Source organism: Parashewanella hymeniacidonis, assembly GCF_016900895.1.
GTDB lineage: Bacteria > Pseudomonadota > Gammaproteobacteria > Enterobacterales > Shewanellaceae > Parashewanella > Parashewanella hymeniacidonis.
The window spans coordinates 57,672-115,342 of sequence record NZ_JAFEUN010000001.1 but is presented as its reverse complement, the minus strand read 5'-3'; the positions used below and the strand labels follow the sequence as shown (position 1 = coordinate 115,342).

The 57,671-nt window shown below is 40.2% G+C and carries 49 protein-coding genes and 8 tRNA genes (1 of these 57 only partly in view); 29 read left to right on the top strand and 28 right to left on the bottom strand.

The genetic code is table 11. The features are described from left to right. Together JQC92_RS00550 and JQC92_RS00545 are read right to left on the bottom strand one after the other, a co-directional pair. Positions 1 to 760: the 5' portion of a TonB-dependent receptor domain-containing protein gene (locus JQC92_RS00550; RefSeq protein WP_204997803.1), read on the bottom strand. It extends 1,910 nt beyond the left edge of the window; 760 of the gene's 2,670 nt are visible here — the first part of the coding sequence; it begins with the start codon at positions 758 to 760; its stop codon lies beyond the left edge, outside the window. A 90-nt stretch (positions 761 to 850) separates the two neighbouring features. Next, on the bottom strand, positions 851 to 3,679 hold the full coding sequence (locus tag JQC92_RS00545) for a hypothetical protein (RefSeq protein ID WP_204997802.1): 2,829 nt from the start codon (positions 3,677 to 3,679) through the stop codon (positions 851 to 853). A 213-nt stretch (positions 3,680 to 3,892) separates the two neighbouring features. On the opposite strand from JQC92_RS00545, the gene JQC92_RS00540 reads away from it, so the two are divergent. Then, on the top strand, positions 3,893 to 6,070 hold the full coding sequence (locus JQC92_RS00540) for a hypothetical protein (protein WP_204997801.1): 2,178 nt from the start codon (positions 3,893 to 3,895) through the stop codon (positions 6,068 to 6,070). 11 nt (positions 6,071 to 6,081) lie between these two features. On the opposite strand, the gene JQC92_RS00535 is transcribed toward JQC92_RS00540, so the two are convergent. After that, complete coding sequence (locus JQC92_RS00535; RefSeq protein WP_204997800.1) at positions 6,082 to 6,576, bottom strand: GNAT family N-acetyltransferase; 495 nt, start codon at positions 6,574 to 6,576, stop codon at positions 6,082 to 6,084. 275 nt (positions 6,577 to 6,851) lie between these two features. Continuing rightward, on the bottom strand, positions 6,852 to 9,425 hold the full coding sequence (gene clpB, locus JQC92_RS00530) for an ATP-dependent chaperone ClpB (RefSeq protein ID WP_204997799.1): 2,574 nt from the start codon (positions 9,423 to 9,425) through the stop codon (positions 6,852 to 6,854). A gap of 1,855 nt (positions 9,426 to 11,280) precedes the next feature. Between clpB and JQC92_RS00525 the strand changes: the two genes are divergently transcribed. The 5 genes from JQC92_RS00525 (at position 11,281) to JQC92_RS00505 (ending at position 18,082) form a co-directional block, all read left to right on the top strand. Then, positions 11,281 to 12,063: a S1/P1 nuclease gene (locus tag JQC92_RS00525; protein ID WP_204997798.1), complete on the top strand. Its 783-nt coding sequence runs from the start codon at positions 11,281 to 11,283 to the stop codon at positions 12,061 to 12,063. Between the two features lie 155 nt (positions 12,064 to 12,218). Continuing rightward, positions 12,219 to 14,516, top strand: coding sequence for a TonB-dependent receptor domain-containing protein (locus JQC92_RS00520; protein WP_204997797.1), 2,298 nt, complete (start codon positions 12,219 to 12,221; stop codon positions 14,514 to 14,516). A gap of 113 nt (positions 14,517 to 14,629) precedes the next feature. Next, positions 14,630 to 15,772 carry an alkaline phosphatase family protein gene (locus JQC92_RS00515; RefSeq protein WP_204997796.1) on the top strand — a complete coding sequence of 381 codons (1,143 nt, stop codon included), beginning with the start codon at positions 14,630 to 14,632 and terminating at the stop codon, positions 15,770 to 15,772. A 72-nt stretch (positions 15,773 to 15,844) separates the two neighbouring features. Then, positions 15,845 to 16,960, top strand: coding sequence for a hypothetical protein (locus tag JQC92_RS00510; protein ID WP_204997795.1), 1,116 nt, complete (start codon positions 15,845 to 15,847; stop codon positions 16,958 to 16,960). Between the two features lie 66 nt (positions 16,961 to 17,026). Continuing rightward, positions 17,027 to 18,082 carry an alkaline phosphatase D family protein gene (locus tag JQC92_RS00505; protein ID WP_204997794.1) on the top strand — a complete coding sequence of 352 codons (1,056 nt, stop codon included), beginning with the start codon at positions 17,027 to 17,029 and terminating at the stop codon, positions 18,080 to 18,082. A 73-nt stretch (positions 18,083 to 18,155) separates the two neighbouring features. Here the strand turns inward: JQC92_RS00505 and JQC92_RS00500 are convergent, their stop codons facing one another. From JQC92_RS00500 to JQC92_RS00490, 3 genes are all read right to left on the bottom strand, one after another. Next, on the bottom strand, positions 18,156 to 19,031 hold the full coding sequence (locus JQC92_RS00500) for a hypothetical protein (RefSeq protein ID WP_204997793.1): 876 nt from the start codon (positions 19,029 to 19,031) through the stop codon (positions 18,156 to 18,158). A gap of 178 nt (positions 19,032 to 19,209) precedes the next feature. Next, a complete protein-coding gene (locus JQC92_RS00495; RefSeq protein WP_204997792.1) occupies positions 19,210 to 20,055 on the bottom strand; it encodes a sterol desaturase family protein in 846 nt (281 codons plus the stop codon). 38 nt (positions 20,056 to 20,093) lie between these two features. Continuing rightward, positions 20,094 to 21,128: a DUF2804 domain-containing protein gene (locus JQC92_RS00490; protein ID WP_204997791.1), complete on the bottom strand. Its 1,035-nt coding sequence runs from the start codon at positions 21,126 to 21,128 to the stop codon at positions 20,094 to 20,096. Between the two features lie 131 nt (positions 21,129 to 21,259). Here JQC92_RS00490 and JQC92_RS00485 point away from each other — a divergent pair, with 131 nt between their 5' ends. After that, positions 21,260 to 21,616, top strand: a complete 357-nt coding sequence (locus JQC92_RS00485; protein WP_204997790.1) for a DNA polymerase III subunit psi — start codon at positions 21,260 to 21,262, stop codon at positions 21,614 to 21,616. Further along, positions 21,613 to 22,071, top strand: a complete 459-nt coding sequence (gene rimI / locus JQC92_RS00480; protein ID WP_204997789.1) for a ribosomal protein S18-alanine N-acetyltransferase — start codon at positions 21,613 to 21,615, stop codon at positions 22,069 to 22,071. Before JQC92_RS00485 ends, rimI begins: the two co-directional genes overlap by 4 nt. Before the next feature lie 78 nt (positions 22,072 to 22,149). On the opposite strand, the gene lipA is transcribed toward rimI, so the two are convergent. From lipA to ybeD, 3 genes are read right to left on the bottom strand one after another with little or no spacing between them, the layout of a single operon-like run. After that, on the bottom strand, positions 22,150 to 23,115 hold the full coding sequence (gene lipA, locus JQC92_RS00475; RefSeq protein WP_204997788.1) for a lipoyl synthase: 966 nt from the start codon (positions 23,113 to 23,115) through the stop codon (positions 22,150 to 22,152). Further along, the gene (lipB, locus tag JQC92_RS00470; RefSeq protein ID WP_204997787.1) at positions 23,108 to 23,767 is read right to left on the bottom strand and encodes a lipoyl(octanoyl) transferase LipB; all 660 of its coding nucleotides are present in this window, start codon (positions 23,765 to 23,767) and stop codon (positions 23,108 to 23,110) included. Before lipB ends, lipA begins: the two co-directional genes overlap by 8 nt. Positions 23,768 to 23,791: 24 nt before the next feature. Beyond that, positions 23,792 to 24,058: a DUF493 family protein YbeD gene (gene ybeD, locus JQC92_RS00465; protein WP_129948181.1), complete on the bottom strand. Its 267-nt coding sequence runs from the start codon at positions 24,056 to 24,058 to the stop codon at positions 23,792 to 23,794. Positions 24,059 to 24,216: 158 nt separating this feature from the next. Between ybeD and JQC92_RS00460 the strand changes: the two genes are divergently transcribed. From JQC92_RS00460 to JQC92_RS00450, 3 genes are read left to right on the top strand one after another with little or no spacing between them, the layout of a single operon-like run. Beyond that, the gene (locus tag JQC92_RS00460) at positions 24,217 to 25,371 is read left to right on the top strand and encodes a hypothetical protein (protein ID WP_204997786.1); all 1,155 of its coding nucleotides are present in this window, start codon (positions 24,217 to 24,219) and stop codon (positions 25,369 to 25,371) included. Between the two features lie 57 nt (positions 25,372 to 25,428). After that, positions 25,429 to 26,196, top strand: coding sequence for a class II aldolase/adducin family protein (locus tag JQC92_RS00455; protein WP_204997785.1), 768 nt, complete (start codon positions 25,429 to 25,431; stop codon positions 26,194 to 26,196). Positions 26,197 to 26,216: 20 nt separating this feature from the next. After that, complete coding sequence (locus JQC92_RS00450) at positions 26,217 to 27,392, top strand: mandelate racemase/muconate lactonizing enzyme family protein (RefSeq protein ID WP_204997784.1); 1,176 nt, start codon at positions 26,217 to 26,219, stop codon at positions 27,390 to 27,392. On the opposite strand, the gene JQC92_RS00445 is transcribed toward JQC92_RS00450, so the two are convergent. After that, a complete protein-coding gene (locus JQC92_RS00445) occupies positions 27,385 to 28,233 on the bottom strand; it encodes an amidohydrolase family protein (protein ID WP_204997783.1) in 849 nt (282 codons plus the stop codon). The two genes, JQC92_RS00450 and JQC92_RS00445, sit on opposite strands and share 8 nt — an antisense overlap. Before the next feature lie 88 nt (positions 28,234 to 28,321). Here JQC92_RS00445 and JQC92_RS00440 point away from each other — a divergent pair, with 88 nt between their 5' ends. After that, positions 28,322 to 28,921, top strand: a complete 600-nt coding sequence (locus JQC92_RS00440; protein ID WP_204997782.1) for a DUF924 family protein — start codon at positions 28,322 to 28,324, stop codon at positions 28,919 to 28,921. Positions 28,922 to 28,956: 35 nt separating this feature from the next. Here the strand turns inward: JQC92_RS00440 and JQC92_RS00435 are convergent, their stop codons facing one another. The 3 genes from JQC92_RS00435 to lpxL form a co-directional block, all read right to left on the bottom strand. Next, entirely contained in the window at positions 28,957 to 29,514 is a 558-nt protein-coding gene (locus JQC92_RS00435) for an Lpg1974 family pore-forming outer membrane protein (protein ID WP_476739464.1), read from the bottom strand. A gap of 418 nt (positions 29,515 to 29,932) precedes the next feature. Beyond that, on the bottom strand, positions 29,933 to 30,499 hold the full coding sequence (locus tag JQC92_RS00430; RefSeq protein ID WP_204997780.1) for an outer membrane beta-barrel protein: 567 nt from the start codon (positions 30,497 to 30,499) through the stop codon (positions 29,933 to 29,935). 56 nt (positions 30,500 to 30,555) lie between these two features. Then, the gene (gene lpxL, locus JQC92_RS00425) at positions 30,556 to 31,482 is read right to left on the bottom strand and encodes an LpxL/LpxP family Kdo(2)-lipid IV(A) lauroyl/palmitoleoyl acyltransferase (protein WP_204997779.1); all 927 of its coding nucleotides are present in this window, start codon (positions 31,480 to 31,482) and stop codon (positions 30,556 to 30,558) included. 102 nt (positions 31,483 to 31,584) lie between these two features. Here lpxL and hldE point away from each other — a divergent pair, with 102 nt between their 5' ends. From hldE to JQC92_RS00410, 3 genes are all read left to right on the top strand, one after another. Next, positions 31,585 to 33,015: a bifunctional D-glycero-beta-D-manno-heptose-7-phosphate kinase/D-glycero-beta-D-manno-heptose 1-phosphate adenylyltransferase HldE gene (hldE, locus tag JQC92_RS00420; RefSeq protein WP_204997778.1), complete on the top strand. Its 1,431-nt coding sequence runs from the start codon at positions 31,585 to 31,587 to the stop codon at positions 33,013 to 33,015. Beyond that, entirely contained in the window at positions 33,012 to 33,845 is an 834-nt protein-coding gene (locus tag JQC92_RS00415; protein WP_204997777.1) for a hypothetical protein, read from the top strand. Before hldE ends, JQC92_RS00415 begins: the two co-directional genes overlap by 4 nt. A 135-nt stretch (positions 33,846 to 33,980) precedes the next feature. Next, positions 33,981 to 34,448 (top strand): TetR family transcriptional regulator, encoded by a 468-nt coding sequence (locus JQC92_RS00410; protein WP_204997776.1) that lies wholly within the window; start codon positions 33,981 to 33,983, stop codon positions 34,446 to 34,448. A gap of 30 nt (positions 34,449 to 34,478) precedes the next feature. Here the strand turns inward: JQC92_RS00410 and JQC92_RS00405 are convergent, their stop codons facing one another. From JQC92_RS00405 to JQC92_RS00350, 12 genes are all read right to left on the bottom strand, one after another. Beyond that, entirely contained in the window at positions 34,479 to 35,147 is a 669-nt protein-coding gene (locus JQC92_RS00405; protein ID WP_204997775.1) for a class I SAM-dependent methyltransferase, read from the bottom strand. A gap of 217 nt (positions 35,148 to 35,364) precedes the next feature. Beyond that, positions 35,365 to 35,449 (bottom strand) — tRNA-Leu (locus JQC92_RS00400). Positions 35,450 to 35,523: 74 nt separating this feature from the next. Continuing rightward, a tRNA-Gln gene (locus tag JQC92_RS00395) sits at positions 35,524 to 35,598 on the bottom strand. A gap of 39 nt (positions 35,599 to 35,637) precedes the next feature. Beyond that, positions 35,638 to 35,722 (bottom strand) — tRNA-Leu (locus tag JQC92_RS00390). A 45-nt stretch (positions 35,723 to 35,767) separates the two neighbouring features. Further along, positions 35,768 to 35,844 (bottom strand) — tRNA-Met (locus JQC92_RS00385). 2 nt (positions 35,845 to 35,846) lie between these two features. Then, positions 35,847 to 35,921 (bottom strand) — tRNA-Gln (locus JQC92_RS00380). Between the two features lie 29 nt (positions 35,922 to 35,950). Further along, a tRNA-Gln gene (locus tag JQC92_RS00375) sits at positions 35,951 to 36,025 on the bottom strand. Positions 36,026 to 36,063: 38 nt separating this feature from the next. Beyond that, positions 36,064 to 36,148 (bottom strand) — tRNA-Leu (locus tag JQC92_RS00370). Between the two features lie 33 nt (positions 36,149 to 36,181). Next, positions 36,182 to 36,258: transfer RNA gene (locus JQC92_RS00365), tRNA-Met, on the bottom strand. Positions 36,259 to 36,418: 160 nt separating this feature from the next. Next, positions 36,419 to 37,510: a redox-regulated ATPase YchF gene (ychF, locus tag JQC92_RS00360; RefSeq protein WP_204997774.1), complete on the bottom strand. Its 1,092-nt coding sequence runs from the start codon at positions 37,508 to 37,510 to the stop codon at positions 36,419 to 36,421. Positions 37,511 to 37,594: 84 nt separating this feature from the next. Beyond that, entirely contained in the window at positions 37,595 to 38,182 is a 588-nt protein-coding gene (gene pth, locus JQC92_RS00355; RefSeq protein WP_204997773.1) for an aminoacyl-tRNA hydrolase, read from the bottom strand. A gap of 553 nt (positions 38,183 to 38,735) precedes the next feature. Next, on the bottom strand, positions 38,736 to 39,929 hold the full coding sequence (locus JQC92_RS00350) for an FAD-dependent oxidoreductase (RefSeq protein WP_338049473.1): 1,194 nt from the start codon (positions 39,927 to 39,929) through the stop codon (positions 38,736 to 38,738). Between the two features lie 114 nt (positions 39,930 to 40,043). Between JQC92_RS00350 and JQC92_RS00345 the strand changes: the two genes are divergently transcribed. Beyond that, on the top strand, positions 40,044 to 40,223 hold the full coding sequence (locus tag JQC92_RS00345) for a hypothetical protein (RefSeq protein WP_204997772.1): 180 nt from the start codon (positions 40,044 to 40,046) through the stop codon (positions 40,221 to 40,223). A gap of 582 nt (positions 40,224 to 40,805) precedes the next feature. On the opposite strand, the gene ggt is transcribed toward JQC92_RS00345, so the two are convergent. Next, positions 40,806 to 42,485: a gamma-glutamyltransferase gene (gene ggt, locus JQC92_RS00340; protein ID WP_239480243.1), complete on the bottom strand. Its 1,680-nt coding sequence runs from the start codon at positions 42,483 to 42,485 to the stop codon at positions 40,806 to 40,808. Positions 42,486 to 42,616: 131 nt separating this feature from the next. Between ggt and JQC92_RS00335 the strand changes: the two genes are divergently transcribed. From JQC92_RS00335 to preA, 9 genes are all read left to right on the top strand, one after another. Continuing rightward, positions 42,617 to 42,868: a hypothetical protein gene (locus JQC92_RS00335; RefSeq protein WP_204997770.1), complete on the top strand. Its 252-nt coding sequence runs from the start codon at positions 42,617 to 42,619 to the stop codon at positions 42,866 to 42,868. 162 nt (positions 42,869 to 43,030) lie between these two features. Beyond that, on the top strand, positions 43,031 to 44,455 hold the full coding sequence (miaB, locus tag JQC92_RS00330) for a tRNA (N6-isopentenyl adenosine(37)-C2)-methylthiotransferase MiaB (protein ID WP_204997769.1): 1,425 nt from the start codon (positions 43,031 to 43,033) through the stop codon (positions 44,453 to 44,455). Positions 44,456 to 44,650: 195 nt separating this feature from the next. Beyond that, positions 44,651 to 45,697: a PhoH family protein gene (locus tag JQC92_RS00325; RefSeq protein WP_204997768.1), complete on the top strand. Its 1,047-nt coding sequence runs from the start codon at positions 44,651 to 44,653 to the stop codon at positions 45,695 to 45,697. Continuing rightward, the gene (gene ybeY / locus JQC92_RS00320; RefSeq protein ID WP_204997767.1) at positions 45,687 to 46,142 is read left to right on the top strand and encodes an rRNA maturation RNase YbeY; all 456 of its coding nucleotides are present in this window, start codon (positions 45,687 to 45,689) and stop codon (positions 46,140 to 46,142) included. Before JQC92_RS00325 ends, ybeY begins: the two co-directional genes overlap by 11 nt. A gap of 44 nt (positions 46,143 to 46,186) precedes the next feature. Beyond that, the gene (corC, locus tag JQC92_RS00315) at positions 46,187 to 47,047 is read left to right on the top strand and encodes a CNNM family magnesium/cobalt transport protein CorC (RefSeq protein ID WP_204997766.1); all 861 of its coding nucleotides are present in this window, start codon (positions 46,187 to 46,189) and stop codon (positions 47,045 to 47,047) included. Next, entirely contained in the window at positions 47,040 to 48,590 is a 1,551-nt protein-coding gene (gene lnt / locus JQC92_RS00310; RefSeq protein WP_204997765.1) for an apolipoprotein N-acyltransferase, read from the top strand. Before corC ends, lnt begins: the two co-directional genes overlap by 8 nt. A 72-nt stretch (positions 48,591 to 48,662) precedes the next feature. Continuing rightward, positions 48,663 to 49,394 carry a hypothetical protein gene (locus tag JQC92_RS00305; protein ID WP_204997764.1) on the top strand — a complete coding sequence of 244 codons (732 nt, stop codon included), beginning with the start codon at positions 48,663 to 48,665 and terminating at the stop codon, positions 49,392 to 49,394. A gap of 104 nt (positions 49,395 to 49,498) precedes the next feature. Beyond that, positions 49,499 to 50,848, top strand: coding sequence for an NAD(P)-dependent oxidoreductase (locus JQC92_RS00300; RefSeq protein WP_338049472.1), 1,350 nt, complete (start codon positions 49,499 to 49,501; stop codon positions 50,846 to 50,848). 4 nt (positions 50,849 to 50,852) lie between these two features. Continuing rightward, on the top strand, positions 50,853 to 52,118 hold the full coding sequence (gene preA, locus JQC92_RS00295; protein ID WP_204997762.1) for an NAD-dependent dihydropyrimidine dehydrogenase subunit PreA: 1,266 nt from the start codon (positions 50,853 to 50,855) through the stop codon (positions 52,116 to 52,118). A gap of 125 nt (positions 52,119 to 52,243) precedes the next feature. Here preA and JQC92_RS00290 read toward each other — a convergent pair whose 3' ends face one another. Then, a complete protein-coding gene (locus JQC92_RS00290; protein ID WP_204997761.1) occupies positions 52,244 to 52,744 on the bottom strand; it encodes a zinc ribbon-containing protein in 501 nt (166 codons plus the stop codon). 146 nt (positions 52,745 to 52,890) lie between these two features. Here JQC92_RS00290 and leuS point away from each other — a divergent pair, with 146 nt between their 5' ends. The 4 genes from leuS to nadD are packed head-to-tail and all read left to right on the top strand — an operon-like array spanning position 52,891 to position 57,658. Further along, entirely contained in the window at positions 52,891 to 55,470 is a 2,580-nt protein-coding gene (gene leuS / locus JQC92_RS00285) for a leucine--tRNA ligase (protein WP_204997760.1), read from the top strand. A gap of 18 nt (positions 55,471 to 55,488) precedes the next feature. Then, positions 55,489 to 55,977, top strand: a complete 489-nt coding sequence (locus tag JQC92_RS00280; RefSeq protein WP_204997759.1) for an LPS-assembly lipoprotein LptE — start codon at positions 55,489 to 55,491, stop codon at positions 55,975 to 55,977. Positions 55,978 to 55,988: 11 nt separating this feature from the next. Next, on the top strand, positions 55,989 to 57,017 hold the full coding sequence (gene holA / locus JQC92_RS00275; RefSeq protein WP_204997758.1) for a DNA polymerase III subunit delta: 1,029 nt from the start codon (positions 55,989 to 55,991) through the stop codon (positions 57,015 to 57,017). After that, entirely contained in the window at positions 57,014 to 57,658 is a 645-nt protein-coding gene (gene nadD, locus JQC92_RS00270; RefSeq protein ID WP_204997757.1) for a nicotinate-nucleotide adenylyltransferase, read from the top strand. The genes holA and nadD overlap by 4 nt, the downstream gene beginning before the upstream one ends. The last annotated feature ends 13 nt before the right edge of the window (positions 57,659 to 57,671 follow it).

Here is a 57,671-nt window from a genome sequence, read left to right as displayed (position 1 = left end):
TCTGAGCCGTTGGGAAATCAACTGTTCCATTCGACCCCGTCAAAATATCAATCGGAGATAAGCCACCGTAACGAGCGATGGTATCGTTGATGGACTGAGGCATGGCTCTCGTCCCATCATCTTTTCCTTGCCAATCATCGTCACCACCATTGTAGGTGTAAGTGTCTTTAGAATCGTTCGTGTTATAGCGAGTACCAATTTTAGCTTTAAAGAAAAAATCGGACGGTATCGACTTAGTTCTGATGTCGACATGACCACCACCAAATGCTGCTGGCATATCAGCAGAAGCCGCTTTTTGTACGGACAGTGAATCAATAATTGACGCTGGGAACATATCGAGTGGTACGACATTACGGGTTGGATCTGGTGATGGTACGACAGCACCGTTTAACGATGTTGAAGAATAACGTTCACCCAAACCACGCACATAGATAAATTTACCGTCTTTTAGGGTTAAACCAGTGATTCGACGAAGTGCAGCTGCGGCATCACTATCACCTGTACGGCTGATTTGCTCTGCGCCCATTAAATCTTCAACGGTAGGAGCTTCACGACGTTCCTCAATCGCTGCTGATGCGGCGGTTCTTAAACGTCCTTGAACTTCGATGACCTCAATTGGCTCAATGGGGAAATCTTCTTTAGGATCGATGTTTTCGTCTGCCGAATAGCCTGGAAAAGTTGTGAGCATGGCAGCGGCAGACATCGCTATAGCGACAGCACGGCTCAACTTGTTAACTGAAAAGTTCGGCTTGGTTTTCATAATAATGACTTTCCTGTGAGATTGAAGGAAGCCGCAAATTGCGGCTTTAATCTGGAGGTAGCCAACTCAGCCGAGTTGGCCTCTCATTGATTACTGCTGTGGCTTAAACGTCCAGCCAGCAGTCCAGTCTTCAGTTCCAAATGCACCGATGTAATCCGTTGCGTCAAAGAAGTTATCCTCTGCACTCATGTCTTTACCAGCACCCAGTAGGTTTGATTCACCTTCAGCCGGCACACCTGAGCTCATTAGCGATACTTCAGTTGCAGCATTGTTTTTATCATCAGCAAGGAACCATGCTTCAACATCAATCGCATCAGTAGTTGCATCATTTTCAGAGCTGTACTTGAATGGCTCGTTACAATCAATGATTGAGTGAGTCATTTCCAGTTCACCGTCTTCAACATTGTTCACTAGCGTTGGGTAAGTACCATCAAGTTCTAAACACTCACCTGACTCAGTATCACCTGTGCTTCCTTTACGACCTTGAACTAAAACATTGTGTAGTTCACCCGCTGTTGCAACACGAAGTAAAATACCTTCACCTTTGTCGCCACTTGCGTTTTCAGTATCTACACCCGGTAAAATAGTGACATTTGAAATCATCGGCTTAGATACAGGACTTGCTTCATCTGTTTTGTGACTGTCAGCTTCGATACCACGGTTTGCTTGACCATCCTGATGAGTAATAAATAAGTGCTGCACTTTACCCGTCCAACCGTTCGTCCAATCTAACGAGTCATCAAAGTTGTCTGTTAGGTATACGTATTTCAGATTTACCGCACCACCCCAGAATTCAACACCATCATCACCATTTGCATGAACTTGGATATGGTCAACTTGAGTACCACTACCCACAGCAGCGAACGAAATGCCGTTCATTTCTTGAGTGTCGTTAACTTTAAAACCAGCGTACTTAACAACCACATAGCTTAATTGACCACTGCTGTCTGCATTGTTATCACCACCGTAATTGTGCTGACCGACTTCGAATGACACGTCACAATCTGTCTTATCGCTACATTTGTTGGTTTCACCGTTACCCAGTAAAACTAAACCACCCCACTGACCGCGATCAGGTGTTGCACCATCAATCACATCTTCTTCCGAAGTCATCACGATTGGGTGAGTTTCATTACCTTCAGCCATGATTTTAGAACCACGGCTTACTGCGATATAGCTTCCTGACTCACCAAACAACTTCGTACCCGCTTGGATACCTAAAGTTGCAGAATTTTGGTTATCACCACCAATCACAACCGCACCGTCTTTAAGCTTATAAAGCACGTTAGAGCCCGCTAAAAGCGTTGTATTAGCGGTTACATTTCCAGAAAGAGAACACACGAGGCTGACACTGTCATCAGCATACAAACCAGCAGGAACAGCTTCTGACATTGTGCCGGCAGGGCAAGACGTCAGTACAGGCAATTCTTGGACTGGATTTGGTGAAGTACTGCCATGAATATCCGTTGTCCAGTTCTCCGTCCAATCCGTGTCATTAAACGCACCGATGTAATCAGCATCGTCTAAACGAGCATCAACGTTAGCTAGATCCGTTTTTCCGCTGGTTAGTGCTAGTGATGATGGGTTTGGCATATAACCATTTAAATCAGATGCGACGGTTAGGTTACCTTCTTGCTCCGTAAACCAAGCTTCAACATCGTAGGCTAATGTCGTTCCTTTATCTGCATCTACTTTTGCGTCTTTAAATGGTTCCGTACAATCAATTAAACTGTGCGTAAATACCAAACCATCTGCTTGTGCGTGCTCAACGGTTGTATCACCATTTATTTCTAAACATTCACCTGATGCAGGCTTACCCTTAACGAGGATATTGTGCGCCATAACACCAGTACTTTTACGAAGTAGAATACCTTCTGCGTCATCGCCACCCGCATTTTCACCTTCAGCAACTTGAATCGTAATGTTGGCTAAGCGAGGATTTGAACGTGGGTCAACTGAATCATCTGAATTTGAATCAGCTTCAATACCACGATTTGAGCCATTATTTTTTTGACGAATGTAAACGTGCTGTGCAGAACCCGTCCAGCCGTTGGTCCAATCTAATGAGTCATCAAAGTTGTCTGTTAGAACAACATTTCTAACTGAAACACTTCCGCCCCAGAACTCGATACCATCGTCATTGTTGTCATGAACCTGTAAGTGGCTTACTGTGGTTCCGCTACCAACAGCACCAAAGCTTACGCCGTTCATTTCTTGAGTGTCATTGATTTTAAAGCCGCCATGTTCAACACGTACGTATTTCAATGATCCTGAACTGTCTTCAGCGTCATTACCGCCATAACTGTGATTGCCCACTTCAAATGATGCAGCACAATCTGTTAAGTCTGGACAAGTATTCACAGGAGCGTTACCCAACAATACTAAGCCACCCCATTGACCCGGAGCACCAGATTGGCCAATACCTTTTTCAACTGAAGTAAAAACAATTGGGCTTGACTCTGTACCTTCAGCCTTAATAGTAGAACCACGGCTGATAACTAAATAAGATTCGCTTGCGCCTAGTACTTTAGTACCCGCTGCGACCCCAAGTTCAACTGAGTTTTCGTTGTCGCCACCAGCAACAACGGCACCATCAAGTTGCCAAACAACATCATTTCCAAGAACAATACGGTTACCATCTTGGCCACCGAAGCTACCAATTGTTGAAGATGAAGAAGAAGGAGCTAACGTACCATTGAGTACCCAAACTTGCTTGCCGTCTACTGATGCCAGTGTTGCACTCTTAGTTGCAAAGCCACTGTAGGCTTTTTCTTCTGGAGTTTGAGTATTTGTTGGTGGAGGTGTAACAGGAGGAGTAACCGTTTCGCTACCCGTATTGATGTTCACATCACCGCCACAACCTGCTAGTGCTAATGCAGTTGCTAACGCTCCAAGTTTAAATATATTCTTCAGTTCCATTGTCATCTCCGAGGACGGATTCTTATCAGGTTAGTTTTTGGACACGACAAAATTACCTGCATAAAATGACAAAAGGACTGCACTTTTATTTCTAAATTGTTTATTTATTGTGTCATTTTTATTTCATAATGCTTTGAAAAGTGGAATATATTTAACTTGATATTCATCAATAACTCCTATTAAATTTAATTCTCTCTGTCTCTGAGTTAATCTATGTCGTCTCAATTCCAATTAATTCCATCTGCAAGAAGCCATTTGGCATATTATGATACTGAAGAATACTCAGTTTTTAACTTTGTTTCAGAAGAAAGGGAGTTAGCCTCAGATGTAATCGATAGCTTGTTTAAATGTCAGAATTTACAATCTCGCTCAAATCTTGTTATTGCCCTCAAAGAGCTACAAAAAACGATATTAGATAGTCATGACGAATATCAACAACCTATAGAGTCTCAATTGTTATATGGTGATCAGCTTTCAATTCTTGTTCATTTGAATCAATTGATGAAAGAGCATTCTATCTCGACTGAGCAGCTCGACGCAGTCTTAGCTAACTTAGTTACACAAAAAATAGTGAATGCAACATCACAAGCTCTAACCTTATCTAGTGTTTTAATCGCACTTGAATTTAGTTTATTAGGAATGGATTATTGCTTACCTTCAGAGCTAGCGTCAGAATTAGTCAACTGCCCATTCACTGCTAACCAGACTTGGACTGTTACAGTAGATAATACTCTAAAATCTCCTCAAGTACTTCTATTGGAAACCTCATCCTCTTGTTACAAACAATGCAGAACAACGAACAGCTTACAACCTTTTGCTGATATGACGTTCCAATTTGCATTACAAGGAAAAACTCATTTATCTCCAACTGAATATGAAGCAATATACTCATCATTACGTTATTTACATAATGAACCAAACTTAACAGCTTTAGTATTACACTCTGAACTTATAAAACTTCTTGTTGGATTGGGTAGATTTAAATTCCACCAAGAAGATCTACAAACCGTAATAAAATTAAATCCTGATGGAAAAACTAAACTTGTTTGTACTCAACAGCTCGACTTTTATGTTCAAGAGCAAGAGAAAAATTTTTATCGTCCATTAACAATTACGGATTTAAAAAAAGTCGATGTAAGCTCATTCCCTCAACATCAAAGAGTTGCAGTAGAATATCAAGCATTATTAGGCAGTAATGTTCAGGCGCACTTTGACTATATAGTTACATGTTCCAATCAAAAAATACCCGCGCCTTGTAGACCGACACTGTCACTCTTTGCTGTAGCACTTAAAAAACGGCTAAAAACCGATGAAAACAGAACTCAAGAATTAGAAAAGATGCTTGAAAAAGCCAAATCTTCTGAGGTTGTCACTTTTATCGCCGACAGCTGTACCCCAGAAGAATTGAATTTAATGTTACCTCAAGTTATTTGCAAACTAGAAGAAATAGGCGCTCTCAAGCAAAAGCTTCCTCAAAAATTAATTAAAATCCTTAATAGAAATTTATTATGTTTGGATTCAGTTCAAAAAAATAAAACAGTACAACTATTATTTGAAAAAGCTCAGTGCTGGGAAGTTGTGGTTTACGCCATTGAATCATTAGAAAAATCAGCACGAAAAGAATTTCATTTAAAAGCTTTTGAAAGGTTCCAAGAGTGGCAGCTCTTTTCTAGCCCATTACCAGAGAAGTTGCGTAGCTATTTAACACAAAATCTAGGCGATAAACTGTATAACCTTGAAATGCTCTCAAAAGCGGTAAATGGTTCAACCGACAGAGAAGCCATTTTATTTTTAATATCCAATACTAAAGCTAATCAAGAGCAAATTAGAGAACTGAAATTAGTTGCGTTAGAAATACTTGAAAAGCTAAAAAAATTGCTACCTATCAGCGACTTATTTTTGCGCACCGAACTATATCAGCACATCCCTATTGAGACGTTAAAAGTGTTTCCTGAAACTACACGAATTAACGAATTATGGAAGGCTTTAAAGGAAAAAGAGACTCAATCAGTTCTTCAACTTCTTAAAACGGGTTTGAATCCAAATGTATCCAGGGCTTGTCCAAATAAGGAATGCTTATATACAGATGATGTCGTTAGCAAAAGCAAAGCTGCTCAAAAGATTAAATATCGTTGGGACTCTGTTCCTTTGCTAATTGAAGCAACTCGTCAAAACAATATCGAACTTGTAAGGTTTTTAGTTAAACATCCAAGCACCAATCTTACAGTACGCATGCCTGTTAATTATGTGGGGCACCGCTGGAATGCTTTAGATATAGCGCTCAACGGTCATTTTGATGAAATAAGAGATTTAATTTGCAAAGCAAGAGGCGTTGAACGAGCATGTGAACTAGAACGGTATCAAGATATGAATAATTGTACCATTCTTTGAGTTTTCAATGTTCATGAAGCCATATGCGCCATTAAATAAGCATCTATATAAGCACCATCACGAAAAGCGTAATGCTTCATTTGTCCCTCAATCACAAAGCCACAGCTTTCGTATAAATTTATGCCTGCATGATTATCGGTGTAAACTTCAAGTTCTACACGAGTAACGGCCAACCAATTATGTGCGAGTTCTAACGCCGCTTTCAGTAATGCTTTTCCAACACCTTTTCGTCTGGTTGATTCACAAACGCCCATACCTAAATTTGCAATGTGCTTACGTCTTGGTCTAGAGCAAACTTCCATGCCCAACTGGCCAACAACCTTGCCATCAATTTCCGCAACAAGACTATAATTACCCTCAGGCAAATTAGATAGGCGGCGAGTCCAATAGGTCAAATTTGGATAAGGATGTTGCAGCGTATTGGCATAAACACTTTTTTGCTTATACAGACCAACGATTGCAGGGATATCAGCTTCTGTCGAATGACGAATTTGCACGTTACTCATAACTTCCTTTGTTACTATTTTATTCGAACTAATCAACTTAATTAAGTCGTTTGGTGAACTATTTTTATACACCACTTATTTATTTATCTCAAACATGAATCGATAAACTGATGAACCGTATATTTCTTAATATACAAATACATATAAATCAAACGTTAACTATTATTAATTTTAAAACGAATGAAACGGCATATTTGAGTAGAGAGTTTAATTTATAAATGCATTAATTTAAATGCTAGTGTTTATCAGGTAAACACTAGCATTCGATTTACTATTTATTGAGAAAATACAAGACTAGATTTACTTTTAATTACTTTTATAGACTTACCTGGCAACAACTTACCTTGGAGGATCTGTTGCGCTAATGGATTCTCGATCTCTGTTTGAATAGTACGTTTTAATGGTCTGGCACCATAGACAGGATCGAACCCTGCATCTGCAATTAAATCTAACGCTTCTTCGCTCAATTCAAGTTCGTAATCTCGATCAGCCAAGCGCTTACGTAAATTACCAATTTGAATGCTCGCAATATGCCTAATATGCTCTTGAGCTAATGAATGGAACACCACTGTTTCATCAATCCGATTCAAAAATTCCGGTCGAAAGTTCTGACCCACAACGCCCATTACCGCTTCTTTCATTTCATCATAATTTAATGACGCGGCATGTTCTTGAATGATATCCGAGCCTAAGTTTGAGGTCATTATCACAACGGTGTTTCTAAAGTCGACCGTGCGGCCTTGCCCATCCGTTAAACGCCCATCATCTAATACTTGAAGTAAGATATTAAACACATCTGGATGTGCTTTTTCAACTTCATCCAGCAAAATCACAGAATACGGCTTACGTCTTACAGATTCTGTTAAATAACCGCCCTCTTCGTACCCCACATATCCCGGAGGCGCTCCAACCAAACGAGCAACAGAATGCTTCTCCATAAACTCAGACATATCAATGCGAACCAATGCTGATTCAGTATCGAACAAAAACGTTGCTAACGATTTACACAGCTCAGTCTTACCTACACCTGTAGGGCCTAAAAATAAGAATGAGCCGATTGGGCGATTAGGGTCAGACAAACCCGCTCGGCTACGACGAATTGAATTAGCTACAGCTTCTACAGCTTCGTTTTGGCCGATCACTCGCTTATGTAGAGCATCTTCCATTTGCAGCAGTTTTTCTTTTTCGCCTTCAAGCATTTTGGCCACAGGGATACCTGTTGCTTTTGAAAGTACCTCTGCAATTTCAACATCTGTCACTTTGTTTCTAAGCAGAGTCATGTCTTGCATTTCAGCTTGTGACGCTAGATCGAGTTGCTTTTCTAACTCAGGAATTTTACCGTATTGCAGTTCAGACATTCGGGTCAAATCACTGGCTCGTCGTGCGACTTCCAAATCATGTCTTGCTTGTTCTAAATCAGCCTTAATATGCTGTGTACCTGCCAATGCAGCCTTTTCTGAATGCCATACTTCATTCAGCTCAGCGACTTCACGCTCAACTTCATTTAAAGTAGCTCTTAAGTCCTCAAGACGTTTCGCACTAGCGTCATCTTTTTCTTTAATGAGTGCTTGCTCTTCAAGCTTAAGTTGAATTGCTCGTCGCTCCAGTCGATCTAAAGGCTCTGGTTTCGAATCCATTTGCATACGGATAGATGACGCAGCCTCATCAATCAAATCAATCGCTTTATCAGGCAGTTTTCTGTCTGAAATGTAGCGATGCGACATGGTTGCTGCAGCCACAATAGCGGGATCAGTAATCTCTACATGATGATGCAGTTCGTAACGTTCTTTTAGGCCACGCAGAATCGCTACTGTAGACTCTACATTTGGTTCTTCAACCAACACTTTTTGGAATCGACGCTCAAGAGCGGCATCTTTTTCGATGTATTGACGATATTCATCTAACGTCGTTGCACCAACACAATGCAGTTCACCACGCGCTAATGCAGGCTTAAGCATATTGCCTGCATCCATAGCGCCGTCAGTTTTACCTGCACCGACCATGGTATGAAGCTCATCAATAAACAAGATGATTTGCCCTTCCTGCTGAGACAACTCGCTCAATACCGCCTTCAACCGTTCTTCAAATTCACCTCGATATTTTGCACCAGCAATGAGTGACCCCATATCCAGTGATAATACACGTTTATTTTTAATGCCCTCTGGCACCTCGCCATTGACGATACGTTGCGCTAGCCCCTCAACAATTGCTGTTTTACCAACACCAGGTTCACCTATGAGCACAGGATTATTTTTGGTTCGGCGCTGCAATACTTGTACAGTTCGTCGAATTTCTTCGTCACGACCGATGACAGGATCAAGTTTTCCTTGCTCTGCACGCTCCGTTAGATCTACCGTATACTTCTTTAGCGCTTGACGTTGATCTTCTGCATTAGCATCGTCCACGTTTTTACCACCTCTAAACTGCTCAATGGTTTTTTCTAATTTATCTTTCGTTGCACCGTTATCTTTTAATAGTTTCGTTAAAGCATCATTGGCTTCTAACGCAGCTAATACAAACAGTTCGCTCGAAATAAACTTATCTTGTCGCTTTTGCGCCATCTTATCGCACAAATTAAGCACTCGTCCCGAAGCCTGAGAGAGCTGAACATCACCACCTGTTCCTTCTACCACAGGAAAACGTTCTAATTCTTTCGATAACCCTGAACGTAAATTTTTAACGTTGATGCCTGCTTCTGTAAGCAGTGGAGCAATGGTTGTACCGTCTTGATTTAATAAAGACGACATTAAATGAACTGGTTCGATATATTGGTGATCTTTACCCAGCGCCAGTGACTGAGCATCTGAAAGCGCCTGTTGGAATTTAGTGGTCATCCTATCGAGTCGCATATAGCCTCCTGAAACCCAGAAAAGTAGGTTTACACATCACAATGAAGTCTAGCTCAAACTTTGAGCCTTATATGCTTAATAGATGGGGGAGCTTTTAATAGTTTCAAGTGAGAAATTAAGAGATACTTGTTTTTGTAATATATTACTTGTGAAAACATCATAATACAGGTTCAAAATAACTCCCTAATGATTCTTCTAAATCAATTGCGGTTTGCCTTAAAACTACCAAGTTGAGAGTGTCAACAGCGTTACACCAAGTGCACAAGTTTCTTTTAGTATTCAGCAATTTCATGATCTTAATACTGGTATTTGGCGAACTTTTTAAACTAAAACAAAAAATCGTTATTTACTGGTAAGGAACGAATCATATTGCTTAACAGGTAACTGGCTCACCCTTTTATACCCATGATACCTGAAGATGCTCGATTTCAGCGAGAATGCACAACTTGTTAATCAAGGCGACAGTGTGCGACAATAGTGAGCTATTGTTAGCACTGGCAACGAAGAGTAGCAAGCTGTGCAACTCGCACTGCGTGGACTTCTCAGCGCCAATTCTTCTTTGTTACATTAGCTCGAAAGAATCCCGATATTCCTTCGCTAATGCGCCTCAAAGAATTGGCGCTGAAAAAGTCCTGAAACATGCATCTTCAAGTATCATGGGTATATCCTTCGAATTTAGGTCATTCGGCTTCCAAACTATTGCCCTTCTCGGGAAGTCAGTACAACACGTAGCAGTACTCAGATATTCGAGTTGACTATTAGTGTTAAGCTTAGGTTGGGATAAAGCTCTAAATTGATATTTTTTAATTGGCTCTATCTTAGGCAAGGCTTGGCCCCCCATAAGTTAGTAATCATAACCCTCGCTTTCTCAGAACAATCGCAATATTCAAATTGAGTGGGTATTGAAGATAACTGCACAACCACCTCAAACTAATAGAATGAGTCTAGGGTCTGTTGATCTTTCGTGATTATTTTTGCAGCGATAAATTGGTTACTTTATGCAAGGCAGAGCTTGTGAGGTTTGGTTATTATCGACAGACAAAACTGTCGTTACTTCGTTTCCAAATAAGCAAACGATAACGCAGCACCTTTTATTTTGAAAGAGCGACCAATTTACGCTGTCTCCGATGCTTTTAAGCGTTCACAGTTCCGTGTTGTGAACAGCTCACTTAGATGACTAAGCCTCACTGCTCACGCCTTGAACTGATAAACGCTCAAATAGTAAAAAATTTATCAATGGCTGATTCAGTAAGCTTTAAACTAGTGGTTATCATCTCTGTGCTGCCTCTGCGCTACCATGAGCCGAAATCATAAGGCTCTAATAAGGTTAAATAAATTTAGCAACAGAGGTCTCAACGAGGCAATAACCGCATGAAATGTATAATGAAACTATTAACAGCTAATTACAATAAGTAACAATTATTAACTCTATGTGAAAGGTCTCATAATCGTCAGGTCCACAGTTCAAGTCTGTGAGGGGCCACCATCAAATTCCTACATAAGAGCCTGCAATAGCAGGCTTTTTTGTTTTAATCCCTCTCAGAAACCCAACACCCTCTATTTTTATCCCCCCTTACTGAGTCAGTGCTTTTATTTATAATGTGAGAAGATTAACGTTAAATTAAGATTTATTTACCATTCTGTTATGAACTCTAAATATCCTTTATTATCAACTTTCATTTTCCAGTACTTAATACCTTAATCTTACGAGCGCACAACATGCAGGTACTGTGAGTGTATTTTACTTCCACATACAAATTAGCCCCTCGATTGGCTTATGTCGTCTTATATGTAAAGCGATTTAAATTTTAAAGACTATATTTATTCATAAATCATATTTTTAGGCAGGTTCTTGATGAAGAAAGTTCTCATCTTATTATTTACTGTACTCTTTTCCTCTCAGTCATTCGCATTTGGTCACACAGGCCACAGAATCGTGGCTCAAATCGCACAGCAATTACTTACACAAGAAGCCAAACAAGCTATTTTGAAAATAACTGAAGGCTATCCACTTGCTAAGCTTGCGACTTTCCCCGACGATGTTCGCCCTTCTCCAGCTTGGAAGCACACTCTAATTTGGCATTATATAAATGCTAAATATGCTTCAAATATTTACCAACAAAAAGCCAGTGGCGAACCAGCCAACGTCATTCAAGCCCTCCCCTATTTTGAAAAAAAACTGCTCCATAGAAAAGAGTTAACCGCAGAGCAGCGCTGGCAAGCACTCGCTTTTTATGTTCACCTTGTAGGGGATATACACCAGCCTCTTCATGCTGGTTACGCTTCTGATCATGGTGGAAATAGCATAAAAGTAGATTTTTTGGGTCACCCAAGTGATCTCCATGCTGTATGGGACTCTGGAATGATTAATGCTCAAAATTTGTCCTACGAAGAATACGCGACGTTTTTAAAGCCTACGAACCAAGAAATTACACAATGGAGTATATCTTCATACGTTGATTGGGCTAAAGAATCTGTGGCATGTAGAAATATTGTTTATGGAAATTTACCCCCGAAAAAAAATGGCGTGTATGACTTGTCATATACCTACATGTACCAAGCAATGCCTACATTGAACCGAAGACTACAACAAGCTGGAGTTCGATTAGCAGAAAAGCTAAATAAGATTTTTGGTTAAAACTTTTGGCTCTTAATATGTTTTTGTAAAAGAGCCTCGTTTTAATTCGTTCATTTTTTCTTCACTCAAGCATCATTTTAACTAAACATATTTGCAACATACCTCCCCTAAACTTGCCGCCGTTGATAATAATTAATTACCTGGTGGGGAGAACCATGCCTTCAACATTCGCAAAATCTGTTTTGGCTAGTGCTGTTTATTTCGCTTTTTCACCTCTTGCTTTTGCTGATGATGCTGCAAAGCAAGATGATGATTCTCAAATTGAAAAAATCACGGTTGCAGGCAAGCGTATTGCTGTAGCAAATAATAACGCAAGCCAAGTGATGATTGAACAAAAAGCGCCTATTTCAAGTGTGCTCGATACTATCAACAACTTACCCGGTATCAGCATTAATCAAGGTGACGCTTTTGGTGGAGACGATTGGTCAACAACAATTACCATGCGCGGTTTTACCATTGACAGTAATCAACAGCAAATTGGTATGACTATCGACGGGTTACCAAATGGTAACTCGAACTACGGTGGTGGTGCTAAAGCAAACCGCTATATTGGAATTCAAAATTTAGCGACAGTTGATGTAACCCAAGGTACTTCAGATCTTTCTTCAGCGTCGCTGGAAGCTCTGGGTGGTACGTTCAACTTCATCTCCAAAGATCCGTCAATGGAGCGTGAAACCACGATTGAATACACCACTGGTAGCCACGATGCTAAGCAGTATTTTGCCCGTCATGAGACAGGCGAAATCTTCGAGAACACCTACGCTTATCTCAGCTATGCAGATACAGAAACTAAACGTTGGATTGGCAGCGGTTCAAACGGTGGCTTCAACAATCAGCATGCTGAGCTTAAGTTTGTATCAGATATTAATGACGACTTTACCTTAACTGGCCGCATATCTTATAACGATGTGCATGAAGATAACTACAACAGTGTTAGTGTTGAGCAGTTTAATCAAACGCCTGATTGGGATCAGCTAACTTGGAATTGGACAGGTGTGCCTCATCTTGATCAAATGTTTGCTGAAGGTTGGTCAACGCTGCGTGAAAACACTTTTGCTTACTTGAAATTTGATTACCAAGCTACAGACAGTTTTTCGATTCAAGTAACACCTTATCATCATAGAAACAAAGGCCGCGGCGATTGGATCCCACCTTATCTCGTTAACGCTGTTGACGAAAACGGAATCCAAACTGATCGATATGGCAGCATTGAGTCAACTTATGGCTTCACCGATGGTTCGGGTAATCCTTTATCGCCTTCTGCGGGTTGCACAGCTAACTACGAGTGGCCTTGGAATTCAGGGCCAGGACTTCACCCAGCATGTTATCCAAGAGATGCCGTTCCGGTAATGTCGTTCCGCCACACTCATTACAAGAAAAGCCGTAACGGTTTGACGGCAAGTGCTGAGCTAGAGCTTGATAATCATGCATTAAAGGCTGGTATTTGGTATGAAGATAATAAACGTGATGAATCACGTGACTGGCACAAAGTGATTGATGCTCGTGTTTATCACCACTTTGATCAGACACCTTACTGGACTCAGTACGCCCTCACATTTGATACCACGACCTTTAAGTGGTTCATTCAAGACACAATGACGTTTGGTGATTTCACCATTAACTTAGGGGTACAACAGTACCTTGTAGATTTAGAAAAGTTTGACCACTCAACACGTCAAACAACTGCAAAAGTTAATAGTGATTCAGACGTATTATTCAGTGGTGGTATCTTATTCCAAGCTACGGATGAATTGGAGTTATTTGGTAGTTACAGCCAAAACTTTGCTGCAATTAAAGATACCGCTCTTGAAAGAGATGCTTCTGCACTTACTGATATTGAACCTGAAACTGCAGATAATATTGAACTGGGTTTACGTTACCGTGCCGATAGCTTCAACTTACAAGCAACGCTTTATCATATTGAATTTGATAACCGCATTACCTTCTTAGCACCAAATGCAGATACCGATGGCATCAACTACACCATTGGCACAAATGGCAGTTATTTGAATGTGGGTGGTATTGAGTCTCAAGGCCTTGAAGTGAGTGCGAACTGGGATGCGACTGAAGACTTAAACTTCTATGCCTCATACACCAATAATGATTCAGAGTATGTTGGGAATGCACCTGGCTTCACAAAAGGTGAGCGAGTAATCGACTCAATCGAAGAAATGTGGGTTATTACAGGCACTTATCATATGGATGATTTAACGATTTCATCATCGACTAAATATACCGGTGATAAAGGGGCTGCCGATGACTACACCCTTACAGATATACGTGTAGCTTATGCCATGGACTTCGAAAGTAACTCGATTGATGCTGTAAACCTATCGTTTGTGGTCAATAACTTATTTGACGAGCAATATTTAGCAGCAGGTACAGGCAATGGTGAAACCTTCTTTATTGGAGCCGGAAAGACTGCTGCATTAACTTTAGATCTAAGGTTCTAAACATTATATTGCGGCGCAATAAAAGCGCAATACTATTTCCCTAGACTTTGGGGCAAGGATGTTTTCTTGCCCCTTTTTTTATTTCATTGAGTCAAATTTAAAGGAATTAAGAGATGAAACGCTACCTGAGCCTAATTATGTGCTTTGTCAGCTTTACTTCGGTTGCTCAAAATAATTTAGTGCTAGTAACGATTGACGGCCTCCGATGGCAAGATGTATTTAGAGGCCCTCAAATAGAAATCGCTAATGATAAAACTTATACCAAAACAAAAACTGGGCTAATGAAACGCTTGCTTACCCAACCACCAAAGCAGGCACGTAAAACCTTAATGCCTTTTTTATGGACCGATATCGCAGAGCAAGGTGTGATTATTGGTAACCGAGACATTGGCTCTAATATGTCTGTGGCTAACCAATGGAACTTTTCGTACCCTGGTTACAGTGAAATATTTACTGGCGTCACCAACCCTAAGCTTAATTCAAATAAAAAAATAAATAATCCAGAAGTGAGCTTTCTAGAATGGCTACAAAACGAGAAAGGTTACAAACACGTTGCGGTTTTTGGCAGCTGGGATGTGTTCCCTTATATTTTTAATGTTGAGCGCAGCAAGCTTCATGTTAATGCCGGTTTTAATAATGCATTCGGGTATCTGCTAACAAACAAGGCTAAATATTTAAACCAAATACAGGCGCAAACACCGAGTCCTTGGACCACTGTTCGTTTAGATACCTTTACCCACAACTTTGCGCTTGAGTATCTGAAAACAAACAAACCCAAAGTAATAACAATTTCCTATGGTGAAACTGACGATTTCGCACACGATGGTCGATACGATCATTATATTGAAGCCGCTCATCGTACCGACCAGTTTATTGCAAAGCTATGGGCTCAACTTCAGTCCATGCCTGAATATAAAAATAAAACGAATTTATTAATTGTGACGGATCATGGGCGTGGTTCAAACCTCAATGATTGGCAACATCACGCATCGAAAAAGTCACTTTCAGGTTATATGAAAGGCCTACAGAAAGATTTCCCTGATGGCATTGTTGGCTCTGAGCATATTTGGATGGCTGCGATAGGGCCTGATATTCAAAATCTAGGACAAATGAAAACCACGCATGAACTTAAGCAATCCCAAATTGCAGCAACGGCATTAAGTTTATTGGGTGAGTCTTCGGTCAACTTTAATAAAACTGCTGCTAAGCCAATTTTGAGCATATCCAAGTACCAAAGTAGTAAGAGTAAACAATAATTAACTTTTCAGCATGGCATAATGGGGTTATAAGTTTTAACTTATAACCCCATTATGCTCGTTCAGATACATATGGCGACTGCAACAACTGCTTCATCCGATTTTACAGTACCGTACACCGGATACATAACCTTAAGTACTGAAAGTACTGAAAATTCCTATAGTTGCTGTGGTAAAGAGCTATCATTAAAAGTAGTATCTGATCTTTTAATCAGAACACACCTCCAAACGATTTTTGCTTCACCTATTTTTGGCCATAAATTTACTAGTGACGCCCTGAGAGACTTTCATACTGTAAACCACCGTAAAAAAGATTACTTAAACTGTAAACACAGACATGATTTTTTAGCTACAGCACACAAACTCGCTATAGCACCAAATAAAGAAACTGCTGAACGACAAAAAAAACAATTAAATAAACTCTCTCTAAATGACTGTGCATTAAGCAAAGCAAGAGTAGTTCGAATTAATAAACTAGCTGATGAAAAAGGTGGGACGGTTTCACTTGAAAACCAAGCTTTTCTAAGGCAATTAAGCTTTGAGGAGTGCCTTCAATTAGAGAGCCCTAATAGTTCATTTGATGCTCTACAAGTTACTTATTTCATTAGTGCAGATAACTCTTGCTTAGGAAGTTCTGTAGAGTTGCCTTTTATTACATTCTTTAACGATATTCCTTTTCTACCTTCTTTAATAAAAAATCAACTCGATATCGCTAACAGCTCAAATTTATTAAAAGAGCAGCGCCATAATTCTGAGCCCAAAGTGCCTTCTAGTATACCTCCACCGTATAACCCACAGTATATGACTGAGGCTCAACCTGAAGAATCAATCGACAGCAATTCGGATGATACATTTACTGTAGAGCCAACAGCACCACCTCTCGTATACCGGCCGTCACCAGAGCACAATAGTAGTAGTACAACGCCTTGCCCTAACCCGACTCCAAATGACCCAATATCTAGAGAACTTCCGCCAGCATATAGTCCAGGAAATTACTTTGATGTACATCCAGAACACGCAAAAAGCTCCCCTTACATGACAGAGCATAAAGAGAGTGGAAAACACACAGTTAAAAATGTTGACCATACACTTTCAAATTCACCTATAGATTCTGACGAATGGTTACTCGTAGAAGTTGAGCCTTCTGGTGAGGGTTATTATCTCAACACAAGTCCAGCAAACCAATAAAGTGTCATAAAAGGTTTATAATCCAATAGTAAGCTTCAATCCGAATTAAATAACGCACGGCTTACAATGAAATTAACCATAAATATAATATTCTTTTTTTTCTTGTTTCTAAGCACTCTTTCTTCTGCGAATACGATTAAATTACAAAAAATCTACTTTGGCTCTTGTGCTAAACAATACAAGCCTATGCCTATTTTTGATGCTATCAATCGAGATAAACCCGATGTGTTTATCATGCTAGGCGATAATGTTTACGGTGACACAGAAGACATGAAAGCGCTTGAAGCGAAATATCAGCGGCTTGGACAAAATCAAGGCTTTAAAACGCTAAAGCAACAATCAGAGATCATCGCTATTTGGGACGACCATGATTTTGGTGAAAATGATGCAGGTAAAGAGTACCCACAAAAAGAATCGTCTCGTAAGATCATGCTCGACTTTTTTGAAGAGCCTAAGGACTCAGCTCGTTATACGCAAAAAGACGGTATATACACGTCCTACTTTTACGGTGATGAAGCGCAAAAAGTACATGTAATCTTGCCTGATTTACGCTGGAACCGAGACAAGCTTCACTCCGTCAGTAAACTTGAGTATGCGACCAAACGCATCCCAAACAATATGGGGCCTTATACCGTTTCGCCTGATAAGTCAGCCAGCATGTTGGGGGATACTCAGTGGCAATGGCTTGAAAAAGAATTATTAAAGCCATCAAAAATTAAAATCATCGGTTCTAGCTTACAGTTACTCCCTGAGTTTACGGGTTGGGAGTCATGGGCTAACTTCCCTAACGATAGAAATCGCCTGATTTCCTTTATAAAACAACATAAAATTAATGGTGTGTTGCTTATCAGTGGTGATACTCATTGGGGTGAAATTTCTAAACTAGAAAAGGTCGATGCTTATCCATTATGGGAAGTCACCAGCTCTGGCTTAAGTGAAAAATGGAAAGACGTAAGCCCAAATAAACATCGCATGGGTGATTTTACCAATAATGTGAATTACGGTTTCATCGAAATCGATTGGAATAAACCGGATCCCATCATTGAATTTGGACTAAAAAATAAGTTAGGTAACTTGGTCACCAAACACCAACTTTCCTTATCAGAGTTAAGTTTTAATTAGTTTTATCAGTCCCTTTGATTGGCTGGAAGTGTAAAAGTAAACCGCAGCTTCTAGCCAATCCCCCAATGCTCACTCAACTTAAGTACCCCGAGGAAGTTCGTGTTGTTACATCTTGGATGTTTAACTCATCAAATCCTACGACAGCGGAACTTAACTCATCTCTTGCAGAAGGAATCGTTTCTTTAGATCTCAGATTTCGTGCCGGTATTGGTGGTGGCCTTTTCATAACAACTTCACTGTCTGACACATTTCTCCTTCTAGTTTGAGTATTCACGCTAGATTCATGGAAAAATGTCGAAACAGGTAAACTTGCTGACATTGTAGTATCCAAGGCACTTGATATTACATAATCATATTCTCCAGAATCAACGAGGTGAGTTTCAACAGTTTTTTTGTGCATAAGTAGTGGTGATTGACGAAGTGGAAGGCGTCCGCTTCTTCTTACTGTATCCGGAGTTGAATTCATACTACTAACCCCCGAATCGGATTCTGAACCGTCACGATGATAACTTTCTAACACCTTAGTCAATTCAGCTCTGCTGTTATAGCAGTCATTTGGTTTAAGCTGCCAATCTCCATCTATATAATCATATTCATCATCTAATGAGGCTGGAACTGTACTTTGATAAACTATGTTCGCTTTGGGTTTAGTATTATCCTTAATGGTGAGAATTAATTCTCTGGGATTTTTCTTTGACTCACTTTTTATCAAATTTGCCTTATATCTAAGCGGTAGTAACTTCTCCAGATAGCTAAAAAATTCAAATTGTTGTTTTGGTTCTAATGCTTGAGCTAAATCGTGAATTGCAACATAAATATCCTCCTTTAACCTACTGGGCAGATTAGATTTAATCCCTTGATAAAAACCCTCTAATTGAACCCAATAACTCATATTGCTTCTACCGTGCACCGCACTTTGAACCGTACTTGCTGTATTTGCTACTGCCATATTTTGAACTCTATAAGTAATACGATAGATCCATAAAATGCAAAATACGCAGCAGAAACAACATAAAAAAATGCTTATGGTGATCCACGTCACGTTTCCGTGATTACCATTAATTAATGAAAAAATCTTTAAATTCTAATAAATTTTAGAAAAAACAATCTTCTATTTCCCGATTAATTTATTTTGGAGGTTTCATTAAAACTTTCAAACGTTGAATCATAGACAGATTCTTTTGACTTGCATCTACAATCATATCTCTCCACTCTACAAAGCTTACTGTTATTGGGTTAAAACTATTTACCGGCTTAGTAATTCCGTAACGTACCGTTTCTTGCTCTGGCTCAAAAGTACCAAACATTTTGTCCCAGATAATAAACACGCCAGCATAATTTTTATCAATGTATTGTGGGTTCACGCCATGATGAACTCGATGATGAGAAGGCGTATTCATAATCCATTCTAACCAGCCTAATTTCCCAACCATTTGTGTATGAACAAAAAATTGATAACCCAGACTTAATAAAACGGTAAAAACGACCCACTTAGGATCAAAACCAATAATAACAAGCGGTAGCCAAAACACCCACATACCAGCGACTGGGTACATTAAACTTTGGCGAAATGCGGTAGTGAAATTCATATTTTCAGAGCTATGATGCACGACATGAGCCGCCCACATCCATCGAATTCGATGACTTGCTCGATGAAACCAGTAATAGCAAAAATCTTGAGCCACCAGCAATAATATGAAAGTCCAAGCCGTCATCTCGATATCAAAGAGTCGAAACCCAAAAACATTCAAGTACAATTGTGCAATAAGCAAACCAGCCAGCAAATCAGTAACTTGGTGCAATCCAGCCAAGCTAAAGTTACACAGCACTTCTGGTAATTTATATTGTGCATTTTCTGGTAATTTATTTTTTCGAATGCCTAAAAAGTATTCCAACAAAATACATAAGAAGAAAATGGGGGCTAATACCACTAACAGCCATTCTGGATGGTTAATCAAATTTTCAACACTCATTACAACAACCCTTTATTATTTTTATTGTTAAAAACGATCTACCACTTCGCATAGTGGTCTTCAGTGAGCCCGAGTACGTTAGATAATCGATAAGTTATACCCGCATTATCGTGAATCTCACCGTTAAAATCACCAATAAATTGCCTAAAATTGCTTTTCAAAAACATGAGATTTAGCTTCTCACTACGCACATTTCGAGGCGTAAAATGAAGATCAACTTGTCCGTTTTCTGACAAGATACGCCATCCATCTTTAGCGCCATTATGGCGACTAAAGGTAAACTGTGTTGCGCCAAGTAAATGCCGTTCACCGTTTATCCAGAACACATTTTCCGAATTACCTGTCTCGTTGACACCGGCAGCTAAATTTAGCCCAATGACGCCTTGTTCAATTTCGGCGTTCAACGAAGCCCAACGCCAACTCGTTTCACGACGCATAAAACCAGCAGAAAAATCATAACTCGCCAAAGCATGATTGAGTGGCTGCTGTTCTTCATTAATCGTTAACTGACCGACTGGTTTTATTCCATTATGTTTCTGGGTATAAGTCCATCCACTGTATGATGTTGGACTGCACATAGACATAGGTAAACTGAGCGCAAGAGGTTCCAACCGTAAATTCGCACTGAGCTTTTTAGAATGAATTTTTAAATGCCACTTTCCATCAATGATCTCAAAGCGAATCCCATTTGACTTGCTGCCGATCTCAGTAGCGCCATTCATAGGAGAACGGCCAACCGAATACCTTAACCCTAATGGGCGTAGCCAAGTCGTTTCGATCAGCTTATTTTTGTGGATATCATAAACATAACAAAAGCTACTTCCGACGTAACGAATGTCCGCAATAGCCACACCAATAATATAATGAGGCGTTATAATTGAAACGAACTGAAACTGCTTATAATGAAAATACCTTTTCAAAGCGCTCATGGGTTTATCCATCACATTAAAATAATTAAAGTCACGGATATTTAAATCTGAAACAATGCCATCAAACTGACCAAATACTGGTTCACCGTGGCAATCTATCAATTTTTCTGGTGCGATTTGGGTGTGCTTTTTAAAATCAAACATCACATTCTTCTCTGGTACGACCTCACATTTACTGTAACGGTAACGAGAGTTAAGTTAAAGAGAAACTTTACAATTAGTTAACAAGGTATTCTGATATACTCATTCACATAAATTACTTGCAAGATTTACTCATGGAAAAAAACGCTTATCTCGATGCAATGGAGATCTCTAGATGGCAATTGGCTACGTCAGCAAGCCAACAACCTGAATTTTTGATCTTGCATGATGATGACGATACACCTCCTTCTGCAGAGTTTATAGAGCAAATATTATCTTTAATGGATCTTTCTGAGATTGAGTACCACTTAACAGAGAAGCCACTTAAAGGCGCTAAAATTGTTTGGGATATGAGAAGCCGTAAAACTCGTCCACACATTGCTTGGATTGAATCACAACCGATGAAGCAGCTACTCAATGGTAGCAGCGGCAAAAGACAATTATGGCAGCAAATTTGTGACCATTTGAAAGAAAAAAATACCCCCTCATGAAGACAGAAAAGAATGCTCTTCGCTTTGTTGAACTTAGCAAAGATGACAGCCAACTTATTTCAACCATTGAAAAATTAGCTCACTCTCATCCAATGTCTGAAGCAAATATCCAAAGCTGTTTTGGACATCTATATCATAATCTTGGTCTCAAATTGAATGAACAGCTCGTTGCTTTTGCCATCGTTCATCAAGTTGTTGATGAAGCTACGTTGATGGATATTTGTGTTTCTCCATATGCTCAAGGGCAAGGCCTCGGAAAAATTCTAATGGCTGAGCTCATTCAAACGGCAAAAAAAAGAGAGGCTTCTTTTTTACAATTAGAGGTTAGAGCCTCCAATCAAAGTGCGATTCAGCTGTACATAAAGTCAGGGTTTACAGAGACGGGAAAGAGAAAAGAATATTACCCTTCAAAGAGAGGCCGTGAAGATGCTATTTTGATGGAGCTAAAGTTATAAACAACTCAAAGTATGTTTTTTCAATTATTAAAAAAGCCGCAGTTGCGGCTTTTTTCTTAAAATAAAGAGGCTAAGTGCTTACTTAACTTCTTTACCCATGGCTTGTAAGTCAGCATGGTAGCTCGAACGAACCATTGGACCACACGCAGCGTGAGTAAAACCAATGTCGTCAGCAAACTCTTTAAGTTCATCAAATTCAACTGGCGGTACGTAACGCACTACAGGCAAGTGGAACTTAGATGGCTGTAGGTATTGGCCTAATGTTAGCATTTCAACATTGTGCTCACGAAGATCACGCAACACTTGCATAATCTCTTCATTGCTTTCACCTAGCCCCATCATCAAACCGGACTTAGTTGGTACATCAGGATGACGCTCTTTAAACTGCTTAAGCAAGTTTAATGACCATTGATAGTTCGCACCAGGACGCGCTTTACGGTAATGCGCAGGCGCTGTTTCTAAATTGTGGTTAAATACATCCGGCGGGTTTTGAGAAATAATATCAAGCGCTGTATCAATCCGCCCTCTGAAATCAGGTACTAAGATTTCAATCTTAATATCAGGATTAAGAATACGAATTTCACGAATGCAATCAGAAAAATGTTGTGCGCCACCATCACGTAAATCATCACGGTCTACCGATGTGATCACGACGTATTTAAGCTTCATGTCTTTAATCGTTTTAGCAAGCTTGACTGGTTCTTCTGCATCAGGCTTTAACGGACGACCATGAGCAACATCGCAAAACGGACAACGACGAGTACAAATCGCACCTAAAATCATAAAGGTTGCTGTACCGTGGTTAAAACATTCAGATAAATTCGGGCACGATGCTTCTTCACATACCGAATGCAAACCGTTTTTGCGGAGTGCTTGTTTAATTTCAGTAATCCGCTGGTTTGATGCAGGCAACTTAACACGCAACCAATCAGGCTTACGTAACATTGTTTCACGTTCAGAAGGAACGATTTTCACCGGGATACGAGATACTTTGTCAGCATCACGTAACTTCACACCGGGCTGTAGTCTTTCAGGTCTACTCATTGACTTCTGCTAATCCTTGATGATGAACCTGTTGTTTATAATCTAATAAACGTCCCAAGTTCTGAATAAGTTTATCGCCTGCTTCCTGCACCGATTGCGGGCCACCAAGATCACAACATTGCACCATTTGTAATCCTGCGTAACCACATGGGTTAATTCTATGAAATGGCTCCATATCCATATTTACGTTTAACGCTAAACCATGGAAAGAACAACCTTTTCTAATTCTTAAGCCTAACGAGGCTACTTTTGCTTCATTAACATACACACCAGGTGCATCAGCTTTAGGATACGCTTCAACATCATACTCTTTAAGCATATCAACAATACTTTGCTCAATGGTGTTAACGAGCTGACGAACACCTATCTTAAGCCTTTTAATATCAAGAAGTGGGTAGACCACTAATTGACCTGGACCGTGATACGTCACTTGCCCGCCTCTATCGACTTGAATGACAGGTATATCACCGGGCATTAAAATATGTTCTGCTTTACCTGCTTGACCTTGGGTAAACACAGGTGGGTGTTCTACAGCCCATATTTCGTCAGCACTTTCAGAATCACGGTTATCCGTATATTCCTGCATGGCATGCCAAACTGTTTCGTAATTTTGTCGACCGAGTTGCCTAATGTGCAGTTTTCCGTATTGCAAAAGCTTTTCTCCTAAATCACGAGCTTAGAGAACTCGTTTTACACCTTCAATTTTAGCAAGCTCTACATAAAGCGTTTCTACTTGAGCTTTACTTGTTGCTTTAATTCGAATGGTTACAGAATGATATGTACCTTTACTTGATGCTTTAGTAGAAGGGGAGTAATCACCAGGAGCATGCTGCTGAACTACAGCAACAACACGATCTTCTAAAGTGTCGCTCGCATCCCCAACAACTTTAAATGGGAAAGAGCAGGGAAACTCCATTAACTCGTCAAACTTGGTATCTAACATCGAATATACCTAAAATAAAATCATAATTGATTGCATATATTGAGGCGATTATACCTAAATCAAGGGGAGATTTCTGCTCTTTCACATTAGGAGTATTTATCTGTTGAGTTAAGTTGGAAATTAATTATTTTTAATAAAACTAAGTAAAGACAATTTAGATGATACAGTACAGCGTTTTTTTTGTAGAGAATTCCGTTTTGTTGACCATGCTTAGTACAAAAGTAGCAGCAGTGACACCCCAATTTAATGGAGGAGAAAAGCTCACTTCAAGCCGTTTTAAAGAAATACTTACAGATAAAAAAGATTGTTTTGAACTTCATTCTTCTCGCTTTCCTTCAGTCAAAAGAACCATGAAAAAGGAAGCATTGGTAGCTTTAAAAACTGAATTAAGTAATTACCCGATAGCAAGTTGCTCTGATGAGGCTCTAAATCTCATTCATCGCTATTACAAAACACTTAAATCAATGCCTGACGAAACGAAACATACGTTTGAAATAAAATTAATCACAAAGCCAAATAATGAAATAGAAGTGAAAATCTTACTTATGGGGAAGCACGTTGTTTCAAGAAGCACAAGCAACATTATTAAAGCCTATGAATCCCAAAAAAAATATTTACTTAAATTGAGTGATGTCCATTATACTCCAACCACCCATGCAGAATTAATTGCTGCAGCAGAAGAATTAGTAACAGTGTCACTCCCCTTAAAAAACGAGCTAATACGGTTAATGCTCATAGAATCGTTTGACTCAAAACCAAAAAAGGTAGCAGCGCTGCTCAGTGAATTAATTAGTTTTCGTGATAATAGTCAACTAGACTCTGGCTTTGATTCGCCTGAATACTTTGGAGACTGGAGATCCAGATCATTCAAATATTGTCGTTTGGAGTGTGACCAACAGCTAGTAATACATGCCAGTTTCTTAGATGATGATTTTTATATTAATTTGGGCTTCGGTGTTAAAACCGTACTACCTAAATCTATTGAAGAACTATCCCAATCTTTAAGCACTAAAGAGGCACTGCAAGATGAGTTGGATGATTTGTTAAGGGGAGATGAATTCGCATACTCAACATTCGAAGAATTTGTTGAACAAATTATTTATAGTAAAAGATCGCCTTTGCTCATATGCGCACTACAAGAATTACTTGCTGAGGCAAACTTGTTGACAATCGAAGACCCTCAAACCAGAGCTCAAATCGATAAGATATTTGAAGGCCATACTATATGTGGACAACCGATTTTAGATGTTTTGCAATACCACCTAGTTCCTTATACCTCTGCTCTAATACCAAGCGACATGGCGACTAATTGACCAAGGCTCCTTGCTCTATTACACTCGATTGGTCGTTATAACTTATGAGTAGTGACCATGTATCATATTGAAAAAATTGATCTAAAAAATAAGGTTCCAACTGAAGAATGGCAATTACGAGTCGATCTCGCAGCTTGTTATCGATTGGCTCAACATTTCGGTTGGGATGATACTATTTATACTCACATCTCAGCTCGTTTACCTGATAAAGACGAGTACTTAGTTAATGCCTATGGTCTTGCCTTTGATGAAATCACTGCTTCCAACTTAGTGAAAGTAAATCTTAGAGGTGAAATTTTGGACGATACACCTTTCAAAATTAATCCTGCGGGTTTCACTATTCACAGCGCGATTCATGAAGTACGACATGACGCCCAGTGCGTCATCCACCTTCACACCAATGAAACTATTGTTGTAGCAACCATTGAAGACGGATTTTTGCCTATATCTCAACATTCTATGTTTTCAGTAAACCAAATGGCCTATCACGCTTACGAAGGTTTAGCCGTAAACGCCGAAGAAAAACAGCGCCTACAAGAAGATCTAGGCAATGCAAATATTTTAATGTTGCCAAATCATGGTGCTCTATCTTTAGGAAGAACTGTTGGTGAAGCCTTTATGCGCTGGGCTGATCTACAGAAAGCTTGTGAAATCCAAGTTATGGCTTTATCTACTGAGCAACCATTAATTCCAATAAGACAAGAAGTGCTTGATACCGTCAAAGTGCAGCAACAGAAAGTACATATGGGGAGCTCTGGTGGACAAATGGTTTGGCCTGCCATGCTACGAAAAGCCTATCGACTCGACCCAAGTTTTGCCGAATAAAATCATAAAAAGGAATACCTATGAAAATCAACCACGTTGAAATCTTTGATATTCACTGCCCAGAAAGGACAGCTTGGAACCCTGTTTTTGTGCGTATTCACACTGACGAGGGAGTTACTGGTGTTGGTGAAGCTGGCCTTGCTTACGATTTAGGCCACAGTGCTGCGGCGAATATGATTAAAGAGTTTTCAGAAGCCTTTTTAATCGGTTTTGACCCATTTCAAACTGAAAATCTTTGGTCACGAATGTTGCGAGAAAGCTTTTGGGGATTAGGTGGCGGCCCAGTAGTTTATGCGGCAATGAGCGCAATAGACACAGCGCTTTGGGATATAAAAGGTAAAGCACTCGGTCTGCCTGTTTATCAACTTTTAGGCGGAAAAGTTAACCAAAAGCTCCGTACTTACGCTTCACAGCTTCAGTTTGATTGGGATAAAGAATTTAAAGCGTTAAAAGCACCAGATGAATACGCTGAAGCTGCTCTAAAAGCCCTTGCAGATGGTTATGACGCAGTGAAAGTAGATCCCATTATGTATGACAAAGATGGAAACACTTATTTTGATCGCACCAAGATAATTTCAAAAGCGGAAATGAAACTGTACCATTCTCGAATGGCTGCCATTCGTCATGCTGTTGGTGATGAGGTCGATATTATTTTTGAATGCCACAGTTTGCCAGGCGCAACAACAGCAATTCAGTTAGGTGAAATCGCTGAAGAATACGGATGCATGTACTACGAAGAGCCCGTGAATTATCTTAATCCTTCTCTTCATTCCAAAGTCGCTGATAAAGTCAATGTACCTATCGCAGGTGGAGAGCGCTTATATAATCGCTGGCAAGTTCGACCGTATCTTGAAGAGCAAAGTGTCGACGTACTTCAACCTGACATTGGGCTTTGCGGTGGCTTTACCGAAACGAAAAAAGTGTGTGATTATGCCGACATTTTTGATGTACGCATTCAAGCCCATGTTTGTGGTGGTCCCGTTTCTACGGCTGCCTCACTTCATTTGGAAACCGCTATTCCAAACTTCTTAATCCATGAGCATCATACGTACGCAATAAAGCAGTGGAACCGAGAATTGTGCATTCAAGACCCACAACCTAAAAACGGTTTCTTTGAGGTATCAGAAGCCCCAGGTATAGGAATAGAACTCAATGATGAGGTTGTGATGAAGTCACCCAGAATTGTCGTTAGATAAAATAAACCCTTTTTGCATTTTCGTAACTCAGCTTACGCCAAACTTCAGGCTTAAGCTGCATTTCGGAATACTCTTGCCATATTTGCTGATAAGTTTTTTGAGTCAAACAAAGCGGAACGTTACTGGCAAACATCACTCTACTCTCTGAAAAACTCTCCAGCAAAGTATCAAGTACCTCCTGTTTAAACTCACTGGTTACACATTGGCTGAGCATTTCAAAACCACAAAATTTTATATAAATATTCTGACATTGAGACAGCTTTTTAATACTGTAACTCCAACTCTCATAATTACTTGGTGACACAAAACCACAGTGGTTAATTACTATTTTCAGCTTTGGCCGTTGCCGAGCCAATGAATAAAAAAGCGTTACGGCGTTATGATCATCAAGATTAAATTGTGCTTCAAATATCAGTTGGCAGCTCTCTAACAGCGATAAATTAGTCACAACAGAATCGACTTTTAGCCTTCGAAAATCCTCACCTTCAGAAATATCTCTAATTCCAATGAACTGTTGAAATAACATAAACAGCGACAACTTTTGTTCAAAAATTGTAGGAGGTGTATCCAGTGCTAAGTATGAAATTAATGAAGCTTTTTTTGAGATGCTAGATACAAAAGACAACTCTCTTTCTGGATGTGTATTATCAAAGCCAGCCTCAACATGAGTAAAGCCATCAAGTTCAAATGGTGGAAACAGCTTTAAATCTTCAACAGAGAAATTTTTCTTTATTTGATTAACATTTTTAAGCCAGCATTCATTCGCATTTCGTAACCAATGGTAATGACCTTTAGTTAAATCGATAAAGTGAACATGTGGATCAAAAATAAGTTGTGGCATAAACACTCGCAAAATTGCTTTCTAGCCAACAACTCAATAGCTATACTGGGGTTGTTTACTATATAAGCAGATTAAATGGGTGATGTAAATGAACCATCATGACGTTATAAAATTCTGGTATGGGGAAATCAAAGACGGGTTCTCTTCTCTCGAATATAGTAAGGCTTGGTTTCAAGGTGGAACTGAATTTGATGACAAAATTAGAGATAACTTCGGTGAGCTTCATGAAAAAGCGATGAGCCAGCAACTCGAAGACTGGACGCTACACCCACACCCAACGCTAGCTTTAGTTATTATTCTTGACCAATTCTCTCGTAATATTTACCGCAAAACAGCAAAAGCCTTTGCTGGAGATATGCTTGCTCGCCAATATTCAAAGCACGCTATCAGCAATAATTGGGATTTACAGCTTCAATTTGTTGAACGCATTTTTTTATATATGCCACTGCATCATTCGGAATACTTTGCCGATCAAAAGCTCTGTTTAGAACTCTTCAACAAAATTTACAGTGAGGTAGATGAGCAGCACAAAAGTGTTATAGAAAACTACCTCAATTACATCAGAGAACAATTAGGTATCATAGAGCAGTTCGGGCGGTTTCCTCACAGAAACACCGTATTAAAAAGAAAAAACACTGAAGAAGAAAGAGCATATTTGGAACAAGGTGCGCCAAGTTATGGACAATGAGCCATCATCACAATGGCTCTTTAATAGCAATTACATTAAAAGTGAAAACCTAAGCTTAAATTTAAACTGGTAACGTTCAGCACGTCCATATCTTGATGATCTAAACTGGCTCCGAGGGCAAACCCAGAATCAAATTGATAGCGCCAACCCAAGCCAGCATATAAGCCCCTACCATCATCAGATACACTGATAGTATTAATAGGCTGCTCTTCACCGCCGATAACTGGAACAGGCACATAACCCTTCAAAGTAGATTTGACATCATACCTTTGCACGCCGAGTTTAAAGTCAAATTTATTGTTATCAGAAAATGAATGCGTGTAGACCGCAGCTGCACGAATACTGTTTGCGTAATCAAGCTCTAATGTACCAACAAAGAGAGACGAAATGGCTTTTAATGCACTAAAAGTACCTTCGGGTTCAGAGTGTCTATACCCTACCTCAACGCCCCACTTATTATTGAATTTATATTGATAAGCGAGATCATAACCAATCATTAAATCTCCATCGGCAAGTTTCTCTTCAGCTATAATTTTATCCCCGTTTGCGATGCAAAGGTTTAACCTAGAAAACTCAGTTGGGTACGTTCTCAAGCGCAGAAAAAATTGTCGGTAGCAAGGCAGAACGTGCAGCAAGTAGTTAATCTACTTGCTGCACGTTCTAACGTAGATAACGGCAATTTTAGCCAGCTTGTGAGCGTAGAGCAATTCACCCAATGGGTGATAACAGTTAATCAGATTATTTTCTTACTTTCATAAGCTTAAAAAGTTATTTAGCGTTCAACTGAGTTTTTTAGGTTTAAAGAAGCTAAAAAATTCTGATTCGATTTTTCTGCAAACACTGAAGAGCTAAAAAGTAATGGGAGAAGAAGCGCTAATTTTTTCATATTACATCCTTATATTTTATATAGCGCAGTAAAAGATACTGAAATGTTAAATTTATGTAAAACGAAAGGGCTGATAAAATCATCAGCTCTTCGTAAAGAAGTGGTTTCTTAAAATATATATCGATTTAAAAACTGAATCCTAACGTTAGGTTGCCTGTTCCCATATCTAAAACATCTAAGTCTTGATAGTCATAACTTAGGCCGAGTAAAAAGCCACCATCAAACTGATAGCGCCAACCTACTCGGGCATAATAACTAAAGCCATCTTTATCGAACTTAGATAAGGTTTGTTCAGCAGAGTTTCTTAGGCGATAAGTCACATCATAGCGCTGTACACCCAGAGAAAATAGTAATTGATTCCGTTCAGAGATTGGAGAGGTATATTGTCCAGCTAACCTAACCGTATCAACATCATCTAAAACAATATCATTATCAAATACATCATTAATGATACTGGTAAACACATCAGGGGAAACCGTCTTATAACCCAGCTCGACCCCCCAGTTATTATCGATGTGATATTGATAGGCGACATCGAACCCTAGCATCACATCATCATTTTCAACATGATAATTAGATTTATCGGCACTGGTGCCCATTGTAAATGACCCCGTCAGACTCGCATCGAAGGGCTTTGCAACGGCGGAAAAAGAAAATAAAGCGAAAGTGATAACAAGAAATCGTTTAAACATTGTCTCTGGCCTTTTATTGTTTGAACCAGAGACAATTATAGTCATAATTTTACAGGTTACTTATACAGAGAAGGGTCTGACTTATTCGGTCTAGTTTTAAAGCGTCTATGTAACCACATATATTGTGAGCGATTTCGGTCGATTAACTCTTCGATAATATGGTTGCCTCTGGTTGCATCACTTAACTCATCTTCACCCGGGAAATTATCCAATGGAGGAAGAAACTCTACGTTATAACCATCATCACTTTCATTGCGTTCAACAAATAATGGAATGACTTTGGCTTTACCTAATTTGGCTAGCGTAGTACCTCCAGTGATTGTTGCAGCTTCATTTACCCCATAAAACGGAATAAATACAGCACTCGAACGACCAAAGTCTTGATCCGCTGTATACCAAATCATACGACCATTACGTAAGCAACGTACCATTTTACGTAAATCACGTTTTGGCACTAAACCATCGTTAGAACGTAAGCGGCCTTTGACCTGTAGATACTCCATGACAGGATTATTATGAGGCCGATAGACACCTACTCCAGCTTGAAACTGTCCGATAATGCGAGCGCCCATTTCTAAAGGTAAACAGTGCACAGCAAACAAGATCACCCCCTGACCAGAGTCTAGCGTATCTCGGATGTATTCTTTACCTTTGATATTCATATGCTGTTGAATGCGACGATCAGACCACCACCAAGCATTTACCGTATCAAAAATGGCTTTACCTGTTTCTTCAAAATTTCGGTGCAGTAGTTCCGCTTTTTCTGAATCAGGCATTTCTGGAAAACAAAGCTCTAGATTTCTTCGTGCTGTTTTTTCTCTTTTTTTAATCAATTTCTTAGCAAAAGAACCTAACCCAGCCCCCAGTCGCATTTGAAATTTTAACGGTAATAGCGTTAACAGGCGCATAAGCCCAATTGCTAACCACATTAACCAAAACTTCGGATGCAGTAACTTATAAGAAAATGTTGCGTTTTCTACCACGGATCACTCACAAAAAAATCTGAATATCCCAATATTCTAACGCAAAAAATAACAGAATTAGGTAGAATCCGGTTTAATTAACTATTTTTCAGACGAATTAAGATGAAGGTTTCTCTTCCGGCTTTTGAAAATGCCAAAGTTCTTGTTGTTGGTGATGTCATGCTCGACCGCTATTGGGCTGGTTCTACGGGACGAATATCTCCTGAAGCGCCTGTACCCGTTGTTAAAATTGATCACAATGAAGACAGACCCGGTGGTGCAGCGAACGTTGCTTTAAATATTGCGAGCCTCGGTGGCCAAGTTCAATTAGCCGGAATTGTCGGCATGGATGAACCAGCGACTGCGTTAACGAAAAGCTTAAACGCACAATCGATTGAGCCTAAGTGGTTACAAGTAGAAGATAAACCGACTATCACTAAGTTACGCGTACTTTCAAGAAACCAACAATTGATTCGCTTGGATTTCGAAGATGGTTTTGAAATTCAAGAGAGCGAAGCCCTCTTAGAACAAACGAGCCAGCTTCTTGATAATACAGATGTAGTTATTTTGTCTGACTATGCCAAAGGTGCTATTCAGCAACCTCAGGCGTTTATTAAACTTGCGAGAAGCAAAGGCGTAAAAGTTCTTATCGACCCTAAAGGTAGTGACTTTTCCAAATATCGTGGTGCCAGCTTATTAACGCCTAACCTTTCAGAATTTGAAACGGTAGCGGGTAAAGTTGAATCAGAAGCTGACCTTCAACAAAAAGCTCAACAGTTATTGAAAGATTTTGATATCGATTCAATTTTAATCACTCGTTCAGAAAAAGGGATGACATTAGTTACTCCTGACGAAGCTGAATTCCACATCCCAACTGTTGCACGAGAAGTTTATGATGTAACTGGCGCAGGTGATACCGTTATATCTTCATTGGCAACATGCTTAGCCGCAGGTTCTGATATCAAAACCGCTTGTGCCATCGCCAACACTGCAGCAGGCATTGTTGTAGCTAAGTTGGGTACATCGAGTGTTTCTCGACTTGAGCTCATCGAAGCGTTAGCACTTCATCATGGTGAATCTGGTTTAGGTGTTGTTACAGAAGATCAACTGGTGATCACGCTTAAGCAAGCAAGAGAAAAAGGTGAAACCGTCGTTATGACCAATGGTTGCTTCGATATTCTTCATGCTGGGCATGTGAGCTACCTGAAGCAAGCAAGAGAGCTTGGTGACCGTTTAATTGTCGCCGTTAACGACGATGATTCAGTGAAACGCTTAAAAGGTGAAGACAGACCCATTAATCCTGTTGACCGACGTATGGCGGTCTTAGCAGGCTTAAGCTCTGTAGACTGGGTCGTGCCATTTACAGAGGACACACCCCAACGTGTTATTGCCAAATTGTTGCCTGACTTGCTAGTCAAGGGCGGCGATTATAAAATTGAAGATATTGCTGGCGGTAAAGAAGTGATGGCCGCAGGCGGTGAAGTTCGGGTTCTTTGTTTCGAAGATGGCGTATCTACAACAAAAATCATCGAAAACATTATGGCTAAGCAGTGATTGAAGCACTGCTTCTCGCTTCATTTCATTGGGTTGATATCAACGATAAACGAGCTTTAGTATGCAATATCAACCAAATTCAACACTGTTTAAAAGCACTGCCTCAATCTGCATTAGACCATTTACCTCCAAAATCACATCGATACCGAGAAATGATGGGACTTCGCCATGCAATGGTTATCCCGCTTCAAGCACCTAAAACATCAGGGTTGATTTTAATCAATCCCAGTGAGACGCCAACAGAAGCGTTTGCCATTGTTCGAAATAAACCATTAAAGTTACATTTAAATCAACAACGTCAATTATCTTTATGGCATGAAGAAGGGCACCTTTTTAATAATGACCTTCCTCAAAGGTTTCGTCCCAAAAATCAATTTCAGCATGAATGGCAAGCTGACTTATATTTACTGTGGCGCAGTGTAAAAGAAACGCAGCGTACTGATTTAGCATGGCAACAATTTCATAGAAGAAACATTGATGTTATCAATGATCCTACCAATTTGAATCACTGGAGCAGCCCAATTTTACTTCAAGTTTTGTCACAATACTCTGCACTGCACATTAATAGCTTTAAAAGCTACTCAGAGTTTATCCAAGCAGTGCACCCATACGTAGATGAGCTAGAGGGGGATGACAAACAAGAAACCTATAATTTAATTCGCTTCTTATTTGACGATAATTCAACAAGAGATTTACCCAATTATTTATACTGGCGACGCCCCAAACTTGCCCGATTTCTATATCCTACTTTTGACTATTTACTGGGACAAAATAAGGCAGATGAGCTCATGAAAAAACTCCATTTACCGCCGCAAAACCCAAAAGAATAATAACGTAACAATAACTCATGCTTTCACCCTGACGGTAAACTGAATCTTGCCTGAACAATTTGATTTATTTTAAGAATTTAGCAAATGCCTTTGGTAATATTTTCAGCATAAACACACTTATGGGGTAGTCTTTTTATGGCTAAGCGTTCAAAGTCTCAAACCGAAGTTACAATCAACCAAATCATGGACGAAGCCTTTAAACAAATATTATCCATTGGCTTTGAAGCCATGTCCTATACCACACTCTCAGAGGCTACAGGAATTAGCCGTACAGGCATCAGCCACCACTTTCCTAAGAAAACCGATTTTCTCGTAAAACTTGATGAAAGAATTGGCGAGCTTTTCGTGCAATCAATGAACTTCAGCTCAGTTAGCGCACTTAAAGAATCATGGGCTGCAACTTTGGCGAAACCAAGATATAAAGCTGTGATGAGATTGTTTTTCAGTCTTTGTGGCTACAACGATAATCGCTTGGCTCATTTTCGAGCAGTCGAAAACTTAGAAAGCAATGCTCTCAACTCTCTTGGGGAAGAAGGTAAAAATACCGTTCATCAACTGATTGGTGAAGCTTCAGTTCAATTGTTAAAAGAAGAAGCACAATAAAACTCTAAAAAGAAAACCTTCCAAGGATGGTTATTTCTTCTCTCTTGCAATAAAAATCGCTACACAGTTCTCAACTTCTATTTCAACATCCTTAAAGCTTTGCTTTAAAGCATTTTCAAGCCCTTCAACATCATCTTCTAGGTTATCAAAAACGCCTTTTCGATTATAAAAATCCATTAGTACACGTGCGCTGAATCCTTTTTCATAGCCTTTTCCAAGAATAGTACTTCCAAAAAGTACACCATCTTCATTTAGCCACTGAGCAAGGTTTTTAAATACCTTGGCTTTATCTTTCATGTCTCCGGGTAAGCAATGCAACAGATAATTCAAACTGATCGAGTCAAATTTTTCACAACTGAGTTTTAATGGTTCAAATACGTTGCCTTTGTACACTTCAGGGCTAAACCTTTGATTTCGAGATGCACTTTCACTGAGACTATTATCATTTAGATCAAACAAGGCGAGCCTTCTTTCGCTATCATCCAGGCATTTGTCTGGGTAATAACCTGTTCCAACACCGACGTCTAAATGATTGAGACTGGCATTATCTTCAAATACTTTCCTTAGCTTTTTTGTCGAACAATTCCACACAAATGAATTAGACAGACCCAGAACAAGGATATCGTAAATAGAAAGGAGTCGTTTCGTATAAACTGCTTGTCCAGCCTCAACAGCAGCTTTGTTCGTTGGATCAGCCATAAAATACCACTCGTATCAATCAACTCAGGTATAAATTGAACATTCGCTATACCATCACTGCAATACAATGCACAACATTGAGCAGCTTGAACGGCATAAGATATTGATTCAATTCGAAGATACTAAAATTGTAGCTTAAATAAACTGAATATTAGTTGAAGGTAACGTTTTTGAGATATGTTTATTGAATGTGCTTATGAACATAAGACTTAAAAGATGGTACGGGAGGAGAGACTTGAACTCTCACACCTTACGGCACCAGAACCTAAATCTGGCGTGTCTACCAATTCCACCACTCCCGCATAGACAAACTAACTTTTTACAGAAGTTACAAACTGATTTTATCGTTAATCAATAGAGATTAACTAAATTAAAATGGCTGGGATACCAGGATTCGAACCTGGGAATGCCGAGATCAAAACCCGGTGCCTTACCGCTTGGCGATATCCCAATCTTAATTTTGTATTTTTTAAGTATAAGACTTAAAAAATGGTACGGGAAGAGAGACTTGAACTCTCACACCTTACGGCACCAGAACCTAAATCTGGCGTGTCTACCAATTCCACCACTCCCGCACGGAGTATTTAGTTTTACATCTCACTCTTTTTGAAAAGAATAGATGGTAGCTATGGCGGGACTTGAACCTGCGACCCCAGCATTATGAGTGCTGTGCTCTAACCAGCTGAGCTACATAGCCAATGGCTGGGATACCAGGATTCGAACCTGGGAATGCCGAGATCAAAACCCGGTGCCTTACCGCTTGGCGATATCCCAATCGTCATATTGACACAAGATTAGTAAGATGGCTGGGATACCAGGATTCGAACCTGGGAATGCCGAGATCAAAACCCGGTGCCTTACCGCTTGGCGATATCCCAATCTTAAATAATCTTATTGACTTATCTAAATAAGTCAATGGTACGGGAAGAGAGACTTGAACTCTCACACCTTACGGCACCAGAACCTAAATCTGGCGTGTCTACCAATTCCACCACTCCCGCACGGAGCCTCTATGTTTTACATCTTAGAGAAGATGGTAGCTATGGCGGGACTTGAACCTGCGACCCCAGCATTATGAGTGCTGTGCTCTAACCAGCTGAGCTACATAGCCACTACAGTGTCCCGTCGTCGGGAACGGGGCGTATTATGCTTATTCGCCTTATTAAGGTCAACCGCTTTTTTCGTAAATTTCGGCTTGCTGCTCTCAAGCGGTTAGGATTTCAGCAAGCCAAGTAAAAATCGTATCAATTACGATTTGTAACGCTTGAAAATTAAACGTTAAATAAGAAGTGCATTACATCACCGTCTTTAACTTCGTAAGTTTTACCTTCTACACGTAACTTACCTGCATCCTTAGCGCCATTCTCACCTTTAAACTCTACAAAGTCATCATATGAAACGACTTGAGCACGAATAAAGCCTTTTTCGAAATCAGTATGGATCACACCAGCGGCTTGCGGAGCACTTGCACCAACCGAAACAGTCCAAGCGCGTACTTCTTTCACACCGGCGGTAAAGTAAGTTTGTAAATTCAATAATTCGTAGCCAGCACGGATAACGCGATCTAATCCAGGTTCTTCTAGACCAAGTTCAGCTAAGAACTCTTGCTGCTCTTCTAAATCCATCTCTGCCAGCTCAGACTCAATTGCTGCACATACAGCAACCACGACAGCATTTTCACCTTCAGCAATTTCACGAACAGCATCTAAATGAGGGTTATTTTCAAAACCATCATCAGCAACGTTTGCGATATACATAGTAGGCTTTAATGTTAAAAAGTTTAGGTATTTAACTGCCTCTAACTCTTCTTTTGTGAGTTCTAATGAACGTAGCATTTCGCCTTCATCAAGAATCGGGCGCATTTTTTCTAAAACAGTGAGTTCAAACTTAGCGTCATTGTCACCGCCTTTGGCTTTTTTCGCTTGACGAGTAACTGCACGCTCTAAGCTATCTAAATCAGCAAGCGCTAACTCAGTATTGATAACCTCAATATCTCCAGCAGGATCAACTTTATTAGCAACGTGAACAATGTTTTCATCTTCAAAACAACGAACCACATGACCGATAGCGTCTGTTTCGCGAATGTTTGCTAGGAATTTGTTCCCCAGACCTTCACCTTTTGATGCACCAGCAACCAAGCCCGCAATGTCCACAAACTCCATAGTAGTAGGAAGCACTTTTTGTGGATTTACAATTTCTGCTAATACATTTAGACGTGTATCAGGTACTGGAACAACACCTGTATTTGGCTCAATTGTACAAAACGGGAAGTTAGCCGCTTCGATGCCTGCTTTAGTCAATGCATTAAATAGTGTGGACTTACCCACGTTAGGAAGGCCGACAATACCGCACTTAAATCCCATAGTTTTTTTACCTTTATATGTTCACTAGCTTTCTTTTGCCAAGCCTGCTTATACAGAAATGACAAGTATAAATGTTCTTTAAAATTACTCAGCTTTGAAAGAATGTAATCTTTGCATAGCTACTGTTAAATCTTGCTTGAACCAGACTTCAGTCGAACGCACAGCTTCATCGACTGTAGCATCCATAAGTTCCTGATCAGTTGGGCTGGCTTTACTCAACACATAATTGCTCACTAGATTCTTATGCCCAGGATGCCCAATACCGATTCTTAGTCGATAGAAATTCTTATTATTGGCAAGTTTGGCAATAATGTCTTTTAAGCCATTGTGCCCACCATGGCCTCCACCGAGCTTGAATTTCGCTACACCAGGAGGCATGTCTAACTCATCGTGAGCGACAAGAATTTGCTCAGGCTCAATTTTATAAAAATTGGCTAAAGCTCCAACGGCTTTGCCGCTTAAGTTCATATAAGTAGTAGGGATCAACAAGCGCACATCTTTACCGTGCAATGTTGCTCTAGCCGTTAATCCAAAATACTTACTCTCCATCGCTAAATTAGCTCCGCTAATTCGAGCTAACTCTCGCACATACCATTCACCTGCATTATGACGAGTCTTGGCATATTCAGTCCCTGGATTTGCTAAACCGACAATTAATTTAATGTCGCTCATTCCTACCCTTTGTCATCTTACCTATCAAATAAATCGACGAATTTTAACACTCAAGATATTAGAGTCAAAAATAATAAGAAGCTTAAATAAAATTAATGAGAGAATAATGTTGAATAAACTTACGTTAAACCTGCAAATGATAGACTAAAAGCACTATAGTTTCGTAAAAATAACAGACATGTCACTTGATACTCTAAAGGCCTATACAGCTTGTCTCTACGAACAATCGCCCACTAACCCAGAACAACTTTTATTACCAGACAACGAAACTTCAGACCTCAAAGCAAGACTAGTCTTGGTGATAAAAAAGAGTCGAGTTTTTTCCTAAGTTTGGAAAAGGAACAAACTATGCGCTTGAATTATATATTACTGAAAAATCAAGATGGCCTCACGCAGTTTCACGTCACTCAATGTGGGTGAAAGATACCAAGTTACAGAACCTCGAAGGTTTAACCGTAGCCTTATCAATGCGCCTGAATTTAAATCTTTTGAAGAAAAGCACTCTTGGTTGGACACTCAAACACGCCTTAGAAAGACAAAAATAGCGCTTCAATTACAGCCCTAGCGCATATTTAAGTACTTGCTTCTTAATCGGAGAATCAATGTTAGCGACTTTTAACGCTAGACTCCTTATTGCTTTTACCGGTGTAAGATCATTACTGAAACTTTTATAAAATACGTCCATCCCGGTTTGCATCAACAAGTTATCTCTGTATCTTACTTTTTGATAACTCTGCAAGACTTCTTTACTAAACCAAGTTTGATTGCTTCCCAACGCCTCAGATATTGAGGTTATTAAAGCATCGACATCTTTAAATCCAAGATTCACCCCCTGTCCCGCTAGCGGATTAATGGTGTGTGCTGCATCACCTAGGATTACGACATTATCCTTATAGTATTCATTAGCATGGCGGCGGGTTAAAGGAAATGCACCTTTGTCTAATACAGTAAAATGAGGGTCTAATCTGCTTGGAAAGTGCTGACGAATTTGCTCTGCAAGCTGAACCGAGTTCAGTTGCATTAATTGTGCAATAACTTTGGGGGAATCGTACCAAACCAGTGAAGCATGATTACCAGGGAGAGGCAGTAAACTGCGAGGACCACTAGGAGTAAATTGTTGCCAAGTCACATCTTGTTGCGGCACTTGTGTTTCAATATTGACGAGCATGGCTGACTGTTTATAGTCCCAACCAGTAATCCCAATCCCAGCCCAATCTCTGACTTTTGAATTTGCACCGTCACAACCAATTAATAAGTTGGTATGAAAAACTTCACCCGATTTTAGAGTAATAGAAAGGGTTTGCTCATTAATACGTGAATAGTTAATTATGCTCGCAGGACAAATCACTGTGACTTTTTCATGAGCTTTCAACGCTTGCCAAATGCCAAGCTGCACATTACGGTTTTCAATAATATGCCCAAGGTGTGGAATATCGAGCTGCTGATGAGAAAACTGAGTTATAAAACCTTCTAATTCCCAAGTTTCTAACCCTAAATATGGCGCATTACGCATTGCAGTAATATTTTGCCAAGCTCCCAGACGTTCCAATAATGTTTCTGAAGCTACACTGATTGCAGAAACCCGAACATCAAGCGGCGCAGAGTCATCATAAGGGTTAGGTTGCTGGTGTTCTAAAACCGTTACCGTCAAACCTAACTGGGCTAAACCTAGTGCAGTTGCGGCACCGACCATACCACCACCAACAACTACTGCATCACTGAATTTAAACTTAAATGAATCGCTCACAAGAAACCTTTAAATGCCTATTGCTTAACCACTCTATATTAACATAAATTAATTATTAAACTTTATTGGTTTGTGTTGAAATCCCTTGTAAACCCACAGCATTCAAAAAAAGTAATGTCTAATCCATTAAAGATTCCGTGCATAGTTAAAAATGGGCTTCCATCATCTTTGAAACCTGAAGACTTTAAACAAATGCAAGCAAAAGCTACAGAAAGTGGTTTTCCCGTCATTTTTCAAGAAGGAGAAAAAGCATATAGAGTTTTAGCATTAGTTTCTGAAGGATCATTTTTTTAAGTGCTGATTCAAACCTCCCTAAAGGAGAGTTTGATGGATCTATACCCATGATACCTGAAGATGCATGTTTCAGGACTTTCTCAGCGCCAATTCTTTGAGGCGCATTAGCGAAGGAATATCGGGATTCTTTCGAGCTAATGTAACAAAGAAGAATTGGTGCTGAGAAGTCCACGAAGTGCGAGTTGTACAGCGTGTTACTCTGTGTTGCCAGTGCTAACAATAGCTCACTATTGCCGCACACTGTCACCTTGATTAACAAGCTGTGCATTCTCGCTGAAATCGAGCATCTTCAGGTATCATGGGTATAAATATTTAGAACTGCAAACCATCAACTATTTGATAAAGCATCCGACGCCCCAAACAAAGGAAGCCCCTCCAAAGCCTAGTCAAGAATCGAAAGCAAGAGCTGTAAAATACTTTCAAGAGCAAGAAGCCCACAAAGCAGCAGAAAGGCTTAACGCTTTATCAACAATGACCGGTAATTCACACATTGGAGTAAGGGCTAACGAAATAAAACGCCAAAAACAGTCAGAAAGGCTAAAAGAAACAATACTAGCCTTTCAAAATAGGTAAAAGTACTGATTAGTAACCTACTGCTTGCCCATCTTTACGAGACTCAGAAGCGCCAATATAAACTTGATTGTCTTCATCCCACATAATGGCTTGAAAGCCACCATAACCACCGACATCAAAACCAATTTTATGGCCCCGCTTTATTAACTCACGAATGGTTTCATAAGGAACACCGGTTTCAAGCATGAGTTCACCACCATCAGTTAACGTTGTTCCATTTGCTTCTGTTGGTTCTGTAGAGCCATAATGTTGCCATCGTGGCGCATCTCCAGCTTCTTGTAGATTCATGCCAAAATCGATGATATTTGTGAGAACCTGAACATGCCCCTGCGGTTGCATTGCACCACCCATAAGACCAAAACTCATAAACGGTTTCCCGTCTTTTAGAACAAACGCAGGAATAATGGTATGAAATGGCCGTTTGTTTGCTTCATAAACATTAGCGTGTGTTTTATCCATAGAAAACAATTGACCACGGTCTTGAAATACAAAGCCTGTACCGGGCACAACAACACCAGATCCCATGCCTCGATAATTACTTTGAATGAGCGACACCATATTGCCTTCTTTATCGGCTGTAGTGAGATAAATAGTGTCCCCTTGATAAAGTGCAGGGTTTCCGACATCAACTCGTTTGGCCGCTTTTTTATCAATCAATTCATTACGCATTTTCGCATATCGTTTACTGACAAAGCCTTTAAGTGGAATATCGTAAAAGTCAGGGTCAACATAAAATTTAGCTCTATCTTCAAAAACTAGCTTCTTAACTTCAGTCATTAAATGCAGAGTTTCTTCAGTTCCAAAACCTAATGAAGCTAAATCATATTGTTCCAGCATATTGAGCATTTGCAGCACAGCAATACCCTGACCGTTTGGTGGCAATTCAAATACATCGTAACCACGGTAATTAGTGGATAACGGCTCTACCCAAGTTGACGTATGAGAAGCCAAATCTTGATAGCTAAGATAACCACCATTGTCCTTCATAAACGTATCGATAGTTTTAGCAATTTCACCTTTGTAAAACGCATCTCGTCCATGTTTTGCAATTAAAGACAGAGTATTAGCAAGGTCTGGATTTTTAAAAATTTGCCCTTTTTCGGGCGCCTTGCCCGCTATTGTGAATGTTTTTGAGAAGTCCCCCACCTGAGGGGCAAGTTTAGGTACGCTTCGATTCCAATAATAGGCAATTAACTCACTGACAGGAAACCCCTTGTTGGCGTAATCAATAGCAGGTTGAAGAACTTTCTGCATTGGCATTCCACCAAATTTATTATGCAGCTCAAACCAACCATCTACCGTTCCCGGAACCGATATTGGCAACATCCCATAAGGTGGAATTGACGATAAATTTTGATTTTTTAGCTCTTGTTGTAACTTGGCGTAGTTTAACGACTGTGGCGATCGGCCACTGGCATTTAAGCCGTACAGTTTTTTTGATTTCGCATGCCAAACAATGGCAAACAAGTCGCCACCGATCCCATTACCTGTAGGTTCCATTAGGCCTAAAGCAGCATTAGCAGCAATGGCTGCATCTATGGCATTACCTCCTTGCTTTAAAATATCAATACCAACTTGAGAAGCTAAAGGCTGACTGGTCGCAACCATGCCATATTGAGCAATGACCTCAGAGCGAGTAGCAAAGTTTTTACCTGTAACTCTATCGGGGGCTGCATTAACCATGGACATTGTGAGACCTAAAACTGAGAAACCTAAAGCTAACTTTTTACTGACAATATGCGACATTCCAATTGCTCTTTTTTTGTTCTTATTGCACATTTAATAACACATTAGACGTTAAACAGAAAGATTTAGAAGTTATGAAACAAGTATTTAAAGCATTATTAGCTTTAGTTATTATCGCTTCGTTTGCAAGCGCAATTCTCACTCAATATCATTTAGGACTTATTGCACTAACCTGTGCACTGATAACCTTATTTTTTCTTTTCCCGACAGACTATGATGTTAAAGCAGCGATTATAGAAAAGGCACAATTAGGGATTAAAGTTTGGCAATCCCCTATTCCCTACTTCATCTTAATATCTGCTGCCGTGATGTATTTTGCGTTTTAGCCATTACTAACTTATTGAAATTTAATCCACACAAAAAATACGTGAAAAAGCTTTTGCTGAACAAATCACACTTCAATGCGCACAAATGCTAGTAAGACAGACTTTCTAAGGTTAGAATATTCCGCTATTTTTTATCCAAGCGGTACAGAGTGAACCAAACTGATGAGTAAAAAACTTCACATCAAAACCTGGGGCTGTCAAATGAATGAGTATGACTCTTCAAAGATGGCCGACTTAATGGACGAGTATGAGGGTTACACCTTAACAGATGAAGCTGAAGAAGCAGACGTGCTGCTACTTAATACCTGCTCAATTCGTGAAAAAGCGCAGGAAAAGGTGTTCCATCAGCTCGGTCGCTGGAAAACCTTAAAAGATAAAAAACCTGATTTAATTATTGGAGTTGGTGGTTGTGTTGCTACACAAGAAGGCAAACACATCAAAGAACGAGCACATTTTGTAGACTTGATCTTTGGCCCACAAACCTTGCACCGCCTACCAGAAATGGTTGACCAGGTGAAGAAAGGTGAAAAAGCCGTTATTGACGTTAGTTTCCCTGAAATCGAAAAATTTGACCGTCTGCCAGAGCCTCGTGCTGACGGGCCAACGGCTTTCGTTTCTATTATGGAAGGCTGTAGTAAGTATTGCTCATTCTGCGTAGTACCATATACACGTGGTGAAGAAGTCAGTCGTCCTTTAGATGATGTCATTCTTGAGGTTGCGCAATTGGCTGAGCAAGGCGTACGTGAAGTTAACTTACTGGGTCAAAATGTAAATGCTTATCGTGGTGAAACGTTCGAAGGTGACATATGCACCTTTGCAGAGTTACTCCGCTATGTGGCAGCAATTGATGGTATCGACCGTCTGCGTTTTACCACAAGCCACCCGATTGAGTTTACACAAGACATCATTGATGTTTATGAAGATACGCCTGAACTTGTTAGCTTTTTACACTTACCAGTACAAACCGGTTCGGATCGTATTTTAACGGCAATGAAACGTGGCCACATGGCACTGGAGTATAAGTCGATTATTCGCCGCTTACGAAAAGCCCGCCCTGGCATTTTAATCAGCTCTGATTTTATTGTGGGCTTCCCTGGCGAAACTGCACAAGACTTCGAAGACACGATGAAGTTAATTACTGATATCGAATTCGATCACAGTTTCAGCTTCATTTACAGCGCCCGCCCAGGCACTCCGGCTTCTGATTTACCAGATGAAGTGCCATTGGCTGAGAAAAAAGAGCGTCTAGCAAGATTGCAGCACCAAATTACTCAATATGCGATGCGTTACAGTCGTCATATGGTCGGTACTGTTCAGCGCATTTTGGTTGAAGGTCCTTCAGTTAAAAATCCTATGGAACTTCGTGGTCGTACCGAGAACAGCCGCGTTGTAAACTTTGAAGGTCAACATAAACACATTGGCCAGTTTGTCGATGTTGAAATTGTTGATGTATATACCAACTCATTACGCGGTAAATTTATTCGCGGCGAAGATGAAATGGATCTACGTCGCAATCTTCGTCCAGAAGATATTGTTGCTAAACATAAAACTGAAGATGATTTGGGTGTAGGTACCTTTACTCCATAAAAATCAGTTATAATTAAATTGTATTTAAGGGTAGCTTTTAAGCTGCCCTTTTTTAACCAATATTGTTAATATCGATTTTTATGCAGTTATTCCTGCGTAGGCAGGAATCCAGCGTCTTTGCTCTTTTTTGATTCAAAGTCACTGGGCACCTGTTAATCGCAGGTGTGACAACAATACTTGATTTTGGAGCCCTGATTGTCCAGTAAACTAACTACAATGAACTTGTACCTAGAGCCTGCTGAGTCTCGCCGTCTTGCCGCACTTTGTGGTCCTTTCGATGACAACATTAAACAGTTAGAACGTCGAATAGGCATTGAAATCAGCTATCGTGATAATCACTTTACTATTGTTGGTCAACCTCAAGCTTGTTTAACTGCAAACAACCTACTTAAAGATTTGTATGTCGAGACGCAACCAGTAAAAGGTAGCACGCCAGACTTGGAACCTGAGCAGGTTCATATCGCAATTCAAGAAGCGGTATCTGTTGAAGCTTATGACAGCACTGGTGATAAAGAGTTGTTTATTAAGACACGTCGTGGTGTTGTTAAGCCTCGAAATCCAAATCAACGTCAGTACGTCGCTAATATTGTCCGTCATGACATTACATTTGGTGTTGGTCCTGCCGGTACGGGTAAAACTTACCTTGCCGTTGCTGCAGCCGTTGATGCACTAGAACGTCAAGAAGTTCGTAGAATTTTATTAACTCGCCCTGCCGTTGAAGCTGGAGAAAAACTTGGGTTCCTACCTGGTGATTTAAGCCAGAAAGTCGACCCATATTTACGCCCACTTTATGATGCTCTGTTTGAAATGCTTGGTTTCGAAAAAGTGGAACGTTTGATGGAAAAGAACGTCATTGAAGTTGCACCTCTTGCTTATATGCGTGGTCGAACGTTAAATGATGCCTTTATCATTCTTGATGAAAGCCAAAATACTACGGTCGAACAGATGAAAATGTTCTTGACCCGAATTGGTTTCAATTCTCGTGCGGTCATCACTGGTGACGTGACTCAAATCGATTTACCGAAAAGTACCAAGTCGGGTTTACGCCATGCCATAGAAGTGTTGAGTAAAGTTGACGAAATCAGTATTAACTTTTTTGCTTCACACGATGTTGTTCGACACCCTGTTGTGGCACGAGTTGTTGAGGCCTATGAAGAACACGAAATGCAAATCCAAGCAGCAAAAGCTCGACGTGAGCAAGCCATGAAAAAGGCTCAAGAAGACAAAACAGATGAAGCTTGATTTAGATTTGCAAGTTGCATCTCAAGCCTCTGACTTACCCTCTCAGTCAGATTTTGAACTTTGGGCAGCAGCAGTTCTCAAAGATCATAGAGACACTGCAGAGTTAACGATTCGTATCGTCGAAAATGATGAAAGCCAAGAGTTGAACTCTGCTTACCGTGGAAAAGACAAGCCAACAAACGTATTGTCTTTTCCATTCGAGGTGCCACCAGGCATATCACTGCCTCTTTTAGGGGATTTAGTCGTTGCTGCAGACGTCGTTGCAGCTGAGGCTATTCAGCAAAAAAAAACCTTGAAAGCCCATTGGGCTCATATGGTTGTACATGGCTGTTTGCATCTGCTAGGGTATGACCATATTGAAGATAACGAAGCCGAAGAAATGGAATCGTTAGAAACACAATTAATTGAAAGTCTAGGATTTGAAAATCCGTATAAGGAGCAATAATTAACTGCCTCTAAATCCATTAGAGTTACGTTAAGCGAAAAACTATGAGTGACGACATCCCCCCGAGTAGCAGCGCCCATAAGAAAGGCTGGTTTGATAAAGTAACCCAGATGTTTCAGGGCGAGCCTCAAAATAGAGAAGAGTTAGTTGAAGTCATTGATGACGCTGAACAACGCGATTTAATCACTGAAGACACCCGAGAAATGATTAAAGGTGTGCTTGAAGTATCCGACCTGCGGGTTCGCGATATCATGATCCCTCGGGTTCAAATCGTTACCTTAAATATTGATGACTCAATTGAAGCACTACTCAATACTGTCATTACTTCTGCCCACTCACGTTTCCCTGTTATCAATGACGATAAAGATCATATCGAAGGTATCTTACTTGCTAAAGATCTCATCAAGTTTGGCTTTAATCAAAATGATGAAGCCTTTTCAATTGATAAAGTGATCCGTCCAGCGGTTGTTGTGCCTGAAAGTAAACGTGTCGACATCCTCCTTAAAGAATTCCGAAGCGAACGCTATCATATGGCGATTGTGGTTGACGAATACGGTGGCGTTTCAGGGTTAGTCACTATTGAAGATATTCTGGAAGAAATTGTCGGTGAAATCCAAGACGAATTCGATCACGAAAGTGAAGATGAAAATGAAATCCGTCGGGTAAATAACACCGTTTACCTGGTTAAAGCCTTAACGGCAATTGAAGACTTCAATGAAGAGTTTAATACTAAATTCAGTGATGAAGAGTTCGATACCGTTGGAGGGTTAGTTTCTCATGCTTTTGGTCATCTACCTGAGCGAGATGAAGAAATTACCATTCAAGGGGTTGAATTTAAAGTCACCAACGCAGATACTCGCAGACTAATTCAATTACGAGTGAAATTGCCCGAAGAGCATGTCTAATATTTTTAGAACTGAATCTGAAAACGGCCACAAGTTACTCCACTTAGTGGCCGCTTTTTTAGCTGGTGCCAGCTGCACGTTATCCTTTGCGCCTTATAATATCTGGATAATCCTTCCTTTTGCCTTTGCATTTTCGCTCTGGCAGTCAAAGTCTTTTTCAGCCAAATCGAGTTTTAAGTACTGGCTTAGCTTTGGCTTTGGCTATTTTGCCGTAGGGATCAGTTGGGTTCATGTGAGCATGTCTGAATACGGCGGTATTCCGCTTATTGGCTCGATGCTTTTAATGGCTTTATTGGCGCTGTATTTAGCACTGTTTCCTGCTTTTGTGGGTTACTTAAGTCGAAAATTATCAAGCAAGCGAAGTTCAAGTTTAAATACATTACTATTCTTTCCAGCGCTTTGGACAATCTTTGAATGGCTGCGTGGCCTAGGTGCTTACGGATTTCCTTGGCTGTGGGCTGGATATTCACAAACTGAAGGTCCTGTTTCACAATTAGCGCCAAGTATCGGTGCCCTCGGCCTTAGCTTTACTTTAATGTTGGTAGCGGCTTGTATTGCCTTATTATTTCAAAGAAAGCTGATACCGCTTGCTGTTACTTTTCCGATCGTTGCTCTACTCACTTGGTTCTCACCATCACTGTCAAATATTCATGAAGATGGCAGGTCATTTAAGCTCGCTATGGTGCAAGGCAACATTGCACAAAGTACGAAATGGCGCCCTGATGCACTTTGGCCGACCATGATTAAATACATGGACTTGACCCGTGATAACTTTAATGCGGATGTCATCATCTGGCCTGAAGCCGCTATTCCTGCACCGCAGTTAGATCCGAATGTTACTCAGTTCTTAGCAACGGCAAATGAAGCTGCAACATTAAATAACAGTGCAATTATTACAGGTATAATTGGCCTTAAAAATCATGAGTTTTTCAACCAAATGATTGTGCTTGGTAACAGCGAACATAAACAGCAAGCTCATGGTGATTACGTTGCGCATGGAGCAAACCAATACAAAAAACATCACCTTTTGCCTATCGGTGAATTTGTACCACTGCAAAACATACTAAGACCCATTGCGCCTTTATTTAACTTACCAATGTCGTCTTTTACTCGCGGTGATTATGTGCAACCAGATTTAACAGCCTTAGGTTATCACTTCACAACTGCAATTTGCTTTGAAATCGCATTCCCAGAACAAGTGAGAGCAAACCTTAAAGCTAACAGTGACGTACTTCTGACCGTTTCAAACGATGCTTGGTTTGGGACATCAAACGGCCCATTACAACATATGCAGATAGCACAAATGCGAGCTTTGGAATTGGGTCGACCACTCGTAAGAGCGACCAATAATGGTGTAACGGCTGTAGTGAATGAGCATGGCAAAATCACTGAAAAGCTACCGCAGTTTGAAACAGGAGTTTTAAGGGCAGACATAAAGCTCATAAAGGGCGAAACATTATTTTATCGGTTGGGCCAATGGCCTATTCTAGTGTTTTGCGGTGTATTAATTTTCATTGGAATTATGAGAAAACTCATTAGATAGTAAATTAGTCTAGTTGACAATATTTACTATTTAAATGAGAGTAGAGAATAGAATCAATTGAAATGGATGCATATGAAAAAAAGGATTTTTATAGCTCTGATTTCTATCTCTCTTTTTGTCGTCGTTTTTTCTTTGTATAGAGTGAAAAAAGTAGAGTCAAATGGCACAGCAAAAGCGGTTTCACATGAACTCATATTTAAAGACAAACCTTTAGAAAGATCAAAAAGCTTACTAGAACCTTCAACAATCAATAAAATCACTGACGCTCATGCCTCAAATGAGGATGATAATGAGTGTCTTGATAGTACTAAAGCTGTCTGCGCTCAGAGTAACGACATTAGCAAACAAAACAAAACCACTTATTGTTTAGAAGAAACAGATTCAGGCCTATGCGCCATCTTCACCCTAAACTCAAATTTCAAAGAAACGTTTTATGACGAAAAAGCCGATGCCACGCTTTTAGAGCCAATGATTGCGTTGTTGTCTGCAGAAAACTTCCATGAAGTCATGTTAAACATGCACTCGCTGAATACCAATAACGAAATTGTCAGGTTAGAAAACAAGCTCAATGAAGCTCTACAATCGATTATTGAACGTGGTGCCGCAATAGGCGCTCAACCTGTGAGATGCGGTGACTACTTATGTGCAGTGGATTTAGGTAATGTAACAACAGAAACCTCTGAATTAATCCTTTCAGTGCTTCACAGTACAGACTCTAGATTAGGCAACATATTTACAAGCGGCAGTAAAATTATATTCAGTCTTGATAACAGCCAAGTGGTTGCCGCTTCATCACAGAATTAACCACTATTAATAGCTTAATATAAACTTACAGAACTTCACACTTAGCTAGTAGAGCAAAATAAAGCTGCTACACTCTGTTTTTATTGACATAAAAAGTGTTTAGTGTGAGAAATAAAAAAACTAAGTACCAATTAAATCAAAAAGAATTAAAGCAAAATTTCGAAGATATAAAACCTGCGCTTTCTAGCTACCAAGCAAAAATTGAAGCTAACCGATGCCTTTACTGTGAAGATGCACCCTGCATTTCAGCTTGCCCTACAAAAATTAATATCCCTTCTTTTATTCAAAGAATTGCAGACGGCAATTTAAACGGCGCAGCAAAAACAATACTCGACTCAAATATACTCGGCGGTAGCTGTGCACGAGTGTGTCCTACAGAAATTTTATGTGAAGGCGCTTGCGTTAGAAACCATGAGCCCGAATTAGCACCCGTAAAAATTGGAAAATTACAACGGCACGCCATCGATCACTATAACCCTCAATCACATCCCTATGTTCGAAATAAATCGTCGAATAAACGTATCGCTATTGTAGGTGCTGGGCCTGCTGGTCTAGCTTGCGCTCACCAACTCGCTCAATTGGGTCATCAAGTAACTATTTTTGACAAACAACCAAAGGGTGCGGGCTTGAACGAGTATGGCATTGCTAAATACAAGCTTGTCGATAATTTTGCTCAAAAAGAACTTAAGTTTATTTTAGGCGTGGGTGGCATTGAATTAAAAACAGGTTTCCAGTTGGGCGACAATATTCAACTCGATGAATTAAGGCATGATTTTGATGCTGTGTTCTTGAGTCTCGGCCTAACGAAAGGGAACCAACTTGGCATGGAAAACGAAAATTGCGATGGCATGTTTGATAGCCTCAATTTCATTTCAGATTTGAGGCAGGCTGAAGATCTAACCAAACTTAATATTGGAGGAGATATCGTCGTGATTGGCGCAGGAAATACTGCAATTGATGTGGCCTGCCAAACTAAACGATTGGGTGCTGAAAACGTCACACTCGTTTACCGTAAAGGCACTGCACAAATGTCTGCGACGACTAAAGAGCAGGCTTTTGCTAAACAAAATGGTGTAAAAATCATTACTTGGGCTCAACCACATAAACTTCAAGTGGAGAACAATAAAATTAAAGCCATAGAATTTGAAGTCACTGAGCTTGATAAACAGAATAAGCTCAAAGGAACAAGCTCTTACTTCACAGTACAAACAGATTCTGTCTATAAAGCCATTGGTCAATCATTTGATGATGCATGCTTCCATGGCAATCAACGCCCTCAAATCGAACATGGAAAAATCTATGTTGATGACAACTTAAAAACGTCACTTAACAATGTTTGGGCTGGAGGAGACTGTATCAATCTTGGCGAAGATTTAACCGTCCAAGCAGTAGCTCACGGTAAACAAGCTGCAGATTCAATTCATCAATCGCTCATCACTCATTCAGAAGGCTAACCTAATGGCTGATTTAAGCAATAACTTCCTTGGCATTAAGTCCCCGAATCCGTTTTGGTTAGCTTCCGCCCCTCCAACAGATAAGGCTTATAATGTCTATCGAGCATTCGAAGCTGGCTGGGGTGGCGTCGTTTGGAAAACGCTTGGCGAAGATCCTGAGCCTGTTAATGTGAGCTCTCGGTATTCTGCGCATAAAAGCAAGTCAGGCGAAATTCTGGGAATCAACAACATTGAGTTGATCAGTGACAGACCGTTACAAATCAACCTTGATGAAATAAAGCAGACTAAAATTGATTGGCCAGACAGAGCGGTTGTCACCTCCTTAATGGTACCTTGCGAAGAAAAAAGCTGGCAAGACATCTTAAGAAGAGTTGAAGATACTGGCTCCGACGGTATCGAATTAAACTTTGGTTGCCCACATGGTATGCCCGAACGTGGAATGGGTGCTGCAGTAGGCCAAGTGCCTGAGTACGTTGAAATGGTGACCTCTTGGTGTAAAAAACACTGCGATATGCCAGTGATTGTAAAATTAACCCCTAATATCACCAATATTTTATTGTCAGCTACAGCAGCCAAGAACGGCGGTGCAGATGCCGTTTCACTTATTAATACCATTAATTCAATTACACAAATTGATCTTGATAATATGGCCGGAGCACCGACTGTTGGCGGTCAATTTACTAGTGGTGGATATTGCGGTTCAGCAGTCAAACCCATTGCGCTTAATATGGTTGGTCAGATTTCAAGAAACGCTGACACAGCCAAACTTCCAATATCCGGCATAGGTGGCGTGACTACTTGGAAAGACGCAGCAGAATTTATGGCTCTTGGCGCTGGTAACGTTCAAGTATGCACCGCAGCTATGCTTTATGGCTTTAAAATCATTGAAGACTTATGTGACGGTCTATCAAACTGGATGGATTCAAAAGGTTATAAATCAACTGAAGACTTTCGTGGAAAAGCAGTGCCTCAACTCACTGACTGGAAATATTTAGATCTTAACTACCAAATCATTGCTGACATCGATCAAAACGCTTGTATCGAATGTGGCCGTTGTTATGCGGCTTGTGAAGATACAGCCCATCAAGCGATTTCAATGACAAGCAACTCAGATGGAAGCAGAAGTTTCTCCGTCATTGACAAAGAGTGTGTCGGTTGCAATTTATGTCAAATCACGTGTCCAGTCGAAGACTGCATCACTATGGTGAAACAGGAAACAGGCAAGCCAGCAGTAAATTGGACTCAACATCCTAAAAATCCATTTAAGTAATAAAGTAGGTCATAGCTAGAAGAATGTTCGTTTCAACAGTGTTAATAAACACATTTAAAAACCTCGAAAGGAATATGTTTATTGTTCGTTGAGAACGCACAATTCTTCTAGCTTAAAAGTCGAAGTTAAGGATTCAACGCTTCCCGGCTAAACTCTTCACCATCACATTCAGGGCAGCTTGATATTTCAGAAGCAAATTCCACTTTAGTTTCATGGCCACAACCATTACACACCATTCGTCCCTGACTGACAATTTCACCTGCATGATAAAAGCCGTGATGCTTAAATTCATTGGCAAGTTCATGCCACTCGACTTGGCTCCGGTCTGAAATTTCGCCTAACCAATGCCAAAGTGTGCTTTCAAGCGCCAAGACTGTAGGGCTTACTGCGAGATTTTTATCATTTTGTTGATTGAGAAACGTAGCGATATCTCGTTTCAGAAAGTCTTCGACGAGATTAAGTTCTTGTTCATCAGCACCCGCTTTCAGCGTAAGAAACTGCTTACCTTGAGCTACCGATTGATAAAGATCTTTAGCGGTTAATGAATTGTCCTTTTCGTACTCAGCTTTTACTTGCGATATTAAGTCTTGGTAAAGCTCTAGTAATGCATTGCTTCTTTTGCTCATACTCGTTACTCCACATTCAAATGATTCATCAAGAAAACACGAATTTATAGTTCAAGCGTAGCCTCTTATAGTTTATCCTATGCCTATTTCCTAGACCTATCTAGGGTCTAGATCAAATTTACAGCTTTCGCCGGAAGAAATCATTGATGCAAGAGCAATATAATCATTTAGAAATCGAAGCTAACGTGCAACAGCACTGGGCTGACAAAAAAACCTTTGAAGTCACTGAAGATACAAACAAAGAGAAGTTCTATTGCTTATCTATGTTTCCATATCCTTCAGGCAGACTGCACATGGGGCACGTACGTAACTACACCATTGGTGATGTAGTTGCTCGCTATCAACGTCTACAAGGTAAAAATGTTCTGCAACCGATTGGTTGGGACTCTTTCGGTCTACCCGCTGAAAACGCTGCGATCAACAATAAAACGGCTCCAGCACCTTGGACGTATGAAAACATCAATTACATGAAAAACCAGCTAAAAATGCTCGGCTTTGGTTACGATTGGAGTCGTGAAATTGCAACTTGCACACCTGAGTACTACCGCTGGGAGCAATGGTTCTTCACTAAGCTTTACGAAAAAGGCTTGGTTTACAAGAAAACCGCTTCAGTAAACTGGTGTCCGAACGATCAAACTGTTCTCGCAAATGAGCAAGTACAAGATGGTTGCTGCTGGCGTTGTGATACTCCGGTTGAGCAAAAAGATATCCCGCAGTGGTTCATCAAAATCACCGCTTATGCTGAAGAACTCTTGAATGATTTAGATAACCTTCCAGATTGGCCTGATCAAGTTAAAGCAATGCAGCGAAACTGGATTGGCCGCAGTGAAGGTGTTGAGATTACGTTTGATGTTGCTGACAGTGATGAGTCATTTGACGTTTACACCACTCGTCCAGACACATTAATGGGCGTAACTTACGTTGCTATCGCAGCGGGTCACCCACTTGCAGAAGCAGCGGCAAAAGATAACGCTGAATTATCGGCGTTTATTGAAGAATGTAAAAACTCATCGACCTCTGAAGCCGATATTGCGACTATCGAAAAGAAAGGCGTATTCACAGGTATCTACGCAACTCACCCGATCACGGGCGAGCAAGTTCCAGTATGGGCCGCAAACTTCGTACTGATGAACTACGGTACAGGCGCAGTGATGTCAGTACCCGCTCACGATCAACGCGATTATGAGTTTGCAGGCAAATATGACTTGCCATTAAAAGGTGTAATCAAGCCTGCTGAAGGCGAGTTAGATATTTCAGCAGTGGCTTACACTGAAAAAGGTGAGTTGTTTAATTCAGACGAATTTGATGGTTTAGATTTCGAAAAAGCGTTTGATGCGATTGCCAGCAAGCTAGAAGCGGCAAACAAAGGTCAGCGTAAAGTGAACTTCCGTTTACGTGACTGGGGTGTTTCTCGTCAACGCTATTGGGGCGCACCAATCCCAATGGCAACGTTAGAAGATGGCACTGTCATGCCAATTCCTGAAGAACAGTTACCGCTGACGCTTCCTGAAGACGTGGTAATGGACGGTGTTCAAAGCCCAATTAAAGCGAATACTGACTGGGCGAAATTGACCATCAATGGTCAAAGTGCAATGGCAGAAACGGATACTTTTGATACTTTCATGGAATCAAGTTGGTATTATGCTCGTTATTGTTCACCGCATGCTGATCAAATGCTTGATCCAGCGAAAGCAAATTACTGGTTACCTGTTGACCAATACATTGGCGGTATTGAACACGCTTGTATGCATTTGCTTTACTTCCGTTTCTTCCACAAGTTACTGCGTGATGCAGGCCTTGTTGATTCAAGCGAACCAGCGAAACAATTATTAACTCAAGGTATGGTATTAGCAGACGCTTACTACTACACCAACGAGAAAGGTGCTCGAGTTTGGGTATCACCTCAAGATGTTGCCGAGCTAGAAAAAGACGACAAAGGTCGTGTAACTAAGGCTATCGATAAAGACGGAAACGAGCTGGTTTATACTGGCATGAGCAAAATGTCTAAATCGAAAAATAACGGTATTGACCCACAAGTCATGGTAGAAAAATACGGTGCAGATACCGTACGTCTATTTATGATGTTTGCTTCTCCACCAGAGTTAACGCTTGAGTGGCAAGAGTCTGGTGTTGAAGGCGCACATCGTTTCCTAAAACGTTTATGGAAACTGGCCTCTGATCACACCGCTGCAGGTGACACTCCTGCTGTGGATAAATCAGCACTTAATGCCGACCAAAAGAACTTACGTCGTGAATTGCATAAAACGATTCAGAAAGTAAGCGATGATATTGGTCGTCGCCAGATGTTCAATACAGCGATTGCTTCAGTAATGGAACTGATGAACCATCTTTCCAAAGCCAAAAAAGAATCTGAGCAAGATAGAGCGATCATAGGCGAAGCACTTGCAGCCATTACTCGTTTGCTCTATCCAATCACACCTCACATGAGTTTCCAATTATGGAAAGAACTTGGTAATGAGGGTGCGATTGAAGACAGCCGCTGGCCTGAAATTGATGAGTCTGCACTTGTTGAAGACAGTAAATTAATCATAGTTCAAGTAAACGGTAAGTTACGCGCTAAGATTACCGTAGCAGCTGATGCGTCGAAAGAAGACGTAGAAGCACTCGGCTTAGCTGATGAAAACGTGATGAAGTTCACTGATGAAAAAACGGTTCGTAAAGTGATATATGTTCCGGGTAAACTTCTAAATATCGTTGCTAATTAACAAGGAAACCGAATACGTATGCTAATCAAACGCATCGTTTTGGCCCTAATGGCACTGAGCATTATGTTCAGTGCTGGTTGCGGCTTTAAATTACAAAGTAGTTACTCAATACCCGCTGATTTCAGAAACATGAACTTGACCAGTCAGGATCAATACTCTGAACTTACCCGCTTGGTTAAAGAAAGGCTGCGCTTCAACAACATTACACTTGTTGATGATTTAAAAGCTGCACCAAGATTGAATTTATTAAAAGACAGTCTTGAACGCTCCACTCTATCACTTTATCCAACGGGTAATGTTGCCGAGTATGAGCTTATTTATCATGTTAGGTTTACCATTGCCTTCCCTGAAAAAGAAGCAGTTCCCTATGACGCAGTTATTCGTCGTGATTACCAAGACGATCCACGAACGGCACTAGCAAAAAGCCGAGAAATGGACTTGTTAGTTAAAGAAATGCGTCAACAAGCTGCGGATAAAATCATACAAACCATTGCATCTGTTGAATAGGAATATAGCCCATGAAGCTATTTCCTGATCAGCTCTTTAAACATCTCACTCCTGTCAGACAATGCTATTTATTGTTTGGTGATGACCCGTGGCTGGTTGATAGCAGTAAACAGCAAGTATTAAAAGCCGCTCGAGAACAAGGCTTTGAAGAACGCATTCAATTGCATCAGGAAACCGGATTTAACTGGACTGAGTTGCTGAGCGAATGGCAAGCCATGAGCTTATTTGCCAGCAAACGAATCATTGAGCTGACACTGCCTAACTCAAAACCCGGTACTGAAGGCGCAGCGATGTTAAAAGACCTGCTCGCTCAGCCTAACCCTGATATTTTGTTTATTGTATTAGGCGCTAAAGTCACAACTGAACAAACCAACAGCAAATGGTTCAAAAACCTTGATAGTCATGGTATTTATTTACCTTGTAACACACCTGAAGGCCCTCAATTTCAACGTTGGTTGGATAACCGCATTAAGTATTTTGGTTTGCATTTACAGCCTGATGCAAGAGCCATGTTAGTAACGCTTTATGAAGGTAATTTGTTAGCCGCTGATCAAGCATTACAATTATTACAATTGCTTTCACCAAAGAAACCAATAACCGCTGAAGAGCTTAACGCCTACTTTGATGACCAATCTCGTTTTAATGTCTTTCAACTCGCCGATGCGCTGTTGACCAATAAAAAGAATAAAACAATTCATATTTTGGCGCAGTTGAAAGCTGAAGATACGGCGTTGACCATTATTTTGTGGTCATTGTTTAAAGAACTTAATGTGCTTTCTAAGCTCAAACGTGCTCAACAAAATCGTGAAAACTTAAATCCGCTTTGGAGCAAGTTTCGAATTTGGGATAAACGAAAACCACTTTATCAAGATGCCTTGAACCGCCTCAGCTTATCTCAAATTGAACATATGCAGGCAATGACCTCACAGATTGAACTGAACCTTAAACAACAAGGTATTGAAGATTGGATATCCCTAAGCCACCTATGCTTGCTTTTTGATCCTGTAGCCCATAATTCATTGTCACATATTGAGCTATGAAGAATAGCGAAATTAAGCGTATCGGTATTTTAGGTGGGACATTTGATCCCATTCATTTTGGTCATATTCGGCCTGCTTTACAGGTTAAACAAGCCTTAAATCTCGATAAGATCTGGTTAATGCCGAACCATATTCCACCACATAAAAATCGTGAAATTACAACAATAGAGCATCGTTTGAATATGGTGAAATTGGTTTGTGATGAATACGCAGATTTTGAGTTATGTGAAATCGAAGTCAAACGAGATACGCCGAGTTATACGGTTACTACGCTCAAAGCGTTAACTCAGTCGTACCCTAATACTCAGTTTACCTTTTTGATGGGAATGGACTCATTGCTGTCATTGACAAAATGGTTTCAATGGCAACAGCTCTTCGACTTATGTGATATTGCTATAACACACCGCCCGGGTTATCAAGTACCAACAACTTGCGAAATAGCACCTATTTATCAGAAACACTTATCATCGACATCTTCAATACTAGAAGTCGGAATAGGACGTATTTTTGATATAGATGTTGAACTTCAAGATATTTCTTCTACCCATATACGAAAAGACTTTAATGACCAAAGAGTTAATGACTCGATGATCCCTCAATCGATTAGTGCTTATATTAAAGAAAACCAGTTATATCGTTAACGCCTTGTTCAGG

What these genes read in the sequence shown, in the direction of transcription:
- JQC92_RS00430 (WP_204997780.1), bottom strand. Translation starts at nt 30,499, where the DNA reads ATGTTTAAACGATTTCTTGTTATCACTTTCGCTTTATTTTCTTTTTCC.
- corC (WP_204997766.1), top strand. Translation starts at nt 46,187, where the DNA reads ATGAGTGACGACATCCCCCCGAGTAGCAGCGCCCATAAGAAAGGCTGG.
- lipA (WP_204997788.1), bottom strand. Translation starts at nt 23,115, where the DNA reads ATGAGTAGACCTGAAAGACTACAGCCCGGTGTGAAGTTACGTGATGCT.
- holA (WP_204997758.1), top strand. Translation starts at nt 55,989, where the DNA reads ATGAAGCTATTTCCTGATCAGCTCTTTAAACATCTCACTCCTGTCAGA.
- JQC92_RS00405 (WP_204997775.1), bottom strand. Translation starts at nt 35,147, where the DNA reads ATGGCTGATCCAACGAACAAAGCTGCTGTTGAGGCTGGACAAGCAGTT.
- rimI (WP_204997789.1), top strand. Translation starts at nt 21,613, where the DNA reads ATGAAGACAGAAAAGAATGCTCTTCGCTTTGTTGAACTTAGCAAAGAT.
- clpB (WP_204997799.1), bottom strand. Translation starts at nt 9,425, where the DNA reads ATGCGACTCGATAGGATGACCACTAAATTCCAACAGGCGCTTTCAGAT.
- JQC92_RS00540 (WP_204997801.1), top strand. Translation starts at nt 3,893, where the DNA reads ATGTCGTCTCAATTCCAATTAATTCCATCTGCAAGAAGCCATTTGGCA.
- leuS (WP_204997760.1), top strand. Translation starts at nt 52,891, where the DNA reads ATGCAAGAGCAATATAATCATTTAGAAATCGAAGCTAACGTGCAACAG.
- JQC92_RS00515 (WP_204997796.1), top strand. Translation starts at nt 14,630, where the DNA reads ATGAAACGCTACCTGAGCCTAATTATGTGCTTTGTCAGCTTTACTTCG.
- JQC92_RS00545 (WP_204997802.1), bottom strand. Translation starts at nt 3,679, where the DNA reads ATGGAACTGAAGAATATATTTAAACTTGGAGCGTTAGCAACTGCATTA.
- preA (WP_204997762.1), top strand. Translation starts at nt 50,853, where the DNA reads ATGGCTGATTTAAGCAATAACTTCCTTGGCATTAAGTCCCCGAATCCG.
- JQC92_RS00410 (WP_204997776.1), top strand. Translation starts at nt 33,981, where the DNA reads ATGGCTAAGCGTTCAAAGTCTCAAACCGAAGTTACAATCAACCAAATC.
- JQC92_RS00290 (WP_204997761.1), bottom strand. Translation starts at nt 52,744, where the DNA reads ATGAGCAAAAGAAGCAATGCATTACTAGAGCTTTACCAAGACTTAATA.
- JQC92_RS00460 (WP_204997786.1), top strand. Translation starts at nt 24,217, where the DNA reads ATGATACAGTACAGCGTTTTTTTTGTAGAGAATTCCGTTTTGTTGACC.
- JQC92_RS00280 (WP_204997759.1), top strand. Translation starts at nt 55,489, where the DNA reads ATGCTAATCAAACGCATCGTTTTGGCCCTAATGGCACTGAGCATTATG.
- JQC92_RS00485 (WP_204997790.1), top strand. Translation starts at nt 21,260, where the DNA reads ATGGAAAAAAACGCTTATCTCGATGCAATGGAGATCTCTAGATGGCAA.
- JQC92_RS00445 (WP_204997783.1), bottom strand. Translation starts at nt 28,233, where the DNA reads ATGCCACAACTTATTTTTGATCCACATGTTCACTTTATCGATTTAACT.
- JQC92_RS00535 (WP_204997800.1), bottom strand. Translation starts at nt 6,576, where the DNA reads ATGAGTAACGTGCAAATTCGTCATTCGACAGAAGCTGATATCCCTGCA.
- ggt (WP_239480243.1), bottom strand. Translation starts at nt 42,485, where the DNA reads ATGTCCATGGTTAATGCAGCCCCCGATAGAGTTACAGGTAAAAACTTT.
- miaB (WP_204997769.1), top strand. Translation starts at nt 43,031, where the DNA reads ATGAGTAAAAAACTTCACATCAAAACCTGGGGCTGTCAAATGAATGAG.
- JQC92_RS00520 (WP_204997797.1), top strand. Translation starts at nt 12,219, where the DNA reads ATGCCTTCAACATTCGCAAAATCTGTTTTGGCTAGTGCTGTTTATTTC.
- JQC92_RS00500 (WP_204997793.1), bottom strand. Translation starts at nt 19,031, where the DNA reads ATGGCAGTAGCAAATACAGCAAGTACGGTTCAAAGTGCGGTGCACGGT.
- JQC92_RS00455 (WP_204997785.1), top strand. Translation starts at nt 25,429, where the DNA reads ATGTATCATATTGAAAAAATTGATCTAAAAAATAAGGTTCCAACTGAA.
- ychF (WP_204997774.1), bottom strand. Translation starts at nt 37,510, where the DNA reads ATGGGATTTAAGTGCGGTATTGTCGGCCTTCCTAACGTGGGTAAGTCC.
- JQC92_RS00505 (WP_204997794.1), top strand. Translation starts at nt 17,027, where the DNA reads ATGAAATTAACCATAAATATAATATTCTTTTTTTTCTTGTTTCTAAGC.
- JQC92_RS00490 (WP_204997791.1), bottom strand. Translation starts at nt 21,128, where the DNA reads ATGTTTGATTTTAAAAAGCACACCCAAATCGCACCAGAAAAATTGATA.
- ybeY (WP_204997767.1), top strand. Translation starts at nt 45,687, where the DNA reads ATGAAGCTTGATTTAGATTTGCAAGTTGCATCTCAAGCCTCTGACTTA.
- nadD (WP_204997757.1), top strand. Translation starts at nt 57,014, where the DNA reads ATGAAGAATAGCGAAATTAAGCGTATCGGTATTTTAGGTGGGACATTT.
- JQC92_RS00495 (WP_204997792.1), bottom strand. Translation starts at nt 20,055, where the DNA reads ATGAGTGTTGAAAATTTGATTAACCATCCAGAATGGCTGTTAGTGGTA.
- JQC92_RS00335 (WP_204997770.1), top strand. Translation starts at nt 42,617, where the DNA reads ATGAAACAAGTATTTAAAGCATTATTAGCTTTAGTTATTATCGCTTCG.
- lnt (WP_204997765.1), top strand. Translation starts at nt 47,040, where the DNA reads ATGTCTAATATTTTTAGAACTGAATCTGAAAACGGCCACAAGTTACTC.
- JQC92_RS00305 (WP_204997764.1), top strand. Translation starts at nt 48,663, where the DNA reads ATGAAAAAAAGGATTTTTATAGCTCTGATTTCTATCTCTCTTTTTGTC.
- JQC92_RS00510 (WP_204997795.1), top strand. Translation starts at nt 15,845, where the DNA reads ATGGCGACTGCAACAACTGCTTCATCCGATTTTACAGTACCGTACACC.
- ybeD (WP_129948181.1), bottom strand. Translation starts at nt 24,058, where the DNA reads ATGTTAGATACCAAGTTTGACGAGTTAATGGAGTTTCCCTGCTCTTTC.
- JQC92_RS00345 (WP_204997772.1), top strand. Translation starts at nt 40,044, where the DNA reads ATGTCTAATCCATTAAAGATTCCGTGCATAGTTAAAAATGGGCTTCCA.
- JQC92_RS00440 (WP_204997782.1), top strand. Translation starts at nt 28,322, where the DNA reads ATGAACCATCATGACGTTATAAAATTCTGGTATGGGGAAATCAAAGAC.
- JQC92_RS00525 (WP_204997798.1), top strand. Translation starts at nt 11,281, where the DNA reads ATGAAGAAAGTTCTCATCTTATTATTTACTGTACTCTTTTCCTCTCAG.
- JQC92_RS00450 (WP_204997784.1), top strand. Translation starts at nt 26,217, where the DNA reads ATGAAAATCAACCACGTTGAAATCTTTGATATTCACTGCCCAGAAAGG.
- hldE (WP_204997778.1), top strand. Translation starts at nt 31,585, where the DNA reads ATGAAGGTTTCTCTTCCGGCTTTTGAAAATGCCAAAGTTCTTGTTGTT.
- pth (WP_204997773.1), bottom strand. Translation starts at nt 38,182, where the DNA reads ATGAGCGACATTAAATTAATTGTCGGTTTAGCAAATCCAGGGACTGAA.